Source organism: Legionella worsleiensis (assembly GCF_001467535.1).
In the GTDB taxonomy this organism is placed as follows: domain Bacteria; phylum Pseudomonadota; class Gammaproteobacteria; order Legionellales; family Legionellaceae; genus Legionella; species Legionella worsleiensis.
The window spans coordinates 255,889-313,559 of sequence record NZ_LNZC01000012.1 but is presented as its reverse complement, the minus strand read 5'-3'; the positions used below and the strand labels follow the sequence as shown (position 1 = coordinate 313,559).

Genomic DNA, 57,671 nt, shown 5'->3' with positions numbered 1-57,671 from the left:
CCCAGCGGGATTTTCCTGCCTCCTTTGCCAATTCTTCAATGGCCTTAATGACTGTTTTCATCATTTCATGACCATACATTATTGCGCCACGCATAATGTCTTCACTTAATTCTTTTGCCTCAGACTCAACCATCAAAATGGCGTCTTTAGTTCCCGCAACAACTAAATCAAGTTGAGATTGTTCAAGAGTTTTTCTACTGGGATTAAGCAGGTAAATACCGTCTTGATAACCGACACGTGCAGCTCCAATTGGCCCATTAAATGGGACACCGGATATCGCCAAAGCAGCGGACGCACCGATCATTGCAATAATGTCAGACGACACCTCAGGATTTAACGAGAGTACCGTTGCTATAATCTGAATTTCATTACGAAAATTATCAGGAAATAATGGTCGGATGGGACGATCGATCAATCGAGAGATTAATGTCTCGTTATCACTGGGTCGACCTTCTCTTTTTTGGAAACCGCCAGGGATTTTGCCAACTGCATAAAATTTTTCTTGGTAGTTAACGGTCAAGGGAAAAAAACCGTTATTTTCCGCACCGTCTTTTTTACCTACAACGGTAACCAATACCTGCGTACCGTTCATGCTCGCTAATACAGCGCCATCGGCTTGCCGCGCTACTTCTCCAGTTTCTAATACCAGGGTATGCTCACCAAATGCAATCTCTTTTGTAATTTTAGCCACGTAATGTCCCCATTAAATAATAATAACGAAAAAAAAGGCGCAGAAAACTGCGCCTTTTTTTAAAGGATAATAAATATTGAATTTGTCTTGTTTAAGACAACACACTTATCAATCAATAAGAATCTCTCAATCCCAAACTTTGAATCAATGTTTGATAACGGGACTGATCATTTCGCTTCAAATATTTCAGAAGCTTACGACGCTTATTAACCAGCTCTTGCAGGCCACGTCGTGAATGAAAATCTTTTTTATTTTCTTTAAAATGGTCGGTCAAATATTTAATTCGGCCGGTTATTAAAGAAACTTGAACCTCAGGCGAACCGGTATCTTTATCGGCACGCTTGTACTGGTTAACAATTGCTGCTTTTTCCGCGCTATTTAGCGACATTATACACTCCTGGAACTGCTAAGTATTCATTTAAAGGCGGACATTCTACCAAGGCAAGCTAAACGAAACAAGTATTAGAAATTAATTTGTGCAAAAAATTCCAAGTTTATTCATCATTACACATCGTAAAATTCAGTTCAGTAACTGATGATGGAAACGAAAGTAACCGTTTTGCTTTTAAATCGCCATTTGGCAGGTGTTCACCCAAACCTATAAATTGCGAACGTCCATCATAAAGACGCACACACCCCACTTCACTAACTTCTAATTTATTAACTATAACTTTTCCTTGACGAATAGTAAGAACTTCATCATCAGAAAGTAGTACCGAATTCATATAACGTACAGCATGATCCATAGGAATCAGACAATGATGACGCTCTGATGGAGACATATTTGTCAGCTCTTCCAAAGTGTACATAGGAAGATTTTCAAATCCTGAGGTATACCGTCTATGTAATCGAGTAACATGAGCTCCCACGTGTAAACTATCCCCAATATCCTCAACCAAATTTCGAATATACGTACCCTTACTGCATTGGACGGTCAAAGCAAACGACCGACCATCAAAACTGTTGAGCAACAACTCACTAATGAAAATATTTCGAGGTTGACGCTCTATATCCACACCTTCTCGGGCAAAACGATACAAGGGAGTTCCATTGTGTTTAAGCGCTGAAAACATAGAAGGAATCTGGCTAATAGCTCCTTTATAGTGCGACAAAACTTCTAATAGCTGTGCCTCATCGATGCAAAAACCGTCTACTGTGGCAGTAATTTGTCCCGTTGCGTCAGATGTATCCGTTTTAATTCCCAACAAACCGGTAGTTTCATAACACTTATCCGCATCAAGCAAGTATTGACATATTTTTGTTGCCTCTCCAAAACAAATGGGTAACATTCCAGTAGCCAGCGGATCCAAACTACCAGTATGACCTGCTTTTCTAGCAGCAAACAGGCGCTTTACTTTTTGCAGTGCGCTGTTAGACGTCATCCCTTCTGGTTTGTTCAACAAAAAAATTCCGTTAATTGCAGAAAGTGTTTCAGTTCGTTTCATCGTGTTCAGAAGATGGAGGATTGACCTCGTCAATTAACCGGCTTAATCGCTCACCGTATTCTATAGACTCATCATAGATAAAATGAAGCTGTGGTACCGTTCTAAGCGTGATACTTCGTGCAAGGGCACTACGTAGATAACTTGCAGCTGCGTTGAGAATACTGGTTGCCAAAACCTTGTCAACATCAAAAATAGTAAAATAGACTTTAGCGTGCCCTAAATCAGCAGCAACTTTAACTGCTGAAATAGTAACAAAACCTTTCAGGCGCGGATCTCTGACTTCCATAGGAATAATCTGCGCCAACTTACGCTGTATCATTTCGGCAATTCTATCGGTTCGTTTAAAGTTATTACTCATTTACAGATCACGCTTGATTTCAACTGTTTCATAAACTTCTATAAGATCACCCGGCTTGACGTCATTGTAATTTTTCACACCAATTCCACATTCAAAACCTTGGCGAACCTCGAGAACATCATCTTTAAAACGTCGAAGAGACTCAAGAGTTCCTTCATAAATTACAACGTTAGATCGTAATACACGGATAGGATTATTACGTTTAATTGATCCTTCAATAACCATACAACCTGCTATAGCACCAATTTTGGGAGACTTAAACACATCTCGCACTTCAGCTATACCGATAATCTCTTCTTTAAACTGAGGTGCAAGCATTCCGGTTAAAGCACCTTTAATTTGGTCAACAATATCATAAATGACGCTGTAATAATGGAGAGAAACAGATTCTTGCTCAGCTAACCGTTTGGCACTGGCATCAGCCCTCACATTAAAACCAATCAATACTCCGTTTGAAGCAATAGCCAAGTGAACATCGGACTCAGTTATTCCGCCTACGCCGTTGGAAATAACTTCAACTTTAACTTCCTCGTTTGATAATTTAACAAGAGCATCCGAAATTGCTTCTATTGATCCCTGTACGTCTGCTTTCAAAACGATATTCAATACTTTCGACTCGGTAGCCGTCATATTTTCCATAATCCCCTCTATTGAGGATTTTTGTCGTCTTGCCAATTTGACATCACGGAACTTTCCTTGGCGGAATAAAGCAACTTCACGTGCCTTTTTCTCATCAGGAACAACAACAGCCTCATCACCAGCATGCGGAATTGCAGATAATCCCAATACTTCAACAGGAATAGAAGGTCCTGCGCTGTCGACCATATCCCCATTATCGCTTACCAAAGCCCGAACACGTCCGTACTGGAATCCTGCAAGAAGAATATCACCTTTGTGCAAAGTACCACTTTGAACGAGAACAGTCGCAACAGGACCTCTTCCTTTATCCAGACGTGATTCAATAACTACCCCCTTGGCAGCCCCATCGGTAAGAGCGGTCAGTTCGAGGACTTCAGATTGCAAAAGAATTGCATCAAGTAAATCATCAACACCCATACCCGTTTTGGCAGAGATATTGACGAACATGGTATCACCACCCCATGCCTCAGGAATGACTTCTTGAACTGCTAACTCATTCATCACCTTTTCAGGATCTGCATCAGGCTTATCCATCTTGTTAATGGCGACAATAATAGGCACTTTTGCAGCCTTGGCGTGTTGAATCGCTTCAATTGTTTGTGGTTTTGCACCATCGTCTGCAGCAACTATCAAGACAACGATATCAGTTGCCTGAGCACCACGAGCTCTCATCGCTGTGAACGCAGCATGTCCTGGAGTATCCAAAAAGGTTACATCACCCTTAGGTGTACTAACGTGATAAGCGCCTATATGTTGCGTAATACCGCCAGCCTCACCGGCTGCAACTTTGGTACGGCGAATGTAATCCAACAAAGAAGTTTTACCGTGATCCACATGGCCCATGATCGTTACAACAGGAGCTCTGGATTCTGTATTACTGCCTTTGGATATCGCTTCACCTAAACCAAGTTCTATTGCATCTTCTTTAATAATTTTAGCTTTGTGACCCATTTCCTCAACGACAATAACAGCTGTTTCCTGGTCTATAACCTGGTTGATTGTTGCCATTGCTCCCAAGCTCATCATGACTTTAATGACTTCGGCAACTTTTACAGACATGCGTTTCGCAAGGTCACCTACAGTAATAGTCTCAGGAATGATTACGTCTCTCACAATAGGTGCTGTTGGAAGAGCGAATCCATGTGTTAAAGACTCTTCAGCTTCTCTGTATTTATCCGATTTTTCAGAACCTTTACGTTTTTTAAACTTACTGCGCCCACTTCTTCGAGGAGAATCCTGATCATCATCTTCCCGTTCAAAACTTTGATATTTAGGTTTCTTTTTGGCTTTTTTGAATTCAGCAGACTCGGAATCTGCACTGGGTGACTCAGCGTGTTTCTTTTTAGCTGCTTTTTCTGATTTGGTCTCTTCAGAAACCGTTTTTTCGGTAATGATTTCCGCAACAGTATCTAGATCAGTCAGTTCTGTTGCAATCCCATCAACAAGTAATGCAGCTTCTGCTGTAGCATCGGGTGTTGGTTCTTCAATTGATTCCGTTAAGGCAGCTGATTCATGCAAAGTATCCTGGGAGGCTGTTTCAGTCTCTGAATTCATTTCGTCAGATTGGCTCATTACTTCATCAGCCTGAGCAGTAGGATGTTCTGCCTGTTCCGAAGTGTGTTCATGATCTTCATTTAAGGAAACGGATATTCCTATTTCATCTTTTTCTTCAATCTCAGGCTGATCTATGAGAGCACTGCGTTTTACAAAAGTCTTCTTTTTACGAACTTCAATGTTCACCGTTTTTCCACTATGGGCATCATGGCCTACAGTAACTTGGGTTAAACTCTTACGTCTCAAGGTGATTCTTTCAGGTGCGGCGCTGGTATCACGCACAGAACTGCCTTTTAAGTGATTGAGTAAAATTCGCTTTTGATCTTCGTTTACAGTCTGTTGATCATCATTAAAAGACAATCCTGCTTCCTGTAACTGGTTCAATAAGCGTTCAACCGGAATACCAACGACTTGAGCTAATTGTTTAACCGTCACATCCGCCATATTTTAATCCCCTTTCAGCAGTTCTTTGTTTACTGCATATATTCTAATACTACTGGCACCAAAATGGTGTATTTATTTTCCAGAAAAAATGTGTTCATTGGAACCAAGGCTCTCTGGCTTTCATAATTAGTGCACCGGCTTGCTCTTCGCTAATGCCTTCTATCTCTAATAATTCATCGACAGATTGTTCTGCTAGCTCTTCCATAGAGGTAATTCCTTTGCTGGCCAATTTATTGGCTAATTCGTCGGACATACCTTCCATAGAGAGTAGTGAATCATCAGGGGAACCAGATAACCCCTTTCCTGAGGTAAGTGCCATAGTTAACAATGTATCATTTGCTCTATTTCTTAACTCTTCGACTATTTCATCATCGAATTCTTCTATTGCCAATAATTCATCTTTAGGTACGTAAGCTATTTCTTCAAGTGAAGAGAACCCATGAGCTACAAGAAGAGCGGCAATTTCTTCATCTATTTCTAATGCTGAAGTAAACAGTTTGATTATTTTACTGGATTCTTCCTGGTTTTTATTTTCGAACTCATCTGCTGTCATCACGTTAAGAGTCCAACCAGTTAACTGGCTGGCCAGCCTGACATTTTGACCATTTCGACCTATAGCCTGAGAAAGTTGTTCCTTCTCAACTGCTAAATCCATAGTATGGCTGTCTTCATCAACAACAATAGATGTAATGTCAGCAGGCGCCATAGCATTGATAACGAGTTGGGCGGGATTATCATCCCACAATATAATGTCAACGCGTTCACCACCTAATTCACTAGAAACAGCCTGTACGCGAGCACCACGCATACCAACACAAGCGCCAATAGGATCTATTCGTCCGTCGTTTGTTTTAACAGCGATTTTAGCTCTATTTCCAGGATCACGAGCAGCGGCTTTAACATCGATAATGTTTTCGCCAATTTCAGGAACTTCAATGCGAAACAACTCTATTAGCATTTCGTTACGTGTGCGACTAACAAACAGTTGAGGACCCCGGGCTTGTGGCGTAATTTCATACAAATAAGCGCGAACACGATCATTGGGTCTAAACATCTCATGGGGTAGCATTTCAGAGCGAGGTAAAAAAGCTTCCGCTTTACCACCCAAATCAATGATAATATTGTCACGAGTTACTTTTTTGACAGTACCGTATACTAACTGTCCGAGCTTACTGCGAAACTGATCAATAACCAGCTCACGTTCCGCTTCTCGAACCTTTTGCATAATGACCTGACGAGCAGTTTGAGCTTCAATGCGGCCAAACTCTATAGATGGGATTAATTCTTCTATACGTGTTCCCAAGGTTGCAGCAGGATTACGTTCTTTAGCTTGTTCCAAGGTTAACTGCTGTTCTGGATTCTCTAATTCATCTTCTTCAACGACATCCCAGTATCTGAATGTTTCATATTCACCTGTTTTTGGATCCAGCTTGATACGAACGCCAATATCCAATCCAAAGATCTTCCGAGTAGCAGACTCTAATGCAGCCTGAATGGCAAGTATAATAACATCCTTACTAACGCCTCTTTCGTTGGATAACGCCTCAGCAACTAATAACAATTCTTTGCTCATTGTTCGCCTCTCTAGACTGTCAAATATGCTTTCACAATATTTGAAAAAAGTATTTCATGATGTTCGTTGTTAATATCAAGTACCACTGCACGTTCTGTTGCACAGACAATAGTTCCTAACAACTTGCGTTTTCCAGTAACCGGTTTAAACGTTTTGACCTGTACTGGTTGTCCTGTGTAGCGCTGGTACTGCTCTGCGTTAAACAGGGGTCGTGGTATACCGGGAGAGGATATTTCCAGACTGTAATTCCCAGGAATTGGATCTTCCACATCAAGTAAAGCGCTAACCTGCTTACTCACTTCCTGACAATCTTCAATACCAATTCCTTCAGGTTTATCGATATAAATTCTTAATAACGAATGTTTTCCTTGAGATAGATATTCGCAACCCCAGAGTTCATATCCCATAGACTCCACGGTAGGTGCCAGCAACTGTACCAATTCATCTTGCATCATAGTATTTACAAACAAAAAAAGGGCGCACACGCCCAAGTCATTACAACAACTTAGATTCGTACAGTACCCTATTAGACATAATAAAAAACCCCATAAATGGGGTTCTAATAAAGTGGTAGCGGGGGCAGGATTTGAACCTACGACCTTCGGGTTATGAGCCCGACGAGCTACCAGGCTGCTCCACCCCGCGTCAACTGAGGCCAATTATACGGACATTTAGGCCTCTTGGCAAGTATTTTCATTAAAGATAATCAATTAATTAATAAACGCATTGATACATGCCGCAATCAGAGCACTTGGGAAGATACCCAAGTACAATAGTGAAAGGCAATTTAATGAAAATACCAACGTGTTACCCTTGCTCACTATAAGTTTTGCTGAATTCAGTGGTTGATCAAAATACATCACTTTAACTATTCGCAAATAATAATAAGCACCTATCACTGTAAATAAAAGACCAACTATTGCGACCCAGGTCAACTGAACATCGACTAAGGCCTTCAAAACAAGCAGCTTTGTAAAAAACCCAACAGTTGGAGGAACTCCAGCCATAGAAAACATTACAACGAGCATCATAAATGCCAACCACGGATTTCGTTTGTTCAAACCTTTTAAATCATCAATATTGTCAATTTCCATACCTTGTCTGGACATCAGGACCAATAAACCAAATGCAGCTGCTGACATCAAGGAATAAACCAGAATGTAGTACAGTGCAGCTGAATATCCAGAAGCATTCGCAGCTAAAACTCCAAATAGTGCATAGCCAATATGAGAAATTGCGGAATAGGCAAACAGTCTTTTTAAACTGGTTTGAATAACAGCGAATAAATTCCCTAGTCCAGCAGAAAGCAGTGACATAACCAAAATAATTTGCTGCCACTGAACAGTAATATCGATTAAACCTATGGTAAGCAATCTGAACGCCATACCTAAGGCAGCAACTTTGGGTGCAGTGCTTATAAACAGAGTAACTGAACTCGGAGCGCCCTGATAAACATCTGGAGCCCACATATGAAATGGAACCGCAGCTAATTTAAATCCAACACCGGCCAGAATAAATACAACTGCAAATGCCATTAACGTATTTTTCTCTTGCCAGTTTGCTGCGACAGCATTGGCAACATCTAACAAATCAAGTTTACCAGTAGCACCATAGACAAGTGATATACCGTAAAGCAGCATACCTGAGGCTATAGCACCCATGACAAAATATTTCATTGCAGCTTCAGAGGCATCACTGTTGGTGCGTCTGATAGCGGTCATGGCATATAGAGGCAAAGACATTAATTCAAGCCCAAGATAAACAGTAAGCATAGAGTGCGCAGATACCAGAATCATCATTCCAAGCGTAGAAAACAGGCCTAGTATATAGTAATCCCCAGAAGGAATTTTACGCTCGTTAATGTAGCCTTTTGAATAGACGAAACTAAGCAATACGGTCATGTAGATGAAGAGTTTCATCAGATTGCCTGCGTCGTCACTAATAAACAAGTTATTAAATATCAGTAACTTGAACTGGCCTAAATAAAGATAACTCACACATGCAGCGAGAATTAAGCCAATACATGCAATGTAAAAGGCTATATCTGAATGTTTGTGACGACCAAATAAATCAGCAAGCAAAGCAAGGCATGCGGTGACCAGCACGATGATTTCAGGAAGTGCTACATGGAGATTTTCAAGTATTGCTATCATATTGTTAACCTTGCATTATTACAATTTTGACTTATCAGCTAATGCCAATGTATGACTTACTGTTTGATGTACATATTCCAGCATAGGCTTTGGATACACACCCATGGCTATAACCATCAAAGCAAGTAAAACATAAGCACTTAGCTCGAAACCTGATATATCTTTTAATTCAGCAATTTTATCATTAGCTACAGCTCCAAAAATTACTCTCTTATACATCCAGAGTGTGTAGGCAGCTCCTATTATGAGCGTTGTTGCAGCCCAGAAGGCAACCCAAAAACCAGCTTTTATACTACCCAGAATAACCATAAACTCACCGACGAATCCTGATGTACCAGGCAATCCCGCATTAGCCATTGCAAACAGCATGAAAAAGGATGCAAACAGTGGCATGGTGTTCACAATGCCGCCAAAATCGGCAAGATTTCTTGTATGCATACGGTCATAAATGTAACCTACACCAGCAAACATGGCGCTTGAAACAAAAGCATGAGAAATCATGACAACGATGGCTCCTTCAAGAACCAAACCAGCACTACTCAGTCCTGAATGATCTGCTATGGCAAAAATAGCAAAACAACCAAGCGTAACAAATCCCATATGGGAAATTGACGAATAGGCAATCAAACGTTTCATGTCTTTTTGAATGATGGCAATTAACCCAATATAAACCACCGCAATTAGAGATAAGGCCACCATTAAGGTTGCATATTTACTGCAAGCGTCAGGGACTATTGGCAAAGAAAAACGGATAAAACCGTATGCGCCCAATTTTAACAATATTGCAGCTAGAATAACTGAACCGCCAGCAGGTGCTTCTGTATGCGCATCTGGTAACCAGGTATGCACTGGAAACATTGGAATTTTTATTGCAAAACCAAGGAAAAATGCAATAAAAATAAGAGTTTGCGCAGTCATTGATAACTTGATTGCATAAAATGTTTCGATCTTGAATGAGCCGGCAATATAGCCCATATAAAGAAAGCTAGCCAACATTAACACTGACCCAAGGAAGGTATAAAGAAAGAACTTAATAGCGGCATACACTCTGTTCTCTGAGCCCCAGATTCCTATTATTAAGTACATTGGAATTAATGTAGCTTCCCAAAAAATGTAAAAGAGGATGGAATCCATTGCCGAAAAAACACCAACCAATAAACCCTGCATAATCAAAAAGGCAGACATATATTGTGATACTCTTTTGGTTACACTATCCCAAGTTGCTAACACAACGATAAGATTGGTAAAAATGCTCAGCACTATAAGGAGAAGGGACAAACCATCAACTCCAAGAGTATAATTTATGCCCAAAGAAGGCATCCAGGCAATATCTTCAACAAATTGCATGCTAATTGATTGAAGATCGAATCCGTTAAGCAGAGGAACGCACAAAACAAGACATAACAGCACGGTAAAAAGTGTTAAATACCGTGCAACATTAGGATTGTTATCGTCGCCAGTAAGCAGAACAAAAACGCCGCCTAATATAGGCAACCAAATTAATAAATTAAGCAAATGATGCATACCTTCACCTTATCTTCACTGTCATTTAGCTAAGAAAACCAGTCATTGATTATTAGAATCATCTGATCAGTTCTTTCTTTAGCAGATTAAAAGCCAGTCATTAAACGATAGAACGAGTTACGAGATTTTAATTACTGTAACAACGTATAAACCATCTTCGCATTAGCCCAGAATTAACCAGCAAAGAAAACCTAATAACCCAAATACCATAACCGTTGCATAGTGGTATAAATAACCGCTTTGTAACGCTCGTCCTTTGGTAGAACACCAGCGAACAAATCGACCACTACCGTTAACCACCAGCCCATCGATTAGCCGCTGATCACCAACAGCGTATAGCGTACGGCCTAGTCCTTTTAATCCTTTAACGAAAAAGAAATCATAAAAGGTATCGAATCCGTATTTATTCATAAGAATTTTGTATATCAATGATAAACGTCTGGAACAATAGGACGGAATAGATGGGAACAGGATATAACAAGCCCATGCAATCAGAGCACCAGCAACAGTAACCCAGAATGATAAGGAGTGGAAGGCATGTAATGCGCTTTCCATGGGGGACTTAACCTCCCGGCCTAATTCCAGCAAAACATCATGCTCAGGCAAAGTAAACAAGGATGCACTGAGTAATGTCGGATTATCGAAAAGCATAGGCATATACAATATGTAACCTAAAATAACCGATGGAATAGCCAGAAGGACTAACGGCAACCAGACAACCCAAGGAGATTCGTGTACATGACTTAAAGTATGCTCGTCCATTCTTGGTTTTCCATGAAAGGTCATAAACAAAGATCTAAACGTGTAAAGAGCAGTAACCATGGCACCCGCAGTGACACAAAAATAAGCATAACTACTACCTGGAATTTGAGATAAACCAGCTGCTTCTATAATCGTATCTTTTGAATAGAACCCTGAAAGAGGAGGAAAAGCACACAAAGCCAAGCTACCGATGACGAAAGTAGCGTAGGTAATTGGCATTTTATTCCACAACCCTCCCATTTTTCTCATGTCCTGCTCATGGTGCATGCCAATAATAACTGAACCAGCTCCAAGGAATAGAAGTGCTTTAAAACAGGCATGAGTCAACAAATGAAACATCCCGGCACTATAAGCGGAAACTCCCATTGCTACCATCATGTATCCCAATTGAGATAAAGTGGAATAAGCTACAACACGTTTAATGTCATTCATCACCAGAGCAAGAATGCCCGTAAACAGTGCTCCTGTTGCACCAATAACGAGTATGACGCTAAGTGCTGTTGTAGATAGCTCCATTAGTGGCGATACCCTTGCTACCATAAACACACCGGCAGTTACCATGGTGGCAGCGTGTATCAGAGCTGAAATTGGTGTTGGGCCTTCCATAGACTCTGGTAACCAGACATGAAGGGGAACCTGTGCTGATTTACCCATAGCACCGACATAAAGTAAAATACAAATAACCGTAACGAGTGACCAGCTGTGCCCACTAAACAGCTGAATGTTCTGGCTCGCAAGGTAGCTAGCACTTTTGAATACCGTTTGATAATCCAAACTTCCGGTATAAGCAAAAACCAGGGCAATACCCAATATAAAGCCAAAATCACCAACTCTGTTAACTAGAAATGCTTTGAGACTCCCCTCAAGTGCGGACTCTTTTTTATACCAAAAACCAATAAGTAGATAAGATACTAAACCTACACCTTCCCACCCAAAAAATAACTGTAAAAAGTTATTAGAGGAGACAAGCATCAGCATCATAAAGGTAAAAAGGGAAATGTAGCTGAAAAAACGTTGGTATCCGTCATCGTCTGCCATATATCCTATGCTGTATATATGAACCAGCAAAGATACAAAGGTCACAATAACCAACATCACAACGCTTAAAGGATCAATTAAAAAACCTATACTAAAATCATAGGGTATTAATAAGCCACCACTAGCCCAACTGTATAGTACGGAATTAGTAGCCGGAAGATGTCCCCCCAAAATGCCCCATGCTATGTACAGTGACAGAACAAGCGATATTGAAACACCCAATATAGTAACACTCTGAGCCCCGACCCTGCCAATTTGATTACGGAAAAAACCGGCAATCAATGAGCCAAACAGCGGAGTTAAAACAATAATTAGACAAAGTTGTTGTATACTCACAATTTTAACCTTTTAAATGATTCATCTTATCTACGTCTATGTTGCCACGATTTCTATAAAGCAACATCACTATGGCCAAACCTATCGCTGCCTCAGCCGCCGCAACTGTCAAAATAAAGAAGACAAATACCTGACCACCAAGCTCATTATAATAATGAGAAAAAGCAACAAAATTAGTATTTACTGCTAATAGCATCAATTCAACGCATACAAGAAGTAAAATGATATTTTTGCGATTCAGCATGATTCCAACAAGGCTTAAACCAAATAAAATCGCACCTAATATCAGATAATCTATAACCGGTATCATAAAGTGTTCCCCAATTTCATTTCTCTGATTTCATACGGACTAATTCAACTCTATCAGTACTTTGAGTCATAATCTGTTGTGTTATATTTTGTCTTTTAGAGCGAAGAACTGGTCTATGCACCAAGGTGATTGCTGATATGATAGCAACTAAAAGCAATACCGCAGCCAATTCAAAAGCCAAAAAGTAATCGGTATACAAGACCAGACCTAATGCTTCTGTATTAGAGACTTGGTTCTGGGTGGTTTGGACATTTGCATCACTGACGAGTTCCGAACCGTCCGGTGTAACTATCTCCTGAACCTGCACGTTGGATTTAAAAGAGTCTGCGGGAACTGCAACCATCAGAATACCAACTAGAAGCGCTACAACTATCAAACCGAAAGGAAGGTATCGCATAAAATGACTTTTCATACTCTCGACATCAATATTCAACATCATGACTACGAATAAAAATAAGGTCATTACTGCACCGACATATACAAGCACTAAAATAAGCGCCAGAAATTCAGCAGTGACTAATATCCAAAGAACGGAACTGGCAAAAAAAGTTAACACCAAAAAAAGCACACAGCGCACCGGGTTATTCTGGCTAATCACCATCAGCGCAGATCCTACTGCTAACGCAGCAAAAACATAAAAAATTACTTGCAGTAATACTTCATTCATATATCACCCCGTTATCGGTACTTATGGTCAGCAGTACGATCTGCTGCAAGCTTTGGTTCCATTAAATCACCCAATGCCAATAACTTGTCTTTGGTCATTATGTTCTGACCACGTTCACTGATATGGTAATGATGCACTGGAGTAACGACTATAGAGTCAACTGGACAGGACTCTTCACACAATCCGCAATTGATGCATTTAAACATATCGATATCATAGCGAGTTGTTCTGCGAGAACCGTCTTCACGTTGCTCTGATTCAATTGTAATTGCCAAAGCAGGACACACCGCTTCACAAAGCTTACATGCAATACAACGTTCTTCGCCATTGGGATATCTACGAAGCGCCAGAAGCCCCCTGAAGCGTGGAGAAATAGGAGTAAATTCCTCCGGAAACTGTATGGTTGTTTTTTTCTTGAAGAAGTATTTACCTGTTAACTTTAAACCTGATAAAAGTTCCCACAGAAGAAAACTGCGTACATAATGTCTTATATATTTATATGCTTTTTTCATCGGCTTCTCTATTAACCATTAAAACCAAGGTTTGACCTGAGCAACAACCATTACGGCTGTAACGATAACCCAAACTATGGTGACCGGGATCAGTACTTTCCATCCTAAACGCATGAGCTGATCGTAACGATATCGAGGAAACGTAGCCCTTATCCATAAATACACAAAAAGGAAGAAACTTATTTTTAGAAGTAGCCAGACAAATCCAGGTACTACATAAAAAATATCATCTAAAAATGAAATACCGTCAAAAGGAGAGAGCCATCCTCCCATAAACAGCAGTGCCATAACAGTTGAAATAAGGATCATGCTGGCGTATTCAGAAAGAAAGAACAACGCAAAGCCAATCCCTGAGTATTCTACATGAAAGCCAGCTACAATTTCCGATTCACCCTCAGCCAAGTCAAAAGGCGCTCTGTTTGTTTCGGCAATACCTGCTATCCAAAAAACCATAAATAACGGTAAGAGAGGAACGAACCACCAGTGCAAAATTCCTCCTTTTTGCGAAAGAACGATATCGGTGACGTTCATACTTCCTGCAGCCAACAAAACGCCTACAAAGGCAAATCCCATGGCAATTTCATATGATACAGTTTGTGCAGTACTTCTTAGCGCTCCAAACATGGCGTATTTGGAGTTAGAGGCCCATCCGGCAATAAGAACACCGTATACGCCCAATGAGCTCATAGCAAAGAGATAAAGAACTCCTGCATTAATGTTGGCCATGACCATACCTTCATCAAAAGGAATTACAGCCCAACCAGCAAGAGAAGGAGCCAACGCAAAAAGTGGCGCAATAACAAACAAGTACTTATTAGATTTAGTCGGAACGATGATTTCTTTAGTAATCAACTTAATCAGGTCAGCAAAGGGCTGGAGTAACCCTTTAAGGCCCACTCTGTTTGGACCAATACGTACTTGAATATACCCAATAACTTTTCGCTCTGCGTAAGTCAGATAAGCCACACATAAAAGTAATGGTACGACAATTACCAGTATTTTAATGATAATCCAAATCAGTATGCTAATATTCTGAAGCATTTTATTACCTATCTAGCGCTTAATAGTTATTGCAGCAAAGGAATGGCCTAAATCAACCGTCTCAGGCATTGCGTTTGCTACCCATACCACGTCTGCCGCAATGCGCTCATCACGTTTGAGCGGCAATGTTATCTCAATATCACCTTGAGAAACAGTAGCAATATCGTCTAATTTTAATCTATCTGCTGTTACTGGGTTAATCCTTATACAAGCTGCGTCAGAAGCCGCACATAGTTGCAGTTCTTTAACATTACGCACAATTGCATCTATTCTGTAGAGAGGCCATTCGCCAACTCGAACAAGCGACTGATTTATAACTGGAAGAGACTCCGGATAATATGGAGTATACTGATGCTCCATGGTCATTGCGGCATTCTCTTTAACCTCTGATAAGACCTCTTCTGTGGAAGTATATTCAAAATTCTTACAATGCAATAAATTCCCAAGTACGCGAATGACTTTCCATGCGGGTCTTGATTCATCATAAGGCATTAAAGCACCTTTAACAGTTTGCCATGTGTTGTCTACGTTAATGTAAGTTCCTGATGTCTCAGCATAAGGAGCTACCGGTAGTATCACATCGGCATAGTCCAGCATTGACTCATGTTGGTATGCTGATAACATCACCACAAATTCTGCTGCAAGCATGGATTGCCTTGCACCATATGGATTAGCAAAATCAAAACCAGGCTCTACCCCCATTAAAAAATAACCTTTCAATTTAGCATTTAGTGCTTCTTGAACGTTCAAACCAGGCTCTGCGACGGGTTTACCTGCGACTGTTCTATGCGGCAGCATTCCTGCGATACATGCACCAGCAGTGTTTGCACCAGAGGTTAACCTTAAGACTCTAGCTCCACTTAATTGAGCAATAACGAAGAGCAGAGTACGGATTATTGATGCGTCGGGGTGATTTTCACAGATTGCACCAGTAACGATACAGGTTTTCTCTTGTCTTAACGACTGCGCCACCTTGCATGAGAATTCATCTGCCTGCAAACCTATCAACAATTTTTGTACTTCAGCAGGCAAAACTTTAGTGTCTTCTGCAAGCGCTAGAGCCAACCTTGCCAATTGCATAGGCATCTCTAGTGGCGAAATGACTTCACTTTGTTCTAAGTCAAAATGATAATCGAAAGCGACAGGATTGAGCGCATGAATTTTGGCGCCATTTCTAAATGCTTTTCTAATTCTGGTCCCAGCCAGTGGAACTTCTCTGTGGACATTACAACCAACCAGCAAAATTGACTGCTGGTGTTCCAGGTCAGCATAGGGCAAAGAACTTGTCGGTGTCGTAGCCTGGTTTTCCTGATCACGAAAATCAATTTGATGAAGTCGATAATCGATATTTTGTACCCCTACTTCACGCATCAATTTCTGTAGTAAAAACAGTTCTTCCAATGTAGATGAACTGGATGCGAAAGCTGCCATTTGCTCTGCGCCGTAGTTTTTAATAATACGACTTATGCCTTCTGCGGTGAACTTTAAAGCGGTCTCCCAATCAACCTCTTCCCATAAACCGTTGCGCTTTATTTTTGGTTTTCCTGCACGAAGTGTACTTTTTAAACCGAGATAGCTGAATCTGTCCCGATCAGATAACCATGTTTCGTTGATTGATTCATTCTCTTTGGGAACTGCGCGCATCAGGGTATTATTTCGGGTATGCAGGTAGACATTCGAGCCCAGACAATCATGTGGGGCAATGCTATCATGCTGTGTTAATTCCCAAGCACGTGCACTGAATCTGTAGGGTTTAGATGTTAATGCACCAACTGGACACAAGTCTATTATATTTCCCGATACTTCTGAGGTCATACTGTGTTTTACATAAGTACCGATTTGCATGTGTTCGCCACGACCGGTAGCTCCAAGCTCTCTTACTCCAGCAATTTCATCACCAAAGCGCACACAACGAGTACAATGAATACAACGTGTCATTTCCGTTGATATTAATGTCCCCAAATCATCATCTTCAACTGATCTTTTCGTTTCAGCATACTCCGAGTGATCATCGCCAAAACCCATTGAGATATCTTGTAATTCACATTCACCGCCCTGGTCGCATATAGGACAATCGAGTGGATGATTAATTAACAAGAACTCCATAACTACTTTTTGAGAATGTAGGGCTTGTTCTGATTTAGTGAATACTTTCATCCCGTTGGTAATTGGAGTAGCACAGGCAGGAACGGGCTTTCTGCCATTTTCAACCTCAACCAAACACATACGGCAGTTAGCCGCGACTGACAGTTTTTTATGGTAGCAAAAACGGGGAATATATATGCCCGCCTCATCTGCTACTTCAATGATCATTTTACCGTTTTCGACTTCAAATGTTTTACCGTCAATTTCAATAGTAGCCATGGTCTAACCTTCTCAATTATGCTGCAACGATCGAGCGTTTGTGCTTAATGAAATACTCAAATTCGTTATAAAAATGTTTAATAAAACTTTGTACCGGCCAGGCAGCTGCCTCACCTAAAGCGCAAATAGTTCTTCCTTCAATATTATTTGCCACATTGACCAGTTGTTCTATATCTCCAGGCTCTCCATGTCCATGTCGGATACGATGCAACAATCTAACCAACCAGCCTGTACCTTCGCGACAAGGCGTGCATTGGCCACATGATTCTTCCATATAAAACTCGGAAATACGGTATAAAGCATCAACCATACAGGTCGTTTCATCCATAATAATTACTGCGCCAGAACCAAGTCCTGATCCTGCTTTTTGAATGCTGTCGTAATCCATGTCCAGCCCGAGCATCACATCGCCAGGCAGTACAGGCATGGACGTTCCTCCGGGGATGACCGCTTTGATTTTACGATTCTGCAGTACACCACCGGCCAACTCGAGCAAGGTTTTAAAAGGCGTACCCAAGGGGATCTCGTAGTTACCTGGTTTATTTATATGGCCGCTTACGCTAAAACATTTAGTTCCGCCATTATTTGGTTTGCCCAACTTGAGGAACCACTCACCTCCTTTCTCCATGATTACAGGAACAGAAGCAAATGTTTCGGTATTATTAATCGTAGTGGGTTTACCGTATAAACCATAATTTGCCGGGAATGGCGGTTTAAAACGGGGTTGTCCTTTTTTACCTTCCAAAGAATTTAACAGCGCCGTTTCTTCACCGCATATATAGGCACCAAAACCTAAATGATTGTATAAATCGAAATCTACGCCACTTCCAAGAATATTTTTGCCGAGCAATCCTGCCGCATAGGCTTCTTTGATAGCCTGCTCTGTTCGTTCAAAGGGTAGCCAGAATTCTCCCCTTATGTAATTATATCCAACTGTTGCTCCCATCACGTAACCAGCAATAGCCATGCCTTCGATGAGTTGATGGGGATTAAGGCTCAAAATTTCTCTGTCTTTACAGGTACCAGGCTCACCTTCATCTGAATTACATACGACGTATTTTTGCACTGGAGCATTACGATTCATAAAACTCCATTTCAGTCCAGTAGGGAATCCAGCACCACCCCGACCACGTAAAGCGGATGTTTTAAGTTCGTCTATTATATGTTGGGGGGAAGTCTGTTCTTGCAGAATTTTACGCCACGCACTGTAGCCGCCAATACTTTCATAACTAGATAAAGTCCATGGCTCTGGTAAATGAACTGTACGATAACAAACCTGATTTAATTCAACCATGTTAAGCACCTCTATCTTCTATTGGTATTGTTCCAATACTGCGTCTATCGAATCGGCAGTCAGATTTTCATGATAATCTTTGTCTACTTGCATCATCGGTGCATTAACACAAGCACCCAAACACTCCACTGATCTCAGGGTAAAACGCCCGTCTTCAGTTGTTCCGCCGAGTGTGACACCCAATTTTTGCTCTAAATGTTTGACTACATCTGAAGAACCGCGCAGTAAACAGGATATGTTTGTACATACGTTAACTAAATGCTTACCTAACGGCTTATGTTCGTACATGGTATAAAAACTGGCGACTTCGTATACAGCAATAGGAGCCATGTCAAGATACTCAGCTACTGCATCCATCAATTCCGAAGTTAAATATCCATGTTCTTCTTGAACGATACGTAAAGCACTCATCACTGCTGATTGTTTCTGATCAGTAGGATATTTTGCAATCCACTCATCAATTTCGAGCATTCGTTGTGCTGGCATAAACTGGTGTAATATTTTTTCTGAAGTATCAGACATATGTAAACCTTTATCTTGTTTATTTTCTACTGCTAATTCTTGGTTATAGCCAACCAGACTAGCGGTCTATCTCACCGAATACAATATCCTGACTGGCTAGTACTGCAACACCATCAGCGAGCATATGACCTCTTACCATTTCATCAAAACTGGATAAATGAGCAAAACCTGGCGCACGAATTTTCATGCGATATGGCTTATTTGCACCATCTGATATCATGTAAATGCCGAACTCACCTTTAGGAGCCTCAACAGCGGAATATACCTCGCCACGTGGCAAACAAAAACCTTCGGTATACAATTTAAAATGATGAATTAGAGCTTCCATATCGTGTTTCATTTCGACACGTCGTGGAGGTGTAATTTTATGATCTTCCAGTTTGATCGGTCCAGGGTTCTTTCTTAGCCATTCAATACACTGTCTGATTATCTTGTTTGACTGCCTTAATTCCTCGATACGGACCAAATAGCGGTCATAACAATCGCCTTTCTTACCAACGGGAATATCAAACTCTACTTTATCATAGGCTGCATAACTTTGTTTTTTACGCAAATCCCATGCAACGCCCGATCCTCTGAGCATAGGGCCGGTAAAACCCCATTGCAAAGCATCTTCAGGTGAAACAACACCGATATCTACAGTACGCTGTTTCCAAATACGATTATCTGTTAGCAAAGTCTCGTATTCATCGACGCACTTGGGGAAACGTTCGGTAAATGCCCAAAGAAAATCAAGAAGACTTCCTTCTCTATTTTCATTCATTTTTTCAACTTCACGCTCATTATGCCAGCGGGAGGGCTTATACTTGGGCATAGATTCTGGTAAATCTCTGGCTACACCGCCTGGCCGGTAATAGGTAGCATGCATGCGCGCACCTGATACCGCTTCATAACAATCGAACAGATCTTCTCTCTCTCTGAAACAATACAAAAATACGGTCATTGCACCTAAATCTATCGCAACAGCACCCACCCAAAGCAAATGATTCAGTATACGAGTGACTTCATCAAACATAGTTCGAATGTATTGAGCACGAATAGGCGCCTCTATGCCTAATAATTTTTCTATGGAGCGAACATAAGCATGCTCGTTACACATCATGGAAACGTAATCCAATCTGTCCATATAACCTATATTTTGGAGATAGGGTTTCGTTTCAGCGAGCTTTTCTGTTGCTCTGTGCAGCAAACCGATATGAGGATCTGCTCGGACTATTGTTTCACCTTCCAGCTCAAGAACGAGACGTAATACACCATGGGCTGCGGGGTGTTGGGGGCCAAAATTTAAAGTATAGTTCTTTAATTCGATCATTTGCCTTCAGCCTCTTTACCAGTGTAGCGATTATCATTACGAATAACTTTAGGTACCCCAATTCTAGGTACAATATCAACAGGGGCATAGATTACTTTTTGAAGTTTGGCGTCATAGCGCATTTCAACGTGTCCGCTCAGTGGGAAATCTTTACGGAACGGATGCCCAACAAATCCATAATCTGTCAATATTCGTCGTAAATCAGGATGCCCGTTAAAAAGAATGCCATATAAATCGTAAGCTTCGCGCTCAAACCAGTTAGCACCTTTCCACAAATGATGAATGGAAGGAACCATTAGACGTGCTTCATCAACGAATAACCGTACCCGTAAACGGTGATTTTTTTTAGTTGAAAGTAAATGATATACAACAGCAAACCTTGGTTTATCAAGTGCGTAGGCTCTGGCCTCCTGACGTTCTACACCACGGCAGAAGCCATTTTCTGTAGCTGAGTCAGTCTCCCAGTCGTACTCACCATAGAGCAAATAATCAACACCACAAATATCGATGAGCTGGTCAAAGCAAAAAACTTCTCTGTCTCGTAGCTCAAGCATTAAGGGTAACAAATTGTGCTCATTACACTCTATGGTCACTTCGTTATAAGCAACAGTTATATCACTAATATGGCTTGTTAATTCAGCATTGAGCTGTTCAACCAAAAAATCGTTTTTAGTCATCTAATCCGCACCTTTGATGATCTTAAGCTTCTATAATTTGTTTTCTTCTGATTTTATTCTGTAACTGAATGATACCGTAGAGAAGTGCTTCGGCTGTTGGAGGACATCCAGGCACATAAACATCTACAGGCACGATACGATCACATCCGCGAACTACTGAGTAGGAGTAATGATAATAACCGCCGCCATTGGCACATGACCCCATGGAAATTACCCAACGTGGTTCTGGCATCTGGTCGTAGACTTTACGTAAAGCCGGTGCCATTTTATTACATAAGGTACCTGCAACTATCATTACATCTGATTGTCGAGGACTTGGTCTGAATATGATTCCAAATCGGTCAAGATCATAACGAGCTGCACCCACGTGCATCATCTCAACCGCACAACACGCCAAACCAAAGGTCATAGGCCACATGGACCCACTGCGTGCCCACCCGACAAGTTTATCGACCGAAGTCGTGATAAAGCCATTTTTTTGCAATTCTGCAACCGCCATAGCTAGCCTCTAAGCAGTTAAATATTAATAAAAAACCCAATAACTCTCTAGTCTGAAACGAGAGCAGGTTACTCCCACTCTAAAGCACCTCGTTTCCACTCGTAAATAAACCCTATAACTAACAATCCCAAAAAGAACATCATACCAAAAAAGCCAAACCACCCAATTTTACGTAGTGCTAAAGCCCAAGGAAAAAAGAATGCAGTTTCAAGATCGAAAATAATGAATAATATCGCAACAAGATAAAAACGCACATCAAAAGGTATATGCGAACTTTCAAATGCGCCAAATCCACACTCATAAGGTGAATTCTTAGCTTCGTCAGGGCTTCTCTTTGAAAATAAAGAACCAGCACCTATCATCGCTAGACCCAACAGTAAGCCAACGATAATAAAAACGAGAATGGGTAAATATTGAGATAGCATCAGTTCACCTTGCTCGGATTAAAAAATGGTGCCGAAGGCCGGACTCGAACCGGCACGGCTTACGCCACCGCCCCCTCAAGACGGCGTGTCTACCAATTCCACCACTTCGGCATGTTTCTTTAAAATTACTCTAATCATTTTGGTTCCAAAGCATACTGGTTACATCAGCAAGACAACCTATTTAAACAGGCTAATCTGTAACTCAAGTCCCTTATGCTATCAGCAGGAACAACACAACATCAAAGTAAATTAACTGTCTTATTTTTTTACTTCTGTACTGCTATCAACCGGAACTGGCACTGAGCTTAATGGTGCATTAGTTTGTTGAGGGATAGCTTGCTGCTCTGCTTTTTGATACTGAGTAGATACCAAATAGGAGAGCGTTAAACTGGTAACAAAAAACGCCATTGCCAAACCACCGGTTAATTTAAATAAAAAGCCCCCGGTTCCCTGACTTCCAAATAATGTATTTGATGCGCCAGAGCCAAATGCTGCGCCTATATCTGCGCCTTTACCATGTTGTATCAGCACTAAGCCGATTAAGGCTACAGCAACTACTACATGAATCATTAAAATCAATTGATACATTTCACAATTTCCACAAACTGTTTAGCACTCAACGATGCGCCTCCAACCAAACCGCCATCTATATCTGGCATGGCAAACAATGCTTTTGCATTGCTTTCGTTTACACTGCCTCCGTAGAGAAGTGTTAAACGCTGAGCATCACTATTATTAACCTCGGCAACCAGCCCTCTGATGAACTGATGCACAACCTGCGCCTGCTCAGGTGTTGCCGTGTTACCGGTACCTATTGCCCAGACAGGTTCGTAAGCAATAACACAATCGGCAAAGCAATTTTTGTTGTTTTCACACACTGCCTGTATTTGTTTGGTTATTACTTGCTCGGTTTGCCCTTTTTCACGCTCAATAAGCGTTTCACCTACGCAAAGAACAGGTATCATACCATGTTCTTTCACGTGGTGGAATTTTTGTGCGATAAAATTTTCATCTTCATGAAAATAGTTTCTACGCTCAGAATGCCCTACTAAAACATAGCGGCAGTCAAAATCTTTAAGCATGGGTGCTGAAAGCTCGCCAGTGTAGGCGCCTGAATCCTTGGGGTACACATTTTGCGCACCTACTTCTATAGGAGAATCGCTTAATAATTCATTGACTAAAGGGAGATATATCGCAGGCGGCATGATTACAGTCTTGGTTTTTATTGCGGCAGTAATCACTTCCGCTAACTGGCGTGTTAATTGAATGACTTGCTCAAGGCTACCATTCATTTTCCAATTACCTGCAACCATTTTATGTCTCATAGCGCCCCCTTTTATTTCAGGATGAGACTATACCCAAACTTGACTCAGATGTGTAGCACTATTACTGTTTTTTCAACAATATTAACTGCATATTATAGCATAAAATCTAAGTTTAATACTTGCTTAGTATGGTTATTTCGCTAGAATCCTAATGATTGTACAAGGAGGGTATACCGATGAATGAGAGCATATTGCAATTAGTAAAAGACATTCTTGTCTTAACTCCCCCCATTAATCCACATTTATTACAACAAATATTCAAGAACTATTCATTGACTGATACTGATTTATCCTCTGATTTTAAAGAGCTTTATAGTTTGTTGACTCGATTACAAAAGTTTTCCTTCGACTATTGCAACTACAGCAAGCAATTAACTGACCTTGAGTCCATGATAACGTCCAATGCCATTTTATCGGAGCAAATCAAAACAAATCATAATCACATTATTGAATTACAAACAAAAAATAAATGCCTAAAAAATGAATTGCTTTCCTTATATCAAAAGCTGGAACATTCAGCCAATCGCTTGACGCTAGCCTTGGATTGCGCCCCCAATATCGGGCATAATAAATCTTTTGCGGATATCAATGCGATGATCTCGGCTATGTCCGCAAAGCTCAAGGATATGACTGCCGAAATCGACATCCGTCTTGCTAAAGCTTCCCTGGTCATCAATAACGATAAATTAGCAACAATACGTACTGACCTAAACAATTTAGACAGTGCAATCGAGCATGACCAACCACTGCAAGAATTAGAAGAGCGTTTTTATAAGCTAAGCACTCAGCAAGAGTTTTTTCAGAATATGGAGAAAACAGCTCTTTTATTACAAAAAAAATTTTCTGAGTTTTTATCCAATGAACACCTGCCAATTCGCATAGAGGAATTAAAAGCCGAGAGAAATGAACTGGAACAAGCCCTACGACTCATTGATGAGCAACTCGCTGAAAACAATCTTCCTGATGAGATGAAAAATCAATTAAAACAGGATTTTGTTTCCTGTTCAGATAAAACCGCCTTGATTAACTCCTACCGTAATAAACTGGACACATTCCTGACATTATTTGATCCAAGACCCTGGATTAAATGGGGTATGAGCTTTATCACCCAAGAAAATAGTACTACAAAACACCAGGAACAACAGCGTATCATTTCTTTATCAATTGATTTTTTCGAATTATTAACTAAAAAAAGCGAACTTGAAAACACACAACGAAAAATAGAAACGAGTATTGCGGCCTTAAGTAGTGAACAAAATAAATCTCAAAATAATTCATTATCTTCTCATCTTGCCAGGAATAACCTGGAGAACGGTCATCCAGATCGTGCTCAACTGGTTTCTGACGCATTACAGCTGTTATCGCAAATAGCTTCCGCAGACTATACGGCTACTCTTGAGCTCAATGAACACTCATCGGACATCCATATTCTCGAAACGCTCATCCTGAATATACCCACCATATCCCATGCTCTTGAAAAAACATCAGTTACCCTAACTAAACTTGGTGCATTAATCTCCGTAGAAAATGAGATTTATCGGCTAAGAGATGAATTTAACCTAAGTTATGACAAAGACTCTCTTTTACCTGATCTTCAAGACGCCATCAAAGAACAAGCCGCTTTTGCTGAATATGAAGCACTAAAAACGCAATACCAGGAACTGTTACTTTTATGCGAGACCTATCTTGGTACTGCCAATATTTACCATCAACAAACCCAACAACTAATGAAACTCGTTGAATCGCAAAATAATCTAAAACTACAGATATCCAATCCACCCAAACAGCGAAAAATCGACTCTATTGCAGAATATTTGGTCACACTAACCGATGCAATGTCTGTTAAACTGCAGCAGTTAGCTGAGTTATCTCCATCCTTTTTCCCACCGGCAAATACTGACGAAGCAGAAGCAGTACCTGCCTGCGAACCACAATTACCCCAACACGCATCAGCAGAATTTTTAGTACAAGATGTTGATGGCACAATTCACACCAATCATGATTCACTAATGAATTGTGTACAGTCCAGAGTATATGAGGGGGCATCTTCTGAGCTCAACCACTCACAAGCCACGTCGCCAAATCAGGAAGTTAATGATTTGTATGGTTCATCTGCAAATGATGAAATTGATTCCAGGCACGATTCTGGATCGTCTTGTTTTTATTCTGATGAGGATGAAACAAATTCTGATTCCTTTACCAGTTCGTCTTACTCGTCAACTGAATCAGACGATGAAGAGTCTCAATCTCTATCCAGTCATTCACCAACTTCTTCACCACCAAATCCATTAACGGATTATCAGGAAGCATCTGCTGATGAATACTACAGTAATTTTTTTGCCACAAACGATGAATCAACTGAAGAAGCAGTAGACCCTGATGGCTCTCCTTATTTATCAATAAAATTGACCCGTGATTCACCACCAATTATTCTGGCAATAAATCAAGACCAGCACGATGTTATTCATTCCTCACCAAGCCCAATACCATCGGCCAATTCAATCTCTTCGGCATCCAGTAATTTTCCCGATGAAGCAAGAACCTCATCAGAAGATCATACGGATACATCGCAGGCGAGGAATGACAACTCTGCATCACCTAAAAATGAATTAGGCGTTGACATTGATGAAGGATTTACTCCCTTGGATTTTAATATCTTATTTATCGCCAAGTGCCACAAAGAGATTAAATATTATTTGCAGACGCACCCTGAACACATGCAAAAATGGTACGATGCTGTTTACCTACAAGTAAAAAAATTGTTCTGTGACGAGTTATACAGTTACAAGGCGGCTCATATTGTCCGTGACATTTTGTTTGAACTTGAACATCAACATTCTTTGGATGTTCTTGATGCATACATACGTCTATGCCCTGATCCTGAGCAAGATATCCGGCCTTTACTCGCTTTAAAGCCTTCTTTATTGATAAGAGATGATTCATATTTTGATGAAACTGACATATTGTATGATAGTCCTGAACAATTAAAACGACTTTATCAGCACTATGATGTATTAAATAAAAAACATCCCGTTGAAGCCGAACTGTTTTTACAGGCAATTCGCTCCGTGCATATTATGTTGCTTTATTCCAAACAAACAGATCAAAAGCTAAGCGCTCAACAAATTCCGTTATTCACCGCCGATCCACGTTATGAACCGTTAAAGCGTCACAGAGGTTTTTTTCGTCTGTGGGAACTACTTGAGGATTTATACAATTTAATTTGGGGGAAAATACACAACCTGCCTGAATATAAATACTGCAATCAGCCTTGTTTTTTTAAGACTAAATCACATCAGCTCATAGAGGAAGCAGATGAGTTACTTCAGAATCTGCTACCTCTAAATACCCCTTAAACAGGGGTTTTGGTACTGTTGATTTCACCATCAATCAGGCTGATGTCATCACATAGCTTTTGTGCATATTGCTTCACAACAGACTCATCAATCCCCTCAATCATGACCCTGAGCAGAGGTTCCGTGCCTGATGGTCTCAGCAAAACACGACCTTCGCCTTTAAGTCTGGCTTCCATAGTTTGCACGGCTTTAATGACCTGGGGATGAGATGCCAATAAAGCGGCGTGATCTGTTTTTAAATTCAGCAATGATTGCGGTAATAATGTAACGCCTTGCGTTAATTGCTCAAGCGATTTATCCTGCCTCATCATAATTGATAAAACTTGAAGTGCAGCAACTATGCCATCACCTGTTGTAGTCTTATCCAGACACACAATATGTCCTGAAGTTTCCCCACCAATTTTCCATTCATTATCACGTAATGCTTCCAATACATACCTATCACCAACTTTGGTACGAATAAAAGGAATGTTAAGAGCTGATAAGGCTAATTCTAAACCGTAATTGCTCATTAACGTACCTACAACCCCGCCATGCAACAAACCTCTTTGTTGGCGATCTTTAGCAATGATATAAAGAATTTGGTCGCCATTAACCAGATTACCTTTGGCATCAACCAAAATGAGCCTGTCGCCATCACCATCAAGCGCAATACCAATATCTGATCCGGAACTCAGCACCTTTTTTTGTAATAATTCAGGAGAGGTGGAACCACAACCCTCGTTAATATTGAAGCCATCGGGCTTATCACCAATAGAGATAACAGAAGCTCCCAATTCAGCAAACACATTAGGTGCAATGTGATAGGTAGCTCCATTGGCACAATCGACAACTATTTTCAAACCAGATAACCGTGACATGGACGGAATGGTTGATTTACAAAACTCTATATATCGACCCGTCGCATCATTAATTCGAGTTGCTTTACCTAAATCAACAGAGGGGACTGTTTGCAACTGCTTATCCAGTTCTGCTTCGATTAATAGCTCCACACTGTCTGGAAGTTTACCGCCATCGGCAGAAAAAAACTTAATGCCATTATCTTCAAATAAGTTGTGTGAGGCGCTTATCACAATTCCCGCATTTGCTCTGAGGGTCTGCGTCAGATAGGCAATTGCAGGGGTTGGCATAGGGCCTAATAATGCTACATCAACACCAGCAGCAGATAATCCAGCCTCCAGAGCCGATTCCAGCATGTAGCCGGATACACGAGTATCTTTACCAATAACCACTTTTTTTCTATCGCCGTTACCGAGCACACGACCAACAGCCCAACCCAATTTTAATACAAATTCGGGATTAATACTTGACAACCCCACATGTCCTCTTATGCCATCAGTACCAAAATATTTACGCTGATTCATCCTACCTACCTTTTAAAAATTCATCCAAATCAGGGTGTTTCTACAATTCGCTATTCCCTGACCTAAAGTAATATCACTATTGTGGAATAGTGAATTTTGAACTGTTCGCACACCTTGTTCAATACCATGCATTTAACCAGCCTGGCACACTGCATCTATCATGAGTAATGCCTGTTGTGTTTCATCTACATCATGTACTCTTAACATACTCACACCCTTCAATGCGGCATAAACTGCAAGAGCGATGCTGCCGACTACTCGTTGATGTACTTTTTTGTCCAGAATTGCTCCAATAGTACTTTTTCGAGATACGCCAAGAAGTATCGGTCTATATAAATGAGTTAATTCATCAATTTTGTTCATCAGACTAAGATTATTATCAACTCGTTTTCCAAATCCAAAACCCGGATCAATGATCAGTTTTTGTTTATCAATACCTGCGTTTTCACAAGCAATCATTCGTTCTGAAAAAAAACGCTTTAATGCAACCATAACTCCGTCAGGATAAGCAGGATTATTTTGCATATTCTGAGGATCACCTTGCATATGCATCAAGCAAACAGGCACATTCAACTGAGCTGCCATAGCAAGCGCCCCATCCTTCCTTAGAGCATACACATCATTAATGATATTCGCACCGGCACATACGGCATGTTTCATTACTTGAGGTTTGTAGGTGTCAATGGATATACAAATATCAGAATTTTTTCTGATCTGTTCGATTAGAGGAATTACTCTTGCCAATTCTTCATCAAGAGATACCTCACATGCTCCGGGTTTTGTTGACTCACCGCCTATATCGATAATATCGGCACCTTGAGCAATTAAATTAAAAGCCTGATCATAAGCCTTAGCGTGGGACAGATAACATCCACCATCGGAAAAGGAGTCTGAGGTAACATTCAGTATTCCCATTATTAATGGTTTTTGAAAACCAGAATTTGATTCAAGCTGGCTTTTTTGCTCAAGCCAGCTTATAAAGTCTTCTGAAGTCACCTAAGTACCTCTGGTAACAGCGTCAAATGAACAAATCAATGCTCTTCAGCTGGTTTTTCTATGGCCTCACCATTCACTGATTTCGCAGGTGTCTCATTGATTGATTCTGGTTTGTCTAATGGCTTGGAAGCACCCCAACCAGCTGGTGGAGTAGGTTCTTTTCCAGACATAATTTCTTTAATCTGATCTGCATCAATCGTTTCGTATTTAATTAAACTCTCAGCCATTAAATGCAAACTATCCATATTGGCAACAAGGATTTCTTTTGCTCTTTGATAATTTCTATCAATAATAGCCCTGACCTCATCGTCTATTTGTTGTGCGGTGCGATCGGACATTTCTTTATGTTTGTTCATGGATCGCCCTAAAAATACTTCTTCCTGTTCTTCGCCAAAAGTAAGTGGACCCAGTTGCGACAAACCCCAAGTTGTTACCATTTTACGGGCTATTTCGGTAGAGCGCATGATATCGTTTGAAGCTCCGGTAGTGACGCTTTCTACACCAAAAATTAACTCTTCAGCGATTCTTCCGCCAAACAAACTGGATAACTGACTTTCAAGGCGGCGTTTACTGTGGCTGTATCGGTCTTGCTCAGGCAAAAACATGGTCACACCTAAAGCTCTGCCTCGGGGGATAATAGAAACCTTGTAAACTGGATCATGTTCAGGGACGGATAACCCAACTATAGCATGACCTGCCTCGTGATAAGCTGTGAGTTTTTTCTCATTATCATCCATTACCATAGAGCGGCGTTCTGTACCCATCATAATTTTGTCTTTAGCTTTTTCAAGCTCTATCATTCCAACTTTACGCTTATTTGCACGAGCTGAAAAAAGAGCGGCTTCATTGACCAAGTTGGATAAGTCAGCTCCTGAGAACCCGGGAGTACCTCTGGCAATATCCATCACCTCGACACCACTATCTACAGGTACTTTTTGCAAATGAACCCTTAGTATCTGCTCACGTCCTCGAATATCAGGTAAAGGAACAACGACCTGACGGTCAAAGCGGCCTGGGCGTAACAGAGCAGGATCCAGGACATCGGGACGGTTGGTCGCTGCCACGACAATAACACCTTCGCTTCCTTCAAAACCATCCATTTCAACAAGGAGTTGGTTAAGCGTTTGTTCACGTTCATCATGCCCGCCGCCGAGGCCTGCCCCTCTGTGGCGACCTACCGCATCAATTTCGTCTATGAAAATGATGCATGGAGCATGTTTTTTGGCTTGTTCAAACATATCACGAACCCGTGATGCACCTACCCCTACGAACATCTCCACAAAATCAGAACCGGATATAGTGAAGAAAGGAACTTTTGCTTCTCCTGCTACTGCTCTGGCAAGCAAGGTTTTACCCGTGCCAGGCGAACCCACCAAAAGAACTCCGCGGGGAATTCGGCCACCCAAGCTTTGAAATTTGGTAGGGTCACGGAGAAAATCAACGAGTTCTTTGACTTCTTCCTTGGCCTCATCAACACCGGCTACGTCGGCAAAAGTAACCTTGACCTGATCTTCACCCAGTAACCTGGCTCGGGATCTGCCAAAAGACATTGCGCCTCGACCACCACCACCTTGCATTTGACGCATGAAAAATATCCACACGCCTATCAAAAGCAACATAGGGAACCAGTTTATGAACAGATGAAGAAGAAAGCTTTCTTGTTGCTTTTCTTGGCCACTAACATCTACTTTACTTTTTAGCAGTTCGCCCAAAAGCGCATTATCCTGCATAGGCATGTAAGTAACAAAACGTTTGTTATTTTTTGTCATTCCTTTGATAATTTTGCTGTCTTCAATAGTAACTGAGTTCACCATGCCTTGATCGACTTCTTTCAAAAACTGGCTGTAAGAAACCTTCTCCGCAACAGCGTTTCTCGGACCAAAATTACTGAAAACAGAAACCAGCACAATTGCTATTATCAGCCATAAAAATAAATTCTTAACCATGTCGTTCAAAGTATTAACCTCGTTAGTTACTTACAGCTTTGTTATGAGAACGATAATACATCTCTTGTAAAAGAAGATGCCAGTGTTGGCACACCTTTAACGATATCGAGAGATATATATAAAGCTACTATAAATTATAGCCCTTTGCCAGCAAATAGGTTTCTTTTGAACGAGATCTTGAAGCTAATGGCTTACGAATAACCACTCGCTCAAAAGATGCTCGTGCTTGTTTCACTAATTCATCAAAACCTGAGCCATGAAAAATTTTAACCAGCATAGAGCCTCCCGGTTTTAGCATCTTGTCTGCAAAATCAAACGCCAACTCTACCAGATACATGGCTCTCGGGATATCTATCGCCGTATTTCCACTCATATTTGGAGCCATATCGGATAATACCAAGTCTACACTGCGTTCTGGAATTAAATCGATTAGCTCTTGCAAAACGCTATCTTCCCTAAAATCACCTTGAATAAAATGAACATCAGGCAATGCGTCCATAGACAAAATATCCAAAGCAACAATGTGACCTTTGCCGTTTAGGCGCTCAGAGACATATTGCGTCCAGCCGCCTGGAGCCGCACCCAAATCAACGACTGTCATGCCTGGCTTGAGAAGCTGCTCTTTTTCATCCACTTCTTTGAGTTTATACACAGCACGACTTCTGTAGCCTTCTGTCTGTGCTTTTTTAACATAAACGTCATCAAAATGCTCTTGTAACCACCGCTTACTGCTTTTTGTACGGCTCATAACCTTAAAGTCTTTTAGCAAATTGCCCTATGATACTGAATTCTACTACCTTTTCCCAGCAAAACGTGCAATAATTTGCCATTTTATCTATCGGGAACATCATAGTGGATACTTCGTTCAAACAATCGCTTAAAGCAAGAGCACATCATTTAAAACCAGTAATACTGTTAGGAGCTAAAGGATTAACCGAAGCGGTGATTGCGGAAACCAACATAGCCTTGCTTGCTCATGAGTTAATCAAAGTTAAAATTAACGGTGCTGAAAAGGAAGATAGGCTGGTAATGGCGCATGAATTGTGTGCGCAATTGCATGCGGATTTAGTGCAGATGATAGGCAATACCGTCATCCTTTACAGAAAGAATGACGACAAGCACAATTAAACGCCAGCACGAAACGAGTTTACTGATGTCTCCATATTCTTAACAGTCACTTGGACGCATCAAATTCAGAGAAGGTATCTGCTGTAGTTCAGCACAGAATGCAAGATACATGTCTCAATCACGTGACACAGGCAGCGGTATTGTATAAACTAGTTCGTATCACTGCCACGTCTTATCCCTGCACGCAGGGAAACATTTGGCGCAATAAACTTACTCTCATCATGCAATACTTTGAGAGTAACTAAAAATATCGTATGACATATGATACTAAAACACATTCCCAATGCGTTAACATTGTTTCGGTTAGGGCTGATTGTTCCTTTTTTGATGTATTTATACCATCATGAGTACGTTAATGCTTTTTACGCCTTTATTCTGGCGGGAATTACTGATGGTCTTGACGGCTGGTTGGCTCGTCATTTTAATTGGCAAAGTTTTTTTGGTTCCTTCGTAGATCCCATGGCTGATAAATTGTTGGTCGCCTCAAGTTTTATTTCATTGGCGCTTATAGGCTCTTTGCCCTGGTGGCTGGTTGTCCTTGTATTCCTTAGAGATTTTACTATTTCAATGGGAGTACTGGCCTGGTTTTGGTTCATTCAACGTAAAATGGATTTTGAACCGACCTTGTTAAGTAAATTTAATACGACGTTTCAGCTTATTTTAGTCACTTTATGTTTGTTTGAACTGGCATATTTTAAATTCTCCCCCTACTTGGTCGATGTCTTAATTTGTCTCACCGCATTTACTACCGCCACAAGCTATATAGATTACATCTGGACCTGGGGTAATAAAGCCTGGCCCGGTAAAGAACGGTCACAATGAACAAGCAACTGGCGTTAGCAATAAAACTCAACGATGAAGCAACTCTTGCCGATTTTAATTGGGAGAACAACGGGCTATTACAGCAACAATTAGAGAATATGCTCACCCATAAAGAAGAGAGGATACTCTATCTTTGGGGAACCCGAGGAAGTGGAAAATCTCACGTGCTCCAAGGCTGTTGTCAGGCAGTGAATTTAAAGCACTGCGCAATGTACCTTCCCTTAACCCTGCTCAAAGATTGGGGGCCGCAGACCATAGAAGGCCTGGAGGAGCAAGACTTAATTTGCATTGATGATATAGACGTTATTGCCCACAATCCCGATTGGGAAGAGGCTCTATTTCACCTCTACAATAGAATAAAAGACAAAGAAAAAGGATTATTAATTATTTCAGGTAGTTTTCCACCAGCGCAGAGTCCGATAAATCTGGCAGATCTCCGATCACGGCTTGCCTGGGGATTAGTAATTCAACTCAATGAATTAAGCGATGAAGAAAAAATTAATACGCTGAAGCTGCATGCACTCAAACGGGGTATAGACCTACCTGAAAGTGTGGGGCAATTTTTGTTAAATCGTTGTTCACGCAATATGCATGATTTACATCAATTACTTAACCGGTTAGACGATGCATCTCTTGCAGCTCATCGTAAAATTACTATTCCTTTTGTTAAAAATACGTTGAATATTTGAAGCTGCATTGGATGAATGGACACCATTCATATTCAGTAGACTATGGTTTGTGAGACTCTAATGACGACTGTACGTTGGAATGGGTTCCTGCTCTCCTACAGTGGTCTCATTTAGGGGTGTTAAACGCTTGGGATGAAAAAAGTAGCTGTTACTGCTCATCGCATAGATACGCATACCGTCTTCCTTGGTGATTATTGATTCTTTTAATTTGCACGTGTTTTTTAAGGCTGAATCTTGGGTTGTTTGACGTAATAGCGCAATCTCATTGATTAATTCTTTTGTGCTTGATACACGCTCCAGTAAATGTTCAAGTTTTTGTTCTTGATTTGCCATGTTTGCAGAATCACATAATTTTTCTATATTTTCTTCATCAAGGCCAAACCAGGAAGTAATAAGTTGTTTGATGCCGGCTCGTTCCACGTTCCAGTAAATACAGAATGCAGCCAAACCTATACCCAAACTGAATAAGACAACGGGTAAAAAAGTTGGCGATACAACCGCCATAAACAACTCCAACACAAAAATAGCAACTGACTGACCTGCAAAGTACCCGCCGCCAAAAAACATGATACCCGCCACCCAGGAGACAATGGTTTCGACGATAATTATCTTTTCACTGTAAAGCGCTTTTTCAAATTGTTTACTTGCTTGTACTGACCAATTCAGGCGCTTTTGCAACATGAAAATAATCTGCCCATAGATTTCTAATTCTGATAGTGTCTTTTTCGTCAGATCCATTGCATTTATTTTTCGCCTAATCGCTTTAATCTCGTTTATCTGTGCAAGATAAATGTCCGATAATTTTGGCGTATCTCGAAACTTAAAGCCTAGATTTTGCACTACCTGAACCAGATCAAAACCATAAAAGACAACTACCGACAAGATAGAAAAAAATACGCCAAAAACTAATGTGACTAAAGCAGGTATAGACAAGGCAGATAATAGAGAAATTATACTGTCAAAACCTTCACAGGCGGCCAGCAAGGTTCCTGCTATTGCCAAAAGAATCAATTTATTTTGGTTGGTCACAGAGGTAGAAGACTCTTTTTTTTCAATACGAACATCAGGATGTGGCATGGCTGCCAGCAAATCGCTTAATAATTCAGCTCGTAACAAGGCCAAAGTATAATGAAACTGCTTTTTAGAATATTTAGGTAAACTATCTGGTGCGTCTATATCATCAGCTAACCATAAAACCAGCTGACTTGCATCTAATGAAGGCGCTGAATGGCCGGGAATTATTGCTTCAAGGAGGCGCAGATCAGCCAATTTCTTAATCAACTGTTGTGACCTATCACTCAGTTCAACCTGCCACCTCATGCCGTTCTCCACTCTTTTGAATTTGAAATGCTGATATAAGGTGCTGTTTGTTTTTGTTATCTTGTGTAGCAACCTGAATTTGGCTCTATTTTAACCAATTAATACGATTAAAGTAACTCCCCTGATTGATTTAAGCTTGTTTACGGCTAAATAAATAGCTGGGGCTTAATCGAGTTACCTTTTTTATAGATTGAAAGAGGCTTGCTTTTGAAAACTGTAATTCAGCATCAAATCCTGAAAAACAATGCCGCAGAATTGACTGCGGCACATCGTTTAGATAGCAGAAAAATAATGACAGGATTTAGTGACTCGGAATATAGGTAGCAGAAAACTCAAGCGATTCAATATCATCCTTTGGCTCTTTTTTATCCTGCGTAATATAGCGGTTTAGGCAGGGTGCCAAAAACCACATCAGCAAGGCAATAACAAACGTGACAATTCCTATGCACGCAAATACATCAGTATATATAAACAAAGATTCAACGCCTGGCTTGATGTGCTCAGGCAAGGCGGTATATGACGCCACATAAGCACCTATAAAACCGGCTACAGAAGATGTCAAAAACCACATGCCCATTACAAATCCTACAATCTGTGTTGGCACCAGTTCGGCAACCATCGCAACACCAAGAGCCGAGACAAGAAGCTCTCCAAGACTTTGAAACAAATAACTGAATACAAGCCAGCCAGAAGAGACCATGCCATTGTCTGTACAAAAAAAACGGGAAAAGTAAAGCATCATAAAGGCAACAGCGCACATCGTCATTCCCAAGGCAAATTTATAAGGAATGGAAAACATGACCCCTTTGCGATTCAGATTTTTATAAACATAAGCCAATACCGGACTCATCAAGATTATCCAAACGGGATTTAACGCCTGAAAACTTTGCGCATCAAAAGTTATTCCAAACATATTGGGTATCACGTTATTAACCGCAAATAAATTAAGTGATGTTGGCATTTGCTGATAAAGGGTGAAAAAGATAATCGCCTCGACCATTAAAATCAGAGCGACCAGCATTTTCCAACGATTAATACTGTTTTCTTTTCTCATCATCACACCATAAACGATTAGAACCGATATGATGATAAGCCATAAAAGATTTTGAGCAAGCGCTACGTTTTGCAATAAATAAGCAGAAAACTGGGTGAGTAAGCCTATACCCAGCAGAATGAAAAACCAACGAGCAAGGGATATTTTGCGCTGATCGGCTTCTGTATTGATGTGAGCGACATGGTGGTGTTGAAACCAATAATTGGCAAGCCCCAAAACCAGGCCAAGTGCACTGATCAGATAGGCATAAGAATAACCGTATTTACTGGAAATATTCGGCCCAAGGACTAAAGCAACCATACTGCCCAAATTAATGGACATGTAATACAAAGTGAACCCACCATGCAAACGAGGATCCTGTTCTTCGTAACATTTTGAAAGCAAATTGGATGGATTTGCCTTAAACAACCCATTGCCCACGCAAATCAACCCTAGCGCCAGAAAAACATGTTCTTTATCTGTAAAAGCCAGAGAAAAATATCCGGCAATAAGGACAAAAAGCCCCAGGACTATCGTTCTTTTAGTACCTAGAACCTTATCGCCCAAATAACCACCGATAACAACCATACCATACACCAAAGCCGAAAAAGCACCGAAGGTGTAATACGAATCTACATCGCTATAACCTAGAAATCGCACAAAATAAAGAGTAAGAATGCCCTGAACCGTGTAAAAACCAAATCGTTCCCAAAGTTCCAACATAAAAATCATGTGAAATGCGCGCGGTTGTTCACGAAATAAATTCAGCATGAGTCCTCATTCCTTAAGGATGGTAAAATTTTAAATTAAAGGAAATTGGGCGATTTTGCAATGAACTTTCAAAGATTATTTAAGAGGCTTATGGGTGTTCTCCTGGAGCCTCTTGTTCTTCCTCATCTTTGCTTGCCTCGTCTACTGCCACCAATTGAGGTTTTGGTTCAGAAATTAATTTTTGTTTTGACTTGGGGGTAAAAAAATGAGGATATGCTTGGATTTCACCCATAAGTCCATGAAGATTTTCAGAAGGATGTTGCTCTCCTTCCAGACCTGTCTCGTTTGTCTGGTCCTGGTTCTTTGTGGTATTAGAGAGATGTTCGGTTTCGGCTTCTTTGTGATCATCAGAAGTTTTTTGCTCAATAACCTGTTTAAGAGCTAAAGATTCATCTTGTCTTGTGTCATCAAAAGACCTGTGACTTTTTATTTGCATAGCACTGTCTGATTCTTGCTCATGCGAGACAGTCGGATTTTTGTCAGCATGTAAGTGTTCGGCAGTTAAAGAATTCTCTTCGTTGAGTTCTTCAGTTTCATCCAGCACCTCTCGGTGCAAATTCGCTAGTGTGTTGCCATCATATAATTGCTCGTCTGTTTGCGCCGAATCTTCAGATGAGTTAAATTTATTCAATAACCAATGACCAAAAGCTCTCAATAGCGGTGGAGTCAATCGTGCAAAAAGATAAATGCCGCCGGCTATTGCGACCCCCAGCAAGACAGTCTGCCCAGTGGAGAGAAAGAAAAGGCTCAGGACGAGGCCAATGATAGATAATGACGTCAATCCAAGACTGACCGTCTTATCCATAACTGGCATCATTCCAACACGTTCAATTTTTTGGTTGATGCGCAACTCTTTATTTTTTAACTCAAGGATTAATGATTTTTGTGCCTCATAATCTTTCTCTAATTCGGTACATTTTAAAATCATTGATTCATCATGAGGAGAAGCACTTAGTTGCTTTTCCAATTTACTTGCAGCACTTTGCAGCAAGCGCATGGTTTCCTCTTCCTCCCATAGTTGCATGTGGAGCTCTCTTTGCTCCCTGCCCAAGGTATATCGAGTGTAGAGCGTTCTGATTAATAAAAATCCACCAAAAAGAAAACCTGTGCCAGCGCCAACAAAAGCAATCACAGGAGCGGTCACAGGAATAACCAGAGCAATAATGGTAAGACTCAAAAGAAAACCAGAGTACATCCATCGAGCATTATTGCTCAGTTTAAAGGGAATTTTTTCATTCAGGATAAAAGCAGCAAGATAAATGAATGGAATGCGCACAAAATCAAGGGCGGACATAACCAATGCAGCTTGATGAAAGCCGTGAGCGACGGACTCATTGCCAAATGAATCATTCAAATCACTGACTCGCTCACCTATTTTAATCACCGCTTCCGCAGCATCATCTACGCTAAGGGATACTTTTGACAACCAGGGAATACGTTCTACAGCTGTTCTTAACAATGATTGTTTTGCCTTCAGACTCACATGATAATCAATGGGGCGCTGCATAGCCTTAAGACGCTCAATGTATCTTATTATGCTCAATTCACTTTGCCCACTACCATTTTGTATCATAGTTAAATTGTCAGATTAAATATCATACAAATAATATAACAATTAATTATTAAGGAAAAATGAAGTATCTATTTCTTCTTTGGTAATTTGCTTTAAAATCAGCTATATTTTTAATATAAGAATAAAAAATGAATCACGATGGTTAAAAAAGCCCTTTACTTAGCAGGTGGTGGTGCCCGCGGTGCTTATCAGGCAGGTGTGCTGAAAGCTATTGGTCATATATTACAAACCAAAACAATTCCCTTTAACATGGTAAGCGGGGTCAGTGTAGGCAGTATTAATGCCGCAGTTCTTGTCGAAAATGCAGATGACTTTCCCGCAGGCCTCGATAAACTCGAATCCATCTGGAGTGAAATTCATTGCCAACAGATCTACAAAGCGAGTAATTACGAGCTGGGTAAATCCGTCATGCGCAACCTAAGCACCTTAATAATAAAACAACGTCAATCCGGTCATCTTCTTGATACTTCGCCCTTAAGACAATTTCTCGATGAAACCATTGATTTTTCTCGTATCAAGGAAAATATTGCTGCAGGATTTGTGGATACCTTCGAGGTAATAACTGCCCGCTACGAAACACACCACACGATATCTTTCTACGATCACCATGAACCAGACTTTGAAGATTGGCATTATCCTCGGCACAGCAGTCAACGAGCAACCATCAATATTGAACATATTCTGGCATCCAGTTCATTGCCTCTTTTTTTTCCACCCATCCAACTTGACGGATTTCATTACGGCGATGGGAGTGTCGGACTCGGCACACCATTACGAGGCGCCATTAGAGCTCATGTTGATAAAATTATGATTCTGGGAACACGTCAATTGCCCGAATTCACTGATCCTGAAACCTTGCGAAACCGAGACATCGCATTTGCCCACATACTGGGGAACATGATGAATGGGGTATTTCTGGATAATCTGGATAGAGATATTGAGATGGTCAATCGCATGAATGAAATCGCAACCCTTCTTTCCATGTGGAAAAAACGACGGTCACCCTGGCGCCCTATAGCCACCCTGCATCTTCGGCCAAGCCGAGACATGGCCTCTGTTGCCCAGGAGAATTTTCAAAGCATGCCCGCTTTGCTGCGTTATCTGTTGAATATTTTAGGCGCCAAAAACCATTCGGGCGATCTGTTGAGTTTTTTACTTTTTGAAAAAGAGTTTACGCGCACACTTATTGACTTAGGATACAATGACACCATTGCCTGCGCAGACGAAGTAACAGCTTTTTTTAGTTAAACAGGTCGCAAAAACTGTATCACTGGTGCTGTTGCCGGCATAAAACCATGCCAAATGTTAAACGCTTCTGCGGCTTGCTCAACCAACATCCCCAGACCATCCACAGCGCCGCATCCCTGCGCTTGAGCATGGCGAACAAACGGCGTGGAGTCACGCAAATTATATGCCAAGTCATAGCAGAAAGGCCGATAACTCATTAATTCTTCTGGTAAGGCCAGATTGTGTCCATCGAGGCTGGCTGAGGTTGCATTAATAATCAAATCAAAAAAACCATTGACTCTGGCAAGGCTATTCACCGTGATTTGGGGAAAAGCCTGCTGCAATTGCTCCGCTTTTTCAACGGTACGATTGGCAACCGTTATTGATTGGGGATTCATGGCCAATAAAGGATGTAAAATTCCACGAGTCGCCCCCCCTGCCCCTATGATTAATATTTTTTTGTTTTCTATTGCAAATTTTGGTGTTAAATCCCGGACTAAGCCGGCTCCATCAGTATTATCTGCATATAAAACCGCTTCGTCCATCCATAAAGTATTGGCTGCACCGGCCAGAGAGCAACGAGACGTGCGCACTTGAGCAAGCTCAAACGCTCTTTGTTTATAAGGCACAGTGACGTTTAACCCTTTACCCTGATTTGCAAAAAACGTCATAATCTGTCGTTCAAAAATAGATGAATCGCCAGTAATTTTTTCATAAGACAGCGCAGTGTTCATTTGCTGCGCAAAAAGTTGATGAATCAATGGCGACAGACTGTGCTCGACTGGATTACCAATAACTGCAAAGCGTTGAATCATTCGTTACATTCCAAAGCGCTGCATTGCGCTGAATTGAGTATCTATTTTAATAGGGCGTGTTGACAATTGCCCCCCGCCTGCGTGCCTCGGCTTGTCCGGGGCATCCAAGAGATGCTCAAATTAAAAATACAGCTAAATTAAACGCATTAATCCGTTGATTAACAAGAGCGAACTCATAATATAACGGCCCTGAAACCAAGTATAAAACGAGTTTGCAATGGCTAGACTTATGCTCAATGATGAGCTTTGGGCTAAGCTAAAGGGTATCATGCTACAACATAGGATTTATAACAAGCCTACTCTTCTGTAATCAGTTCAATTTGAATGATATTATTCAAGCGAGTCCAAAACTTGATAACAAGAAAGAATAAATGAACGTATTTTACGTCTATATGATGGCGAGTAAGCGCAATGGCACTCTATGGAAAATTAATTTGATTGAAGATCTTAATCCCGAGTGGCGAGATCTGTATGAGGAAACTTGTACTTAATCGAGATCTTTTGGATGCCTCGGACAAGCCGAGGCACGTAGGCAGGAGCAATTGTCAACAAGTCGAGGCACGTAGGCGGGAGTAATTGTCAACACGTATTTCTAAAATAGGAAAAACTAAAAACCAGAAACACAATCTCTAGCAACACGACCAGACAAACTGTGTTGTTCTTCAACTTGAACCTCTTTATCTTCATTCACTTTAAAAAATAATACATTATCGTGATGACGTCTGACTGTAGAACGGTGCGCAATACTTATAATGGTTGAATCAGGCAGGAGCTCCTTGAGACGACAATAAACCTGCTCTTCAACGTCTTCATCCAAAGATGCGGTTGCTTCATCCAAAAATATCCAGTCAGGCTTTCTTAACAACACCCGAGCAAATGCGATTCTTTGTTGTTCACCTAGTGATTTAAAGCCAACATATTCATCTAATTTATCTGCAAGTGTTTCCATATTGACAGATTTTAAAGCTGAAATTAATTGACTATCAGAATAATGGCACTTGGCATCAGGATAAACGAGCACTTTTCTTAAAGTATCCTGAGGAAGAGTGGGCTTCTGTGGTAAAAAATAAACAGATTCAAGGCTTTTAGGAATAATAATTTCTCCCTCCCCAGATAACCAGGTTCCTGCTATCGCCTTAAAAAGACTACTTTTTCCTGCTCCAGAAGGGGCTTGAATCAGGGTATGAACTCCAGGAGCAAATTGCAGATTAAGTCCTTTAATCACTATATAATTACTCTCATGCAAGTTAAGCCGCAGTTTTTTGACCAGCAAATTTCCATCATGATGATTTACAGTACGAATTATTTTTCCAGTAGATTGACCTTTGTTATTTTTTTCCAAAACATTTTGCAAGCCTATAACACGGTCTAAACTGGTCTGAAATTTATTGATAGTCTCAAAAGAATTGATAAACCAGCTTAACGATTGCGTCATCATGGAAAAATAATATCCTACTGAATAAAATACCTCCACAGAAATCAAATCCATGAAATATAAAGGGGCCGCAGCAAGGAGAGGTATAATTGCTTGAACAACGCTATTAAACAAATTAAACGAAGTTGTTTCATTTTGTATCGATAAACGTTTTGCCGTTTTTTTATTTAATACATCGACTTCTTTCTCCAACCGTTTTTGATAGTAGTGTTCTGCATGCTCTAGTGCTATCTCTTCAGAAGAGGTTTGAATATGCTGTAAATCAGCCCGTAAATTTGAGTGCGCCATGATTTCTTGATTTGTCGATTCCCGTAATGACCTGTTGATGTAGTAGCCAATCAGCGAGGTTACAATACCTACCCCCAGTGCTACCCATACTAGAAATCCAGGAATTACCAGGGTAGTTCCCAAAAGAACCAAAGATAGTGAACCACCGGCTAAACTTAATAGCACGGTATAGATAACAAGATTAGAAAAATTACTAATAAATCCTAAAACCAATTCCAGAGAAGACTCAACCAATTTGTCAATATCTTCCTGTATGCGTTGTTCAGGATTATCTATATCTCGATACACTCGTGCAATAGTGAGAAAGTTTGTTTTATTATTCAGGAACTGATTGATTATGTGCTTCGTTAACCAAGAGCGCCAACTCACATACAACTTATTTTTAAAATAATTCGCTAAATAATTCATCCCGGTCATAGCACTGGCGATCAAAAGACCAACGCCTACCCCAATAAGCAACAAAACAACGTCTTTAGCGATAAACGCTGCGTAAATAAAGGGAAAAAACCAAAAGCCCAACGCAAAAAGAAGGCCTGTCATTGCTAAAAGACTTAAGACACAACCTGATAACAAGATCCAGGCCTTACGTCGCTCATGTGAATTAAGAAAATAGTCAGATAAAAATTGCAGCTTTCGTTTGAATTCAGAGGGATTAGAGCTTGAAGACCGTGTCATAATGCAATGGATATGTGTTAAATAATGGGGCTCAATCTAGCATATGATCAATAATCAATCAACATGCTCTGATATAAATTAAATAAACCATGTTAATATCAAAAGATTGAGCCTAATGACTCAAGGCATATCCGGTACAATCCTGCGTCTTAGGTTATAACCAGACTTTTATCAACTACTTCACGCAAATCACGAGATAGATCCTGTTTTGCCAAGTGCTCCAGCTGCTTTCTCATTAAGGCTTGTCTTGATGCATCATAACGCTGCCAACGGGTAAACGGCGTTGCCAGCCTGGCGGCAATTTGAGGGTTTAATTGATCAATTTTTAGTAACATATCGGTGAGAAATTGATAACCACTTCCGTCAACCGCATGAAAATTCCGTGGATTAGCCATGCAGAATGCGCCTATAACCGCCCGTACTTTATTGGGGTTTTTAATACTGAATGCGGAGTGGTTCAATAATTGTTTTACCGCATCAAGAGTTCCGGGCAGCTCTGCAGCGGCTTGCAAAGCAAACCATTTATCCAATACCAATTCATTGTGCGACCATTGTTGATAAAAATCACCTATAGCCTTGATTCTACTGGATTCATCTGCCGCATTCACTAATAGAGAAAACCCTGCAATTTGATCCGTCATTGTTTTCGCTGCACCAAATTGCTGTTTGCAGAGATTCAGGTTCTTTTCTTCATTGGCTTTCATCAGCAGCCACAAACAAATATTTCTTAATTTTCTGCGACCATAGGCTTGGCCATGCATTTGATGATCTTCTGTCTGCCATAATTGTTGATAAACTTGAGATAAAGAATCATACAACCGAATTCCCAGTTGTTGACGAAAATAATCACGCACCGCTTCAACCTGACCGACATCAACCTGTGTTAAAGAAGCCGCAACCTCCTCAAAACCTGGGGGAGTTAACAACTCTGCTCGTAAATCAGCATCCAAAGACTCATCAAGCAATACGTGAGCAAAAGCGGCAATCAAACGCTCCGGAACATGCCACTGCGTTTCTGGCAGGCTTAAACAGTCCTTGATGCAATTTAAGACCAGGCGTTGTGCGGCATCCCATTTGGCGTAACCATCTGTCTCATGACATAACAAAAATAATAAGTCATCCTGAGTCAATTCATCGTTTAATCGAATAGGAGCAGAAAACTCACGCAATAAGGAAACGACGGGTTGCTCAGTTAATCCCTTAAATACAAAACTCTGCTGTGCTTCTTTCAATTCTAAAATTTCATTATCTATGGGCATTATTTGGCCTTTAGCATCGAATAATGCAATTCGCAAGGGAATATGAAATGGTTTTTTATCATGACATTCTGGTGTGGGTTTACAACTTTGTTGCAAGGTCAATGTCAAACATCCATTTAAGTAATTTGATGTAACTCGTACTTCAGGAGTGCCTGCCTGACTGTACCATCGTTTAAATTGGGTTAAATTGACCCCATTCGCATCTTCCATGGCAGCAACAAAATCATCAATGGTTACTGCCTGGCCATCATGGCGTTTGAAATAAAGATCCATCCCACGCCTGAACCCTTCTTTTCCCAACAGCGTATGCTGCATACGAATAACTTCAGCCCCTTTGTTATAAATTGTTGCAGTGTAGAAGTTATTGATTTCCTGATAGGATTCAGGCCTAACGGGATGTGCCATGCTACCGGCATCTTCTGGAAATTGCTGGCTGCGCAATGCCTTGACATCCATAATTCGATTTACATCTCGAGAATTCATATCACGAGAAAATTCCTGATCACGAAATACCGTTAACCCTTCTTTTAAACTTAATTGAAACCAGTCTCTGCACGTGACCCGATTTCCCGTCCAGTTATGAAAATATTCATGAGCAACTACTCCTTCAACATCGGCAAAATCCTGATCGGTGGCGGTATCAGGTCTGGCGAGAATGTATTTGGAATTAAATATATTTAATCCTTTATTTTCCATAGCCCCCATGTTGAAATCACTTACTGCCACTATCATAAAAATATCCAAATCGTATTCACGACCGTATACTTCCTCATCCCATTTCATGGATCGCTGCAAAGATGCCATAGCATGTGCGCATTTATCTTCATTGCCGGGTTCGACGTAGATATGCAAATCGACTGTTCGACCGGAACAGGTGATAAATTGATCGTGAATAGACGCTAAATTACCCGCCACCAAGGCAAACAGATAAGAAGGTTTTTTGAAAGGATCGTGCCAGATGACCCAATGACGACCGTCATTTGTTGCGCCACTGTCTATCAGATTACCATTCGATAATAGAACAGGATACTGATTTTTATCTGCAGATATTCTTGTCGTGTAAGTTGCCAAAACATCGGGTCTGTCGGGAAAGAATGTAATGCGCCTGAATCCTTCAGCCTCACATTGCGTGCAAAATAAATGATTTGAACGATAAAGACCGGATAATTGCGTATTATTCTGAGGTTCGATCCTCGTGATTATTTCCAGCGATAATTCATCAGAACAGTCTTTGATAATAAGACTGTCATTTTCAAGAGTATAACAAGAGGATTCAAGCAAGGTGCCATTCATCTTTATCTCGACAAGCTCAAGCTCGTCACCATATAAAACCAGAGCGCCATCGTGCTGACGGTGCAGAGTGAGCGAGCTTTTAACCAAAACATGGTCATCGTATAAATCAAAATTCAAATCGACTGTATCTACAGTAAAAGTGGGGGCTTGGTAATTTTTCAAGTAAACGGTAGTGTCTGGCATAGTCATTGCTTTCCTATAAAAAAAACATATAGTTTATTGATTTATGTATCAAATTAATTGGTTTAGTCTACTATACTTAGTAATAAAAGATGTTATATCTTGGTTTTACCAGCGATAAGCAAAAAATGCAAAAATTAATAATAAAGTATCACGTTATATCCTGAACAAGGATAAGTAAAAGGGGATGGCATATGAATACACAAGATTTTTTAGCCGGCTATACCAAGCGCTTTGTAGAAAACAAAGAAGAGGATTTGAGCCTGGACGAATACCTGGAGTTATGCAAAACGGATCCTTCTGCATATGCAAACCCAGCGGAAAGGCTGCTTATGGCAATTGGTGAACCCGAATTAATAGATACCCGGCACGATCCCGTTTTATCACGAATATTCTCCAATAAAATCATTCATCAATACTCTGTATTTAAAGAATTTTATGGGATGGAAGAGCCCATAGAACAAATCGTTGGCTTCTTAAAACACGCAGCCCAGGGGCTTGAGGAAACCAAACAGGTTTTATATTTGCTTGGTCCTGTTGGTGGCGGTAAATCGTCTATTGCCGAAAAATTAAAAGATCTCATGGAAAAAACCCCTTTTTATGCCATTAAAGGATCTCCTGTTTTCGAATCGCCCTTATCCTTGTTCAATCCTCAGGAAGATGGGGAATTGCTCAGAGAACGATTCAACATTCCTACACGTTACCTGCGCTATCTGATGTCGCCCTGGGCAGTAAAACGCTTGCAAGAATTTAACGGGGACATCAGTAAATTCCGTGTGATTAAAGTAAAACCCTCTCGCTTGAAACAAATCGCTGTTGCCAAAACAGAGCCAGGAGACGAGAACAACCAGGATATCTCGTCTTTAGTGGGTAAAGTGGATATTCGCAAACTGGAAGAATTCTCTCAAGATGATCCGGATGCATACAGTTACTCCGGAGGACTGTGCCGGGCTAACCGGGGGTTATTAGAATTCGTAGAGATGTTTAAAGCACCTATCAAGGTTTTGCATCCCCTATTAACCGCAACCCAGGAAGGGAATTACAATGCCACAGAGGGTTTATCTGCCATTCCCTTTGAAGGAATCATTCTGGCTCACTCCAACGAATCCGAATGGCAAACCTTCAGAAATAATAAAAATAACGAAGCGTTTATAGATCGCATCAATATAGTCAAAGTGCCCTACTGTCTGCGTGTTTCAGAAGAAATTAAAATATATCAAAAACTCATAGACAACAGCTCTCTGGCCAAGGCCCACTGCGCACCGGGGACTCTGGACATGTTGGCTCAGTTTTCCGTATTAACCCGGCTGAAAGAACCGCAAAATTCGAGCATTTATTCTAAAATGCGTGTTTATAACGGTGAAAGCTTAAAAGATACCGATCCCAAAGCAAAATCTTACCAGGAATATAGAGATTTTGCTGGTGTTGACGAGGGCATGAGCGGAATTTCTACCCGTTTTGCATTTAAAATACTGTCCAAAGTATTTAACTTCGATCATACCGAAATTGCTGCCAATCCGGTGCATTTAATGTATGTGCTGGAACGACAAATTGAGCAAGAGCAGTTCCCGCAAGAAGTGCATGAAACCTACCTAAGTTACATTAAAGAATATTTAGCAACCAAATACGTTGAATTTATTGGTAAAGAAATCCAAACGGCTTATCTCGAATCGTATTCAGAATATGGACAAAATATTTTCGACCGTTACATTACTTACGCAGATTTCTGGATCCAGGATCAAGACTATAGAGACCCAGATACTGGAGAAATTTTTGACCGCGGATTGTTAAACCTTGAACTGGAAAAAATTGAAAAACCAGCGGGCATCTCAAACCCTAAAGATTTCCGTAATGAGGTTGTCAATTTCGTATTGAGAGCCAGAGCCAATAACCGCGGCAAAAATCCTGTTTGGAACAGTTATGAGAAATTAAAATCGGTCATAGAGAAAAAAATGTTTACCAACACCGAAGATTTGCTGCCCGTTATTTCCTTCAATGCGAAAGCATCAGAAGACGATAAGAAAAAGCATGAGGAATTTATTTCTCGCATGGTAGACAAAGGCTACACCCGCAAACAAGTTCGGTTACTTTGTGAGTGGTACTTGCGAGTACGCAAATCACAATAAGGGTCTTATCCATAACTTAAAGGTTGTGAAACCAATCAAGGTTGGTGTTTTGGGTGCCAATTCACTCTACAGGCGGGAGGAGGCTCTCCTCACCCAACCTTGACATTAAATAAACCTTACCCTGAACAAGGTGTGGAGCAACTATTATGTCGCAATTGATTGATAGACGACAAAATGCCGGTAAAAAAAGTACGGTCAACCGCCAACGCTTTTTGCGCCGATATAAAAATCAAATTAAACGAGCCGTTTCTGAAGCTGTTGGCAAGCGCAGTATTACTGAGATAGACCAGGGTGAACAAATCACTATTCCGGCCAAAGACATCTCCGAACCCTCTTTTCACAAAGGACAAGGCGGCCATATAGAGCGAGTGTTACCCGGAAATGATAATTTTATTACGGGCGACCGTATAAAAAGACCCAACGGAGGCGGTGCTGGAGGAGATGGTGGTAGTGCCAGTAATAGCGGTGAAGGTGAAGACACTTTTGTTTTTGAGCTCTCTCGTGAGGAGTTTTTGGAACTTTATTTTGAAGATTTGGAATTGCCTGATTTAGTAAAAAAGGAATTAGCCCGCATCAGCACCTATAAAACCGTTAGAGCAGGGGTTACAACCAGCGGCATTCCCAACAACATCAATATACTGCGTTCAATGAAGCAGGCGACGGGTCGACGTGTTGCCTTGGCATCACCCTACAAAAGAAGGCTGCGAGAGGTAGAAGAAGAACTGGAACGTCTCAAATCTCACGCAAATCCTGATAAAGTAGAGCTATCAAGACTGGAAAGAGACATCGCCTTTTATAAGAAAAAAATAAAAACAGTTCCTTTTATAGATACCATTGATCTTCGCTATAATCATCGGGTGCGCATAGCTGCTCCCTCAACGCAAGCTGTCATGTTTTGCGTAATGGACGTATCAGGGTCTATGGATGAAGCAAAGAAAGATATTGCGAAACGATTCTTCATTTTACTGTATATGTTTCTCACCAAAAATTATGACAAAATTGAGTTGGTTTTTATCCGTCATCACACTTCAGCAAAGGAAGTCAACGAGGAAGAGTTTTTTTACTCTCGGGAAACAGGGGGAACAGTAGTTTCCAGTGCTCTGGAATTATTACATACCCTAATCGAAGCCCGTTACCCCCCTCAAGCGTGGAACATTTATGTTGCTCAGGCCTCGGATGGCGACAACTGGAATGCGGATTCGCCCTATTGCCAAGAGTTATTGCAGGAAAAAATCATGCCTTTACTGCAGTATTTTGCTTATATTGAAATTATGCCCCGTCATCACCAAAGTCTGTGGGAAGTATATCAACAGATTAAAGAGCACTATCCTAACTTTGCTATGGAAAATATTGATAATGTTGCCGATATTTATCCAGTATTTCGCGAATTATTCAAGAGGAAAACGGCATGAAAAAAAAGCCTTTATCAACTGGTGCAGAATGGACTTTTGAGTTAATACAGGCTTATGACCGTGAAATTGCTCGAATAGCCAAAAGTTTTAACCTGGATACTTATCCAAATCAAATTGAAATCATTAGCGCTGAACAAATGATGGATGCTTATGCCTCTGTAGGCATGCCCATAGGATATCATCATTGGTCTTTTGGCAAACATTTTGTAGGCGTAGAAAAGAGTTATAAACGAGGACAAATGGGGCTTGCCTACGAACTGGTAATTAACTCAAACCCATGTATTTCCTATCTTATGGAAGAAAATACCATGGCCATGCAAGCATTAGTAATAGCCCATGCTTGCTATGGGCATAATTCATTTTTTAAGAATAATTATTTATTTAAAATGTGGACATCTGCTGACGCCATCATTGATTATCTGGTTTTTGCCAAAAAATACATTGGTGAATGTGAAGAACGTCATGGCATTGATGAAGTTGAAGCGGTTATTGATGCCTGCCATGCCTTAATGAATTATGGCGTGGATCGCTACAAACATCCTGCTGCATTATCCATTCAGGAAGAAAAAATCCGTCAGCAGAACAGAGAGATTTACATGCAATCTCAGGTAAATGAGCTATGGCGCACTATTCCGCAAGGCAAACACGTAAACGAACATGATCCAAATAAGCGTTTTCCAGAGGAGCCTCAGGAAAATATTTTGTATTTTATAGAAAAAAATGCCCCACTTCTGGAGCCCTGGCAAAGAGAAATTGTCCGCATAGTCAGAAAACTCGCTCAATATTTTTATCCGCAGGGACAAACTAAAGTAATGAACGAGGGATGGGCTTGTTTTTGGCATTATACCATTTTACATGCGCTCTATGATGAAGGTTTGGTTACTGATGAATTTATGCTGGAAATTCTGCAAAGCCATACTAATGTGATTATGCAACCGGCTTATAACAGCCCCTATTACAACGGTATTAATCCCTACACTTTAGGCTATCACATGATGCAGGATATCAAACGAATTTGTGAGAATCCAACCGAAGAAGACAAACAGTGGTTTCCCTACCTGGCCAATACCGATTGGCTGACCAGCCTGGATACCGCCATGAGAAATTATAAAGATGAGAGTTTTATTGCTCAATATTTATCGCCCAAACTCATCAGAGACTTAAAATTATTTCACATAGTAGATGATGACCGCAGCCCTGAACTCTATGTACACGCCATTCATAATGAGCCAGGCTATCAAAAAATACGAGAAGCACTATCCAAACAGTATAATTTGGGTTATTTGGAACCGGATATCCAAATTTACTCCGTTGATTTACAAGGAGATCGCTCACTTACACTAAGACATACGCAGCAAAACCGAGCGCCGCTCGGGGAATCTACAGCTGATGTGCTGAGACATCTTCATTACTTATGGAAGTTTCCAGTCCTGCTCCAATCGGTAGATGCTGAAAACAAAATTGCCGCCGAGTACAGATGTCCGCCAGCGCCCGCAAAAGCGCCTCATTAAAAGACAATAATGACCATGAGACAGGCTGTACCCATCCTGATTCAGGATGGGTACAGTTACCCTATACACGTCTCACAAGCTTGAATAAATCATAACGCCAATTCTATTGCCAAAGCTACAGCCAATTTCGCAAATTGAGTCATGTGATCCAGGTTGAGAAAATCCATGGTATCTGACGAACTGTGAAAGTAAGGATTGCGTTTGGCAAAATCAGATTCAGAAGGAAAAGCAGTGGCTATTTCGTCTTCATTCCAGGTAACATGATCACTGCATTCATAACCACATTGCGAATACCCTACCGGAACTCGAAGATAAAAGGTTATTAATTGCGCCATGAAATGTGATAAAGGCTTATCAGTATAATCAGTATAGATCCACATCGTTGGATCATCAGGATGGGCGCGATAACCCGTCATATCAAACTGAATCACGGCTTTAACCGGAATGGATTTTTCCTGAAAATATTGTGACACGTAATGAGAACCAGCGAAGTTTCGTGTTCCAGCTGCGTACCAAATAATATAAATTGGGCGCTTAAATGTTAAATCAGATGCCAATAAAACACGAGCAGCTTCCATAATGGTTGCAGCCCCGCTCCCTTCATCAGCACCAGGCATGGTGCCATCAGGTGTATCCATATGAGCGCCAATAACAATGGCAGGAGCCTGAAGATCCTTGCCAATGACAGTAACCAAAGAAGGTTGTTTGTACCAACCCGTTTTAATGAAAAAGGATTCTGTATCGTTTCGTCCGTATTCAATAGTCATTGCATCAAAAGTCAGTTTTAACCAATTAACAGCGTCCAGTCCGGATTGTTTGGTTGCAGATCTGTTGGGATAAGATGTTAAATGGCTTAATGTCTGCCAAATGTTATCAGGTACCACAGCTTTTAAAACGGCATCAACTGCTTTAGTGTGCTTGATTTCATACTCACTGTGTTTTTCTTTCACAAAAGCTTGAGACGAACCAGCTAGCGAACCGTCCTGGAACGACTGATCATCTGCAAAAAGTGAATAACTGGCCAATGCTAAACCTACGGTAATCATCACGATAAATCGACGCATGTCTCTCCCCATTTAATTTTTTAACTCATACAGCGCTGTAATCAGTAATCTAATCTTGCATCCTTTCAAGCAATTACAGATGCCAACACAAAATTAAAGTTTAGTTTAAATACCTAGCTGTGTAGTCAATAAGATAATGATGGGGGATTTTAACGGGTTATGATTAAATTTACTACAACAAACTCAAAAAAATATCTTTTTATACCGGTGTTGGTCACTCTCCAAATATTAAATTAACACATAGTTCCCCTCGCCAGGGTATCAACCGATGGCACACCAAAGAGATCAATGAAGCAGAAGGTGAACTGGATTATTTAAGAAGACGCACCAAACACCTGGTAAAACAGGTCAATGCGGGCAAACACATAACATTATCAACTACGCTATTCCTGTTTAAAAGGAATAGCGTAGCACCACAAAACAGAAAATTAATTACTCTGATGCCAATTCAATAACGAAGGCCAGGGCTAATTTAGAAAAATTAGTCATGTGCTCCAGGCTTAATAAAGACATGGTATCTGAAGAACTGTGAATGTACGGGTTATGTTCTTCAAAATTTGATTCACAGGGGAATGCGGAAGGTACTCCTACTTCAGTCCAGGAAGCGTGATCACTGCAACCATAACCACAGTACGAATAATCGACAGGCACTTTGATGTAAGTATCGATTAATTGCGCAATATAATTACTTAAACTCTTATCGGTGTAATCGGTAAAGACCCACATGGTCGGATCGTCAGCCTTGACTCTATAGCCCGTCATATCAAACTGAACGACGGCCTTCACTGGAATGGAATGATCGAGGAAATGCTCTACTACATGTTGAGAACCAACTAAACCTCGTTCTTCAGCGGCATACCAGATAATGTATACAGGTCGTTTAAATTGTGCTTTTGAAGCCAATAAAACACGGGCAGCTTCCATTACACTTGATGAGCCACTGCCATCATCACCAGCACCGGGCATACGGCCGTCAAGAGTGTCCATATGCGCACCAATAACAATACCAGGTGCTTTTATGTCTTTACCTATAACGGTTACCAATGACGGTTGCTTGTACCAGCCTGTTTTCACAAAGTACGTTTCGGTGTCATTACGTCCGTATTCCACGGCCATTGCTTCAAAAGTAGCTTTTAACCATTTTGCTGCTTCTACACCAGTATCTTTGGTAGCGGAACGGTTATGATAAGAGGTTAAATGAGTCAACGTTTGCCAAATGTTATCAGAAACAACCTCCTGCAACGCAGCATTCACTTCTGCCTGATGTCTTATCTTATAGGCATCTTGATTAGGTTTTTTGGCAGTAAACGGCTTTAAAGTATTTTTTTGCAACAGCTTCTGTGCCACTTGTTTTTTAACGGCCCACGGTGTTCCCTGGAGTTTATGACTGACATTGACAAAATGACCGCATTTAGCTTCATCAGCCAACAAAACCAGCTTTTCAACATCACTGGATTGTAAGTCAATAATTTTGAATTGTTTGTTTTCGGCTAATACTTCATGGGGCAGGGCAATTTTAACAGCCAGGCATTGGGGTACCTGAAGTTGCTCGTGTGCTGGAATGCCAGCAGCACAAAGTGAATTAGCGGCAAATACTAAGCCTGTAGTAATACAGGTCATCCATTGGTTTAAACGCATATGCTCTCCTGATTTATAGTTCGCAAGACTTAGAACACGTCAATGTCGAAGCAAAGAAATTGACGCAAGGACAGCTTAAAAGAACCTGAATGACCCAATTATCAATTTCGTGCAACTATAGAGATTGGCGTTTTTTCTAAATCCTGTTGCAGTGTCGATAGTACATGATGAACGAAATGATGCAAGCAAACTTTTATAAAAAGAAGGGCTCGTCAAGGCGCTCTCCTGTTTTTTCGCCCAAACGCTATTGATAATCATTTTCATTTAGTATAAAGTTCAACCTTGAATAGTAATGAACAAAGATATTGCAATGAAATTAAAAAAATCTCTTATTGATCTCAAAAAAATCCCTCTTAATCTGGCGTTGTTACTTCTCACCTTTGGTGCCAGCATCATTTTAGGTTTTTTAAGTTTTAGCGGAATGTACGCCTTGTTTCCTGTTTTATATCTGGCAGGAGCTGCATTCGGTCTTTCAGTGCTCTATGAAGGTGAAATATACCTGCAAAATATTAAAGGCGCATTCAATAAGTGGTTCAAAAAAAATTATCTTGAGAACTTACTCGCCAAAGAGTACTTACTTACTCACCTAAAGGAATACAGCACAGATGAAAAAGCGCCTCAATTCTTCAAAGACTACTTAGCACAACTGAAGCTACTTCGTGCTTTTGGCACCAAAAAACTGGATGCAAAAAGTAAAGAAAATAAAAGGCAGGTTGAAAAAACGCTCAAAGATATGGAGCATTGGTTTGCGCAGCAGCTTTTCGCACATGAAAAGAACCCGGATGATCACGAATCGCCGTATGCTGCGGAACTCAAAATTTGGCTCGCTGAACACCACCAAAGCGATTATCAAAAAAAATTGGAGCAACGCTCGCTGCGCTATACTTTGGTCAAAGGGTTTAGTGTCCTGGCCGGCATATTCATGGGTTTAGGCAGCACCTACCTCATTGTTGAAGCATTTGCTGTTATTCCGTTCTTCGCAGCCATTCCTTTTGCTCTGTGGCCGATGATCATAGTGCCTATGGCCGTTATCGCAGGCGCCGCCTACGCCATGCTGACGTTTAATGCCATCACCGACTTGATTAATAACAATACCGTTGTGAAATGGTATAACAAAATACGTGAGGATTTAAGCAAGGGTTTGAGCCTGCGTAACGTATTCATTGCATCTACCGCTCTATTCCTTGTCAGTTTAGCTCTGGCACTCACAATATGTACCGCAGGAACCTGGTGGACTATCGCAACGAATGCCCGCCCCCTGTTCGACTGGATGAAGAAAATGCCCACTTTTATCATGGGGGTTATTAATCCGGTAGTCACAGGCTTATCCGCTGTATTTTTTAATATCCAGAATTCTTCAGAATCATTGGAAATGGTAGAAAAAGCCTCACAAAGCAAAACCAATCCGTTTAAAACGGTGTACGATTATTTGGTCAATGGATTTGACAAGCTACGCCAAAAGGAACATTGGCTGCAAATAATTAACCCGTTTCGTATTATTCTTAAATTAACCGTCACACCAATACTTGTACTGTTTTTTCTCGGACATCTGCTCAGTATTGCCTTGACATCAGATCGTATGCCAGGAGTTCCGCAAATAATCTCCATGCTCATCGCCATAATTTGCGAAGGGTTTGAAGATGCGCACTATTTTCTCCCCCACGAGACCAGCAAAAACGAACCAGAACTGGATGAACTTCTGCACGATCGTCTGCATGGAGAAGATGGACACGATCACAATACGGACATTCCAACACGAGTGATTAAAACGCTGGCATTACCTCTTTACGCCCTGGCAGCCCTATGGGACTGTAAAGCAAGCCAGCTTAATGAATCCCAACAAAATGAACCTGCCGACAGCCTGGTAGAAAATCAAAAAAGCAGAAAACCAATGGTTTTATCCTTCACTCAAGCTTGGAACAAACAACGTGGCATTGGTAAAGAACACTCGATTGAACTCCCCCCCCAAGAAACACGTCCCTCAAAAAACTGGCAAGAAGAGCATGCTGTGGCACGTATTGAGCAATTTAAAACAAAGCATCTCCAGAATGTTTGGGTAGACAAAGACAAAGCACAGGAAAAAATGAAAAAACTGGAACAATTACAACACAACATCCGCCACCCCCAAAATGGCGAATCCTTGGAACAATTGTTAAATGCAGCCCAAAATCAACCTGTTTATAACCAACACAGACTGTTTGCTCAACACCATGCAAAAACACAGACCCAGGAGTTTATTGAGGAACTGCCACAAAGAATTAGGATCTGTTGACAATTCACCAACACCAACGTGCCGTGGCTTGTCCACGGCATCCAGTAGATGGTCAAATTAAAATATGAACTTTCTAAAAGATTGATTAAGAGGAGCAAACTCATAATATAACGGTTCTGACTAACGGCACTCTTTATGTGGGAGCTACGACAGACCTTAATAAGCGTACTTGGGAGCACAAAAATAAATTCATACCCGGCTTCATGGCCAAATATAACCTACACATGCTGGTTTATTATGAAATAGATGAGTTGTATATTGAAGCAGCTCGCCGTGAGAAACGTTTCAAAAATTGGCCAAGACAGTGGAAATTAAATCTCATTGAAAAAATTAATTCCGAACGGTGCGATCTATATGAAGAAATTTGCCAATGATTGAGAGCTGCTGGATGCCGTGGACAAGCCACGGCACGTAGGCAGCGGTGAATTGTCAAAAGACCCTAATACTCTGTAGAAAAAATTGATTACCTGGGTTCTGTGAACCAATTGTGTGGCGTGCTCGATTAAGAGTGCCTCTGCTGAAGACAAGAAGTCAGCAAACACCCCAACATATTGGCCCATTTGCGATCATAGTGATATAATTTTTTCAAATCAGTTAATTGAATCCCACAATGAATACATTTTTCTTCCCTTATAAAGAATATACTGAATCACACTCTAACTATCGTTACACAGATAAAAAAGAACAGGTTGAGGCATTCGTAAAACAGCTTATTGAGCGTGGTTATCCTAGTGAAAAAATAGTCTATGAAGAATGCGGTATAACAATTAACTGCAAGGATACGGTCTTGGCTGTTGTTGTAAATACGAGTTTTTCATCTTTTACCACTTACAAATTAAGGTATGGAACTATTACATTAGCCGAAAGAAGACATAAGCTCACACATTATGACTCTCATTTGTTCATTTCATTACACCCAGAGCAACTAAAAGAATTACCCAAAGAACTGCTTGCTGATACAGAAGAAACTAAAACGGTGCTCTTAACGGTTTACGATGATTACGAAAATGGCCGTTTAGTCAATTTCCCAGCTAAGGATGAAGAAAAACAGGTAAATTTTCTAAAAAAACATTTTAAGCAAATCTGGCAAGAGAAAGGATACACCCAAAACCATCTTGACTATAAAATAGCTAAATCATGCCACGATTTTGTTAAATTACTCAGGGTAAAAAAATTAGAGCAAGAAGAGGTTATCAATCAAGCTTACAAAATAATGGAAGAAAATCACTTACAGGCAATCCTCAAAAATAAAGACTATGATATCACGCCATTGCGTAATGCGTGGCAAGATAAAGGTTACACCGGACAAGAGCTTGAATTAAAGGTAGCGCACTCGTTGCCAAAATTGTCGGCTAAATTAAAAGAATTGCAATCAGTTATTACCATTCAAAAGGTTGTAAGAGGCCATTTAACTCGAAAGAAAATATACCTGGAGAAGCTTGAAAGTTTGCCAGAAATTCGTGCTTTAAGACAATCAATTAGCGCATTATATCCTTCACAAGCGGGAATAGTGACAATTGAAGACAATGAAATATTCGAAAGTAGGCAGGATTGGGCAAAGGCGGTAATAAAGAACCTCAATAATACGCTTACAAATTATCTTAAAAAAGGTGATTTTTCAGAATCATCGTATAATCAATTTAAAGAATCGTTTAACTTACAACTTCGATCAAAAGACTCAGAATCCGTTTTTTCGGAATATTATAGGGATGAGTATGAATCAATGGTATTAGCGAATATTGCGATATGCCTTACTGTGATTGGTGCATTAGCGGTAATTGGTAAATTAATTTACTCTAAAATTACCGTCGGGAAAGCTACTGGCTTTTTTGATAAAACACAAATAAGTATCCAAGCCGAAAAAATAGAAGAAACACTGGAAAAAGTTATGCCAGAGATAAAAATATAATCATTTTTTTGCCCCTACGTTAGATTCATTCAGAAACGCTGGTTTATGTGCTGGCAATCTGATTAGAGTTTATCAACTCCACGATAGCTATTGCCTGTTTCTCA

At 40.7% G+C, this 57,671-nt stretch carries 46 protein-coding genes, 2 tRNA genes and 1 pseudogene (1 of these 49 running past the window's edge); 12 read left to right on the top strand and 37 right to left on the bottom strand.

Annotated elements, in window-relative coordinates:
- The 25 genes from pnp to tpiA all read right to left on the bottom strand — a co-directional run.
- On the bottom strand, nucleotides 1-691 hold the beginning of the coding sequence (gene pnp / locus Lwor_RS07205; RefSeq protein ID WP_058493214.1) for a polyribonucleotide nucleotidyltransferase. The gene continues 1,484 nt to the left of window position 1, outside the view; the window shows 691 of its 2,175 coding nt (coding positions 1-691); it begins with the start codon at nucleotides 689-691; its stop codon lies off the left edge, out of view.
- Nucleotides 692-803: 112 nt separating this feature from the next.
- Nucleotides 804-1,079, bottom strand: coding sequence for a 30S ribosomal protein S15 (gene rpsO / locus Lwor_RS07200; protein ID WP_058493213.1), 276 nt, complete (start codon nucleotides 1,077-1,079; stop codon nucleotides 804-806).
- A 106-nt stretch (nucleotides 1,080-1,185) separates the two neighbouring features.
- Complete coding sequence (gene truB, locus Lwor_RS07195) at nucleotides 1,186-2,136, bottom strand: tRNA pseudouridine(55) synthase TruB (protein ID WP_058493212.1); 951 nt, start codon at nucleotides 2,134-2,136, stop codon at nucleotides 1,186-1,188.
- Nucleotides 2,123-2,494, bottom strand: a complete 372-nt coding sequence (gene rbfA, locus Lwor_RS07190) for a 30S ribosome-binding factor RbfA (RefSeq protein ID WP_058493211.1) — start codon at nucleotides 2,492-2,494, stop codon at nucleotides 2,123-2,125. Before rbfA ends, truB begins: the two co-directional genes overlap by 14 nt.
- Entirely contained in the window at nucleotides 2,495-5,131 is a 2,637-nt protein-coding gene (gene infB / locus Lwor_RS07185) for a translation initiation factor IF-2 (RefSeq protein WP_058493210.1), read from the bottom strand.
- A 94-nt stretch (nucleotides 5,132-5,225) separates the two neighbouring features.
- Nucleotides 5,226-6,704, bottom strand: coding sequence for a transcription termination factor NusA (gene nusA, locus Lwor_RS07180; protein ID WP_058493209.1), 1,479 nt, complete (start codon nucleotides 6,702-6,704; stop codon nucleotides 5,226-5,228).
- 11 nt (nucleotides 6,705-6,715) lie between these two features.
- Nucleotides 6,716-7,159 carry a ribosome maturation factor RimP gene (rimP, locus tag Lwor_RS07175; RefSeq protein ID WP_058493377.1) on the bottom strand — a complete coding sequence of 148 codons (444 nt, stop codon included), beginning with the start codon at nucleotides 7,157-7,159 and terminating at the stop codon, nucleotides 6,716-6,718.
- Nucleotides 7,160-7,272: 113 nt separating this feature from the next.
- Nucleotides 7,273-7,349, bottom strand: a tRNA-Met gene (locus Lwor_RS07170).
- A gap of 65 nt (nucleotides 7,350-7,414) precedes the next feature.
- Nucleotides 7,415-8,857, bottom strand: a complete 1,443-nt coding sequence (nuoN, locus tag Lwor_RS07165) for an NADH-quinone oxidoreductase subunit NuoN (RefSeq protein ID WP_058493208.1) — start codon at nucleotides 8,855-8,857, stop codon at nucleotides 7,415-7,417.
- Between the two features lie 18 nt (nucleotides 8,858-8,875).
- Complete coding sequence (locus tag Lwor_RS07160) at nucleotides 8,876-10,381, bottom strand: complex I subunit 4 family protein (RefSeq protein WP_058493207.1); 1,506 nt, start codon at nucleotides 10,379-10,381, stop codon at nucleotides 8,876-8,878.
- Nucleotides 10,382-10,543: 162 nt separating this feature from the next.
- Entirely contained in the window at nucleotides 10,544-12,517 is a 1,974-nt protein-coding gene (gene nuoL / locus Lwor_RS07155) for an NADH-quinone oxidoreductase subunit L (protein WP_058493206.1), read from the bottom strand.
- Nucleotides 12,518-12,521: 4 nt separating this feature from the next.
- The gene (nuoK, locus tag Lwor_RS07150) at nucleotides 12,522-12,827 is read right to left on the bottom strand and encodes an NADH-quinone oxidoreductase subunit NuoK (RefSeq protein WP_058473812.1); all 306 of its coding nucleotides are present in this window, start codon (nucleotides 12,825-12,827) and stop codon (nucleotides 12,522-12,524) included.
- 16 nt (nucleotides 12,828-12,843) lie between these two features.
- Nucleotides 12,844-13,494, bottom strand: a complete 651-nt coding sequence (locus Lwor_RS07145) for an NADH-quinone oxidoreductase subunit J (RefSeq protein ID WP_058493205.1) — start codon at nucleotides 13,492-13,494, stop codon at nucleotides 12,844-12,846.
- A gap of 11 nt (nucleotides 13,495-13,505) precedes the next feature.
- Nucleotides 13,506-14,006, bottom strand: a complete 501-nt coding sequence (nuoI, locus tag Lwor_RS07140) for an NADH-quinone oxidoreductase subunit NuoI (RefSeq protein ID WP_058493204.1) — start codon at nucleotides 14,004-14,006, stop codon at nucleotides 13,506-13,508.
- Nucleotides 14,007-14,024: 18 nt separating this feature from the next.
- On the bottom strand, nucleotides 14,025-15,047 hold the full coding sequence (gene nuoH, locus Lwor_RS07135; protein ID WP_058493203.1) for an NADH-quinone oxidoreductase subunit NuoH: 1,023 nt from the start codon (nucleotides 15,045-15,047) through the stop codon (nucleotides 14,025-14,027).
- A 12-nt stretch (nucleotides 15,048-15,059) separates the two neighbouring features.
- Nucleotides 15,060-17,411: an NADH-quinone oxidoreductase subunit NuoG gene (nuoG, locus tag Lwor_RS07130; RefSeq protein ID WP_058493202.1), complete on the bottom strand. Its 2,352-nt coding sequence runs from the start codon at nucleotides 17,409-17,411 to the stop codon at nucleotides 15,060-15,062.
- A gap of 16 nt (nucleotides 17,412-17,427) precedes the next feature.
- Nucleotides 17,428-18,705 carry an NADH-quinone oxidoreductase subunit NuoF gene (nuoF, locus tag Lwor_RS07125; protein ID WP_058493201.1) on the bottom strand — a complete coding sequence of 426 codons (1,278 nt, stop codon included), beginning with the start codon at nucleotides 18,703-18,705 and terminating at the stop codon, nucleotides 17,428-17,430.
- Nucleotides 18,706-18,723: 18 nt separating this feature from the next.
- Nucleotides 18,724-19,227 (bottom strand): NADH-quinone oxidoreductase subunit NuoE, encoded by a 504-nt coding sequence (gene nuoE, locus Lwor_RS07120; protein ID WP_058493200.1) that lies wholly within the window; start codon nucleotides 19,225-19,227, stop codon nucleotides 18,724-18,726.
- 58 nt (nucleotides 19,228-19,285) lie between these two features.
- Nucleotides 19,286-20,539, bottom strand: coding sequence for an NADH-quinone oxidoreductase subunit D (locus Lwor_RS07115; protein WP_058493199.1), 1,254 nt, complete (start codon nucleotides 20,537-20,539; stop codon nucleotides 19,286-19,288).
- Complete coding sequence (locus tag Lwor_RS07110; RefSeq protein ID WP_058493198.1) at nucleotides 20,536-21,216, bottom strand: NADH-quinone oxidoreductase subunit C; 681 nt, start codon at nucleotides 21,214-21,216, stop codon at nucleotides 20,536-20,538. Before Lwor_RS07110 ends, Lwor_RS07115 begins: the two co-directional genes overlap by 4 nt.
- A 22-nt stretch (nucleotides 21,217-21,238) precedes the next feature.
- Nucleotides 21,239-21,715 carry a NuoB/complex I 20 kDa subunit family protein gene (locus Lwor_RS07105; protein ID WP_028382718.1) on the bottom strand — a complete coding sequence of 159 codons (477 nt, stop codon included), beginning with the start codon at nucleotides 21,713-21,715 and terminating at the stop codon, nucleotides 21,239-21,241.
- A gap of 68 nt (nucleotides 21,716-21,783) precedes the next feature.
- Nucleotides 21,784-22,140 (bottom strand): NADH-quinone oxidoreductase subunit A, encoded by a 357-nt coding sequence (gene ndhC / locus Lwor_RS07100; RefSeq protein ID WP_058493197.1) that lies wholly within the window; start codon nucleotides 22,138-22,140, stop codon nucleotides 21,784-21,786.
- Between the two features lie 26 nt (nucleotides 22,141-22,166).
- Nucleotides 22,167-22,251, bottom strand: a tRNA-Leu gene (locus Lwor_RS07095).
- A gap of 147 nt (nucleotides 22,252-22,398) precedes the next feature.
- Nucleotides 22,399-22,728: a preprotein translocase subunit SecG gene (gene secG, locus Lwor_RS07090; protein ID WP_058493196.1), complete on the bottom strand. Its 330-nt coding sequence runs from the start codon at nucleotides 22,726-22,728 to the stop codon at nucleotides 22,399-22,401.
- Nucleotides 22,716-23,465 carry a triose-phosphate isomerase gene (gene tpiA, locus Lwor_RS07085; protein ID WP_058493195.1) on the bottom strand — a complete coding sequence of 250 codons (750 nt, stop codon included), beginning with the start codon at nucleotides 23,463-23,465 and terminating at the stop codon, nucleotides 22,716-22,718. Before tpiA ends, secG begins: the two co-directional genes overlap by 13 nt.
- Nucleotides 23,466-23,641: 176 nt before the next feature.
- Between tpiA and Lwor_RS07080 the strand changes: the two genes are divergently transcribed.
- Nucleotides 23,642-26,821 carry a coiled-coil domain-containing protein gene (locus Lwor_RS07080; protein ID WP_058493194.1) on the top strand — a complete coding sequence of 1,060 codons (3,180 nt, stop codon included), beginning with the start codon at nucleotides 23,642-23,644 and terminating at the stop codon, nucleotides 26,819-26,821.
- On the opposite strand, the gene glmM is transcribed toward Lwor_RS07080, so the two are convergent.
- The 4 genes from glmM to rlmE form a co-directional block, all read right to left on the bottom strand.
- Nucleotides 26,818-28,185, bottom strand: coding sequence for a phosphoglucosamine mutase (gene glmM / locus Lwor_RS07075; RefSeq protein ID WP_058493193.1), 1,368 nt, complete (start codon nucleotides 28,183-28,185; stop codon nucleotides 26,818-26,820). The two genes, Lwor_RS07080 and glmM, sit on opposite strands and share 4 nt — an antisense overlap.
- Nucleotides 28,186-28,317: 132 nt before the next feature.
- Nucleotides 28,318-29,181, bottom strand: a complete 864-nt coding sequence (folP, locus tag Lwor_RS07070) for a dihydropteroate synthase (protein ID WP_058493192.1) — start codon at nucleotides 29,179-29,181, stop codon at nucleotides 28,318-28,320.
- Nucleotides 29,182-29,216: 35 nt separating this feature from the next.
- Entirely contained in the window at nucleotides 29,217-31,127 is a 1,911-nt protein-coding gene (gene ftsH, locus Lwor_RS07065) for an ATP-dependent zinc metalloprotease FtsH (RefSeq protein WP_058493191.1), read from the bottom strand.
- 127 nt (nucleotides 31,128-31,254) lie between these two features.
- Nucleotides 31,255-31,875 (bottom strand): 23S rRNA (uridine(2552)-2'-O)-methyltransferase RlmE, encoded by a 621-nt coding sequence (gene rlmE / locus Lwor_RS07060; protein ID WP_058493190.1) that lies wholly within the window; start codon nucleotides 31,873-31,875, stop codon nucleotides 31,255-31,257.
- A gap of 104 nt (nucleotides 31,876-31,979) precedes the next feature.
- On the opposite strand from rlmE, the gene yhbY reads away from it, so the two are divergent.
- The 3 genes from yhbY (at nucleotide 31,980) to hda (ending at nucleotide 33,766) form a co-directional block, all read left to right on the top strand.
- A complete protein-coding gene (yhbY, locus tag Lwor_RS07055) occupies nucleotides 31,980-32,255 on the top strand; it encodes a ribosome assembly RNA-binding protein YhbY (protein ID WP_058493189.1) in 276 nt (91 codons plus the stop codon).
- A 261-nt stretch (nucleotides 32,256-32,516) separates the two neighbouring features.
- The gene (locus tag Lwor_RS07050; RefSeq protein ID WP_058493188.1) at nucleotides 32,517-33,077 is read left to right on the top strand and encodes a CDP-alcohol phosphatidyltransferase family protein; all 561 of its coding nucleotides are present in this window, start codon (nucleotides 32,517-32,519) and stop codon (nucleotides 33,075-33,077) included.
- Nucleotides 33,074-33,766, top strand: a complete 693-nt coding sequence (hda, locus tag Lwor_RS07045) for a DnaA regulatory inactivator Hda (protein WP_058493187.1) — start codon at nucleotides 33,074-33,076, stop codon at nucleotides 33,764-33,766. Before Lwor_RS07050 ends, hda begins: the two co-directional genes overlap by 4 nt.
- Nucleotides 33,767-33,823: 57 nt before the next feature.
- Here hda and Lwor_RS07040 read toward each other — a convergent pair whose 3' ends face one another.
- From Lwor_RS07040 to Lwor_RS07030, 3 genes are all read right to left on the bottom strand, one after another.
- Entirely contained in the window at nucleotides 33,824-35,086 is a 1,263-nt protein-coding gene (locus Lwor_RS07040; protein WP_058493186.1) for a hypothetical protein, read from the bottom strand.
- Between the two features lie 301 nt (nucleotides 35,087-35,387).
- The gene (locus Lwor_RS07035) at nucleotides 35,388-36,890 is read right to left on the bottom strand and encodes an oligopeptide:H+ symporter (protein ID WP_058493185.1); all 1,503 of its coding nucleotides are present in this window, start codon (nucleotides 36,888-36,890) and stop codon (nucleotides 35,388-35,390) included.
- Between the two features lie 88 nt (nucleotides 36,891-36,978).
- Nucleotides 36,979-38,433, bottom strand: coding sequence for a hypothetical protein (locus tag Lwor_RS07030; RefSeq protein ID WP_147279864.1), 1,455 nt, complete (start codon nucleotides 38,431-38,433; stop codon nucleotides 36,979-36,981).
- A gap of 168 nt (nucleotides 38,434-38,601) precedes the next feature.
- Between Lwor_RS07030 and Lwor_RS07025 the strand changes: the two genes are divergently transcribed.
- Nucleotides 38,602-39,711, top strand: a complete 1,110-nt coding sequence (locus tag Lwor_RS07025) for a patatin-like phospholipase family protein (protein ID WP_058493183.1) — start codon at nucleotides 38,602-38,604, stop codon at nucleotides 39,709-39,711.
- Here the strand turns inward: Lwor_RS07025 and aroE are convergent.
- Nucleotides 39,708-40,505, bottom strand: coding sequence for a shikimate dehydrogenase (gene aroE, locus Lwor_RS07020; RefSeq protein ID WP_058493182.1), 798 nt, complete (start codon nucleotides 40,503-40,505; stop codon nucleotides 39,708-39,710). The genes Lwor_RS07025 and aroE overlap by 4 nt on opposite strands.
- A 217-nt stretch (nucleotides 40,506-40,722) precedes the next feature.
- Here aroE and Lwor_RS13955 point away from each other — a divergent pair.
- A pseudogene (locus tag Lwor_RS13955) lies at nucleotides 40,723-40,809 on the top strand (IS5/IS1182 family transposase); the annotation flags it as partial.
- Nucleotides 40,810-41,112: 303 nt separating this feature from the next.
- Here the strand turns inward: Lwor_RS13955 and Lwor_RS07015 are convergent.
- Nucleotides 41,113-42,903, bottom strand: a complete 1,791-nt coding sequence (locus tag Lwor_RS07015; RefSeq protein ID WP_058493181.1) for an ABC transporter ATP-binding protein/permease — start codon at nucleotides 42,901-42,903, stop codon at nucleotides 41,113-41,115.
- 149 nt (nucleotides 42,904-43,052) lie between these two features.
- Nucleotides 43,053-45,638 (bottom strand): aminopeptidase N, encoded by a 2,586-nt coding sequence (gene pepN / locus Lwor_RS07010; protein WP_058493180.1) that lies wholly within the window; start codon nucleotides 45,636-45,638, stop codon nucleotides 43,053-43,055.
- A gap of 191 nt (nucleotides 45,639-45,829) precedes the next feature.
- On the opposite strand from pepN, the gene Lwor_RS07005 reads away from it, so the two are divergent.
- The 3 genes from Lwor_RS07005 to Lwor_RS06995 all read left to right on the top strand — a co-directional run bounded on the left by Lwor_RS07005 (nucleotide 45,830) and on the right by Lwor_RS06995 (nucleotide 50,684).
- The gene (locus tag Lwor_RS07005; RefSeq protein ID WP_058493179.1) at nucleotides 45,830-47,761 is read left to right on the top strand and encodes a PrkA family serine protein kinase; all 1,932 of its coding nucleotides are present in this window, start codon (nucleotides 45,830-45,832) and stop codon (nucleotides 47,759-47,761) included.
- Between the two features lie 146 nt (nucleotides 47,762-47,907).
- Nucleotides 47,908-49,173 carry a YeaH/YhbH family protein gene (locus Lwor_RS07000; protein WP_058493178.1) on the top strand — a complete coding sequence of 422 codons (1,266 nt, stop codon included), beginning with the start codon at nucleotides 47,908-47,910 and terminating at the stop codon, nucleotides 49,171-49,173.
- Nucleotides 49,170-50,684 (top strand): SpoVR family protein, encoded by a 1,515-nt coding sequence (locus tag Lwor_RS06995; RefSeq protein ID WP_058493177.1) that lies wholly within the window; start codon nucleotides 49,170-49,172, stop codon nucleotides 50,682-50,684. The genes Lwor_RS07000 and Lwor_RS06995 overlap by 4 nt, the downstream gene beginning before the upstream one ends.
- 89 nt (nucleotides 50,685-50,773) lie before the next feature.
- Here the strand turns inward: Lwor_RS06995 and Lwor_RS06990 are convergent, their stop codons facing one another.
- Both Lwor_RS06990 and lapA read right to left on the bottom strand, forming a co-directional pair.
- Nucleotides 50,774-51,748 carry a M28 family peptidase gene (locus Lwor_RS06990; protein ID WP_058493176.1) on the bottom strand — a complete coding sequence of 325 codons (975 nt, stop codon included), beginning with the start codon at nucleotides 51,746-51,748 and terminating at the stop codon, nucleotides 50,774-50,776.
- 432 nt (nucleotides 51,749-52,180) lie between these two features.
- Entirely contained in the window at nucleotides 52,181-53,386 is a 1,206-nt protein-coding gene (gene lapA, locus Lwor_RS06985; protein WP_058493175.1) for an aminopeptidase LapA, read from the bottom strand.
- Nucleotides 53,387-53,696: 310 nt separating this feature from the next.
- Here lapA and Lwor_RS06980 point away from each other — a divergent pair, with 310 nt between their 5' ends.
- The 3 genes from Lwor_RS06980 (at nucleotide 53,697) to Lwor_RS06970 (ending at nucleotide 57,567) form a co-directional block, all read left to right on the top strand.
- On the top strand, nucleotides 53,697-55,658 hold the full coding sequence (locus Lwor_RS06980; RefSeq protein WP_058493376.1) for a permease: 1,962 nt from the start codon (nucleotides 53,697-53,699) through the stop codon (nucleotides 55,656-55,658).
- Nucleotides 55,659-55,765: 107 nt separating this feature from the next.
- The gene (locus Lwor_RS06975; protein WP_058493174.1) at nucleotides 55,766-56,032 is read left to right on the top strand and encodes a GIY-YIG nuclease family protein; all 267 of its coding nucleotides are present in this window, start codon (nucleotides 55,766-55,768) and stop codon (nucleotides 56,030-56,032) included.
- Nucleotides 56,033-56,268: 236 nt separating this feature from the next.
- A complete protein-coding gene (locus tag Lwor_RS06970) occupies nucleotides 56,269-57,567 on the top strand; it encodes a hypothetical protein (RefSeq protein WP_058493173.1) in 1,299 nt (432 codons plus the stop codon).
- Nucleotides 57,568-57,671: the final 104 nt, after the last annotated feature.

Excerpts from the sequence above, each read along its gene's own strand:
- pepN (WP_058493180.1), bottom strand. The coding sequence starts at position 45,638 with ATGCCAGACACTACCGTTTACTTGAAAAATTACCAAGCCCCCACTTTT.
- Lwor_RS07080 (WP_058493194.1), top strand. The coding sequence starts at position 23,642 with ATGAATGAGAGCATATTGCAATTAGTAAAAGACATTCTTGTCTTAACT.
- rpsO (WP_058493213.1), bottom strand. The coding sequence starts at position 1,079 with ATGTCGCTAAATAGCGCGGAAAAAGCAGCAATTGTTAACCAGTACAAG.
- Lwor_RS07105 (WP_028382718.1), bottom strand. The coding sequence starts at position 21,715 with ATGGCGGTTGCAGAATTGCAAAAAAATGGCTTTATCACGACTTCGGTC.
- Lwor_RS07115 (WP_058493199.1), bottom strand. The coding sequence starts at position 20,539 with ATGATCGAATTAAAGAACTATACTTTAAATTTTGGCCCCCAACACCCC.
- ndhC (WP_058493197.1), bottom strand. The coding sequence starts at position 22,140 with ATGCTATCTCAATATTTACCCATTCTCGTTTTTATTATCGTTGGCTTA.
- Lwor_RS07050 (WP_058493188.1), top strand. The coding sequence starts at position 32,517 with ATGATACTAAAACACATTCCCAATGCGTTAACATTGTTTCGGTTAGGG.
- nuoK (WP_058473812.1), bottom strand. The coding sequence starts at position 12,827 with ATGATACCGGTTATAGATTATCTGATATTAGGTGCGATTTTATTTGGT.
- nuoN (WP_058493208.1), bottom strand. The coding sequence starts at position 8,857 with ATGATAGCAATACTTGAAAATCTCCATGTAGCACTTCCTGAAATCATC.
- Lwor_RS07005 (WP_058493179.1), top strand. The coding sequence starts at position 45,830 with ATGAATACACAAGATTTTTTAGCCGGCTATACCAAGCGCTTTGTAGAA.
- glmM (WP_058493193.1), bottom strand. The coding sequence starts at position 28,185 with ATGAATCAGCGTAAATATTTTGGTACTGATGGCATAAGAGGACATGTG.
- nuoH (WP_058493203.1), bottom strand. The coding sequence starts at position 15,047 with ATGCTTCAGAATATTAGCATACTGATTTGGATTATCATTAAAATACTG.
- infB (WP_058493210.1), bottom strand. The coding sequence starts at position 5,131 with ATGGCGGATGTGACGGTTAAACAATTAGCTCAAGTCGTTGGTATTCCG.
- Lwor_RS07015 (WP_058493181.1), bottom strand. The coding sequence starts at position 42,903 with ATGACACGGTCTTCAAGCTCTAATCCCTCTGAATTCAAACGAAAGCTG.
- hda (WP_058493187.1), top strand. The coding sequence starts at position 33,074 with ATGAACAAGCAACTGGCGTTAGCAATAAAACTCAACGATGAAGCAACT.
- aroE (WP_058493182.1), bottom strand. The coding sequence starts at position 40,505 with ATGATTCAACGCTTTGCAGTTATTGGTAATCCAGTCGAGCACAGTCTG.
- lapA (WP_058493175.1), bottom strand. The coding sequence starts at position 53,386 with ATGCGTTTAAACCAATGGATGACCTGTATTACTACAGGCTTAGTATTT.
- Lwor_RS07000 (WP_058493178.1), top strand. The coding sequence starts at position 47,908 with ATGTCGCAATTGATTGATAGACGACAAAATGCCGGTAAAAAAAGTACG.
- Lwor_RS07040 (WP_058493186.1), bottom strand. The coding sequence starts at position 35,086 with ATGAGGTGGCAGGTTGAACTGAGTGATAGGTCACAACAGTTGATTAAG.
- Lwor_RS06990 (WP_058493176.1), bottom strand. The coding sequence starts at position 51,748 with ATGCGTCGATTTATCGTGATGATTACCGTAGGTTTAGCATTGGCCAGT.
- nuoI (WP_058493204.1), bottom strand. The coding sequence starts at position 14,006 with ATGAAAAAAGCATATAAATATATAAGACATTATGTACGCAGTTTTCTT.
- rbfA (WP_058493211.1), bottom strand. The coding sequence starts at position 2,494 with ATGAGTAATAACTTTAAACGAACCGATAGAATTGCCGAAATGATACAG.
- nuoF (WP_058493201.1), bottom strand. The coding sequence starts at position 18,705 with ATGGTTGAATTAAATCAGGTTTGTTATCGTACAGTTCATTTACCAGAG.
- Lwor_RS07145 (WP_058493205.1), bottom strand. The coding sequence starts at position 13,494 with ATGAATGAAGTATTACTGCAAGTAATTTTTTATGTTTTTGCTGCGTTA.
- rlmE (WP_058493190.1), bottom strand. The coding sequence starts at position 31,875 with ATGAGCCGTACAAAAAGCAGTAAGCGGTGGTTACAAGAGCATTTTGAT.
- rimP (WP_058493377.1), bottom strand. The coding sequence starts at position 7,159 with ATGATGCAAGATGAATTGGTACAGTTGCTGGCACCTACCGTGGAGTCT.
- tpiA (WP_058493195.1), bottom strand. The coding sequence starts at position 23,465 with ATGAGACATAAAATGGTTGCAGGTAATTGGAAAATGAATGGTAGCCTT.
- nuoG (WP_058493202.1), bottom strand. The coding sequence starts at position 17,411 with ATGGCTACTATTGAAATTGACGGTAAAACATTTGAAGTCGAAAACGGT.
- Lwor_RS07110 (WP_058493198.1), bottom strand. The coding sequence starts at position 21,216 with ATGACTAAAAACGATTTTTTGGTTGAACAGCTCAATGCTGAATTAACA.
- Lwor_RS07025 (WP_058493183.1), top strand. The coding sequence starts at position 38,602 with ATGGTTAAAAAAGCCCTTTACTTAGCAGGTGGTGGTGCCCGCGGTGCT.
- Lwor_RS06995 (WP_058493177.1), top strand. The coding sequence starts at position 49,170 with ATGAAAAAAAAGCCTTTATCAACTGGTGCAGAATGGACTTTTGAGTTA.
- nuoE (WP_058493200.1), bottom strand. The coding sequence starts at position 19,227 with ATGTCTGATACTTCAGAAAAAATATTACACCAGTTTATGCCAGCACAA.
- nusA (WP_058493209.1), bottom strand. The coding sequence starts at position 6,704 with ATGAGCAAAGAATTGTTATTAGTTGCTGAGGCGTTATCCAACGAAAGA.
- secG (WP_058493196.1), bottom strand. The coding sequence starts at position 22,728 with ATGTATCAATTGATTTTAATGATTCATGTAGTAGTTGCTGTAGCCTTA.
- truB (WP_058493212.1), bottom strand. The coding sequence starts at position 2,136 with ATGAAACGAACTGAAACACTTTCTGCAATTAACGGAATTTTTTTGTTG.
- Lwor_RS06980 (WP_058493376.1), top strand. The coding sequence starts at position 53,697 with ATGAAATTAAAAAAATCTCTTATTGATCTCAAAAAAATCCCTCTTAAT.
- Lwor_RS07035 (WP_058493185.1), bottom strand. The coding sequence starts at position 36,890 with ATGCTGAATTTATTTCGTGAACAACCGCGCGCATTTCACATGATTTTT.
- Lwor_RS07160 (WP_058493207.1), bottom strand. The coding sequence starts at position 10,381 with ATGCATCATTTGCTTAATTTATTAATTTGGTTGCCTATATTAGGCGGC.
- Lwor_RS06970 (WP_058493173.1), top strand. The coding sequence starts at position 56,269 with ATGAATACATTTTTCTTCCCTTATAAAGAATATACTGAATCACACTCT.
- ftsH (WP_058493191.1), bottom strand. The coding sequence starts at position 31,127 with ATGGTTAAGAATTTATTTTTATGGCTGATAATAGCAATTGTGCTGGTT.